43 protein-coding genes (2 of these 43 only partly in view) are annotated in these 57,671 nt (G+C 44.3%); 33 read left to right on the top strand and 10 right to left on the bottom strand.

Translation table 11 applies throughout. The annotated features are described in order from the left end of the window. Nucleotides 1-883, bottom strand: partial view of an aminotransferase class V-fold PLP-dependent enzyme gene (locus G9Q97_RS07505; protein WP_166144833.1) — the 5' portion only. Its footprint begins 383 nt before the window's first position; only the first 883 of its 1,266 coding nucleotides appear in the window; it begins with the start codon at nt 881-883; the stop codon falls past the left edge of the window. 879 nt (nt 884-1,762) lie between these two features. On the opposite strand from G9Q97_RS07505, the gene G9Q97_RS07500 reads away from it, so the two are divergent. The 21 genes from G9Q97_RS07500 to G9Q97_RS24995 all read left to right on the top strand — a co-directional run bounded on the left by G9Q97_RS07500 (nt 1,763) and on the right by G9Q97_RS24995 (nt 31,335). Further along, nucleotides 1,763-2,476, top strand: coding sequence for a hypothetical protein (locus G9Q97_RS07500; protein ID WP_166144831.1), 714 nt, complete (start codon nt 1,763-1,765; stop codon nt 2,474-2,476). 80 nt (nt 2,477-2,556) lie between these two features. Next, nucleotides 2,557-3,981, top strand: a complete 1,425-nt coding sequence (locus G9Q97_RS07495; protein ID WP_166144828.1) for a sulfatase family protein — start codon at nt 2,557-2,559, stop codon at nt 3,979-3,981. Nucleotides 3,982-4,061: 80 nt separating this feature from the next. Further along, nucleotides 4,062-4,433, top strand: a complete 372-nt coding sequence (locus G9Q97_RS07490; RefSeq protein WP_246255489.1) for a VOC family protein — start codon at nt 4,062-4,064, stop codon at nt 4,431-4,433. A 141-nt stretch (nt 4,434-4,574) separates the two neighbouring features. Then, entirely contained in the window at nt 4,575-6,221 is a 1,647-nt protein-coding gene (locus G9Q97_RS07485) for an arylsulfatase (RefSeq protein ID WP_166144822.1), read from the top strand. Between the two features lie 613 nt (nt 6,222-6,834). Then, entirely contained in the window at nt 6,835-8,961 is a 2,127-nt protein-coding gene (locus G9Q97_RS07480) for a hypothetical protein (protein WP_166144819.1), read from the top strand. Between the two features lie 176 nt (nt 8,962-9,137). Continuing rightward, nucleotides 9,138-9,551, top strand: a complete 414-nt coding sequence (locus G9Q97_RS07475; protein ID WP_166144816.1) for a beta-L-arabinofuranosidase domain-containing protein — start codon at nt 9,138-9,140, stop codon at nt 9,549-9,551. Between the two features lie 292 nt (nt 9,552-9,843). Continuing rightward, nucleotides 9,844-10,725, top strand: a complete 882-nt coding sequence (locus G9Q97_RS07470; RefSeq protein WP_166144813.1) for a sulfite exporter TauE/SafE family protein — start codon at nt 9,844-9,846, stop codon at nt 10,723-10,725. 204 nt (nt 10,726-10,929) lie between these two features. Then, nucleotides 10,930-11,079, top strand: coding sequence for a hypothetical protein (locus G9Q97_RS07465; RefSeq protein WP_166144810.1), 150 nt, complete (start codon nt 10,930-10,932; stop codon nt 11,077-11,079). 251 nt (nt 11,080-11,330) lie between these two features. Then, nucleotides 11,331-14,699: a SusC/RagA family TonB-linked outer membrane protein gene (locus G9Q97_RS07460; RefSeq protein ID WP_166144807.1), complete on the top strand. Its 3,369-nt coding sequence runs from the start codon at nt 11,331-11,333 to the stop codon at nt 14,697-14,699. An 11-nt stretch (nt 14,700-14,710) separates the two neighbouring features. Further along, nucleotides 14,711-16,438 carry a RagB/SusD family nutrient uptake outer membrane protein gene (locus G9Q97_RS07455; RefSeq protein WP_166144804.1) on the top strand — a complete coding sequence of 576 codons (1,728 nt, stop codon included), beginning with the start codon at nt 14,711-14,713 and terminating at the stop codon, nt 16,436-16,438. A gap of 314 nt (nt 16,439-16,752) precedes the next feature. After that, nucleotides 16,753-17,367: a 3-keto-disaccharide hydrolase gene (locus tag G9Q97_RS07450; RefSeq protein WP_166144801.1), complete on the top strand. Its 615-nt coding sequence runs from the start codon at nt 16,753-16,755 to the stop codon at nt 17,365-17,367. 34 nt (nt 17,368-17,401) lie between these two features. Then, complete coding sequence (locus G9Q97_RS07445) at nt 17,402-18,913, top strand: DUF3863 domain-containing protein (RefSeq protein ID WP_246255483.1); 1,512 nt, start codon at nt 17,402-17,404, stop codon at nt 18,911-18,913. A 115-nt stretch (nt 18,914-19,028) separates the two neighbouring features. Continuing rightward, nucleotides 19,029-19,193 (top strand): hypothetical protein, encoded by a 165-nt coding sequence (locus G9Q97_RS07440; RefSeq protein ID WP_166144798.1) that lies wholly within the window; start codon nt 19,029-19,031, stop codon nt 19,191-19,193. Nucleotides 19,194-19,513: 320 nt separating this feature from the next. After that, nucleotides 19,514-20,866, top strand: a complete 1,353-nt coding sequence (locus tag G9Q97_RS07435; protein ID WP_166144795.1) for a M24 family metallopeptidase — start codon at nt 19,514-19,516, stop codon at nt 20,864-20,866. Nucleotides 20,867-20,891: 25 nt separating this feature from the next. Then, nucleotides 20,892-23,027, top strand: a complete 2,136-nt coding sequence (locus G9Q97_RS07430) for a M1 family metallopeptidase (protein ID WP_246255481.1) — start codon at nt 20,892-20,894, stop codon at nt 23,025-23,027. A 124-nt stretch (nt 23,028-23,151) separates the two neighbouring features. Further along, a complete protein-coding gene (locus G9Q97_RS07425; RefSeq protein WP_166144792.1) occupies nt 23,152-25,344 on the top strand; it encodes a M60 family metallopeptidase in 2,193 nt (730 codons plus the stop codon). Between the two features lie 66 nt (nt 25,345-25,410). Beyond that, nucleotides 25,411-26,847, top strand: coding sequence for a sulfatase (locus G9Q97_RS07420; protein WP_166144789.1), 1,437 nt, complete (start codon nt 25,411-25,413; stop codon nt 26,845-26,847). 62 nt (nt 26,848-26,909) lie between these two features. Continuing rightward, nucleotides 26,910-28,943: a carboxypeptidase M32 gene (locus G9Q97_RS07415; RefSeq protein WP_166144786.1), complete on the top strand. Its 2,034-nt coding sequence runs from the start codon at nt 26,910-26,912 to the stop codon at nt 28,941-28,943. 71 nt (nt 28,944-29,014) lie between these two features. Continuing rightward, nucleotides 29,015-30,520 (top strand): S10 family peptidase, encoded by a 1,506-nt coding sequence (locus tag G9Q97_RS07410; protein WP_166144783.1) that lies wholly within the window; start codon nt 29,015-29,017, stop codon nt 30,518-30,520. 357 nt (nt 30,521-30,877) lie between these two features. Continuing rightward, on the top strand, nt 30,878-31,015 hold the full coding sequence (locus G9Q97_RS25000) for a hypothetical protein (protein ID WP_246255480.1): 138 nt from the start codon (nt 30,878-30,880) through the stop codon (nt 31,013-31,015). Between the two features lie 68 nt (nt 31,016-31,083). Beyond that, nucleotides 31,084-31,335 (top strand): GNAT family N-acetyltransferase, encoded by a 252-nt coding sequence (locus G9Q97_RS24995; RefSeq protein WP_394352972.1) that lies wholly within the window; start codon nt 31,084-31,086, stop codon nt 31,333-31,335. Nucleotides 31,336-31,567: 232 nt separating this feature from the next. Here the strand turns inward: G9Q97_RS24995 and G9Q97_RS07400 are convergent, their stop codons facing one another. Further along, the gene (locus tag G9Q97_RS07400) at nt 31,568-31,708 is read right to left on the bottom strand and encodes a hypothetical protein (RefSeq protein WP_166144780.1); all 141 of its coding nucleotides are present in this window, start codon (nt 31,706-31,708) and stop codon (nt 31,568-31,570) included. A gap of 292 nt (nt 31,709-32,000) precedes the next feature. On the opposite strand from G9Q97_RS07400, the gene G9Q97_RS25285 reads away from it, so the two are divergent. Together G9Q97_RS25285 and G9Q97_RS07385 are read left to right on the top strand one after the other, a co-directional pair. After that, nucleotides 32,001-32,249, top strand: a complete 249-nt coding sequence (locus tag G9Q97_RS25285; RefSeq protein ID WP_166144774.1) for an addiction module protein — start codon at nt 32,001-32,003, stop codon at nt 32,247-32,249. Next, nucleotides 32,246-32,533: a type II toxin-antitoxin system RelE/ParE family toxin gene (locus G9Q97_RS07385; RefSeq protein WP_166144771.1), complete on the top strand. Its 288-nt coding sequence runs from the start codon at nt 32,246-32,248 to the stop codon at nt 32,531-32,533. The genes G9Q97_RS25285 and G9Q97_RS07385 overlap by 4 nt, the downstream gene beginning before the upstream one ends. 617 nt (nt 32,534-33,150) lie before the next feature. On the opposite strand, the gene G9Q97_RS07380 is transcribed toward G9Q97_RS07385, so the two are convergent. The 4 genes from G9Q97_RS07380 to G9Q97_RS07365 form a co-directional block, all read right to left on the bottom strand. After that, entirely contained in the window at nt 33,151-33,543 is a 393-nt protein-coding gene (locus tag G9Q97_RS07380) for a type II toxin-antitoxin system VapC family toxin (protein WP_166144768.1), read from the bottom strand. Next, nucleotides 33,534-33,740 (bottom strand): hypothetical protein, encoded by a 207-nt coding sequence (locus G9Q97_RS07375; RefSeq protein WP_154858001.1) that lies wholly within the window; start codon nt 33,738-33,740, stop codon nt 33,534-33,536. Before G9Q97_RS07375 ends, G9Q97_RS07380 begins: the two co-directional genes overlap by 10 nt. 280 nt (nt 33,741-34,020) lie before the next feature. Then, nucleotides 34,021-35,022, bottom strand: coding sequence for a sialate O-acetylesterase (locus G9Q97_RS07370; protein WP_166144765.1), 1,002 nt, complete (start codon nt 35,020-35,022; stop codon nt 34,021-34,023). Nucleotides 35,023-35,359: 337 nt separating this feature from the next. Continuing rightward, nucleotides 35,360-37,114, bottom strand: coding sequence for a hypothetical protein (locus G9Q97_RS07365; RefSeq protein WP_246255478.1), 1,755 nt, complete (start codon nt 37,112-37,114; stop codon nt 35,360-35,362). 800 nt (nt 37,115-37,914) lie between these two features. Between G9Q97_RS07365 and G9Q97_RS07360 the strand changes: the two genes are divergently transcribed. The 6 genes from G9Q97_RS07360 to G9Q97_RS07335 all read left to right on the top strand — a co-directional run bounded on the left by G9Q97_RS07360 (nt 37,915) and on the right by G9Q97_RS07335 (nt 49,037). Then, nucleotides 37,915-40,356 (top strand): alpha-L-rhamnosidase, encoded by a 2,442-nt coding sequence (locus tag G9Q97_RS07360; protein ID WP_246255477.1) that lies wholly within the window; start codon nt 37,915-37,917, stop codon nt 40,354-40,356. Nucleotides 40,357-40,621: 265 nt separating this feature from the next. Further along, the gene (locus G9Q97_RS07355; protein WP_166144762.1) at nt 40,622-42,070 is read left to right on the top strand and encodes a sulfatase family protein; all 1,449 of its coding nucleotides are present in this window, start codon (nt 40,622-40,624) and stop codon (nt 42,068-42,070) included. 347 nt (nt 42,071-42,417) lie between these two features. Next, a complete protein-coding gene (locus G9Q97_RS07350) occupies nt 42,418-43,335 on the top strand; it encodes a dihydrodipicolinate synthase family protein (protein ID WP_166144759.1) in 918 nt (305 codons plus the stop codon). A 328-nt stretch (nt 43,336-43,663) separates the two neighbouring features. After that, nucleotides 43,664-45,442, top strand: coding sequence for a sodium:solute symporter family protein (locus G9Q97_RS07345; protein ID WP_166144756.1), 1,779 nt, complete (start codon nt 43,664-43,666; stop codon nt 45,440-45,442). A 331-nt stretch (nt 45,443-45,773) separates the two neighbouring features. Next, nucleotides 45,774-48,122, top strand: a complete 2,349-nt coding sequence (locus tag G9Q97_RS07340; RefSeq protein WP_166144753.1) for a TonB-dependent receptor — start codon at nt 45,774-45,776, stop codon at nt 48,120-48,122. A gap of 3 nt (nt 48,123-48,125) precedes the next feature. After that, on the top strand, nt 48,126-49,037 hold the full coding sequence (locus G9Q97_RS07335; protein WP_166144749.1) for a DUF4249 domain-containing protein: 912 nt from the start codon (nt 48,126-48,128) through the stop codon (nt 49,035-49,037). 981 nt (nt 49,038-50,018) lie between these two features. Here G9Q97_RS07335 and G9Q97_RS07330 read toward each other — a convergent pair. After that, on the bottom strand, nt 50,019-50,633 hold the full coding sequence (locus G9Q97_RS07330) for a DUF4230 domain-containing protein (protein ID WP_166144746.1): 615 nt from the start codon (nt 50,631-50,633) through the stop codon (nt 50,019-50,021). A 295-nt stretch (nt 50,634-50,928) separates the two neighbouring features. Here G9Q97_RS07330 and G9Q97_RS07325 point away from each other — a divergent pair, with 295 nt between their 5' ends. After that, nucleotides 50,929-52,605, top strand: coding sequence for an AMP-binding protein (locus G9Q97_RS07325; RefSeq protein ID WP_166144743.1), 1,677 nt, complete (start codon nt 50,929-50,931; stop codon nt 52,603-52,605). Here G9Q97_RS07325 and G9Q97_RS07320 read toward each other — a convergent pair whose 3' ends face one another. After that, nucleotides 52,606-53,181 (bottom strand): sugar O-acetyltransferase, encoded by a 576-nt coding sequence (locus tag G9Q97_RS07320; protein WP_166144740.1) that lies wholly within the window; start codon nt 53,179-53,181, stop codon nt 52,606-52,608. Next, entirely contained in the window at nt 53,178-53,714 is a 537-nt protein-coding gene (locus G9Q97_RS07315; protein ID WP_246255476.1) for a DinB family protein, read from the bottom strand. Before G9Q97_RS07315 ends, G9Q97_RS07320 begins: the two co-directional genes overlap by 4 nt. Before the next feature lie 416 nt (nt 53,715-54,130). Between G9Q97_RS07315 and G9Q97_RS07310 the strand changes: the two genes are divergently transcribed. From G9Q97_RS07310 to G9Q97_RS07300, 3 genes are all read left to right on the top strand, one after another. Further along, on the top strand, nt 54,131-55,498 hold the full coding sequence (locus G9Q97_RS07310; protein WP_166144737.1) for an exonuclease domain-containing protein: 1,368 nt from the start codon (nt 54,131-54,133) through the stop codon (nt 55,496-55,498). A 56-nt stretch (nt 55,499-55,554) separates the two neighbouring features. Next, the gene (mgrA, locus tag G9Q97_RS07305) at nt 55,555-56,571 is read left to right on the top strand and encodes an L-glyceraldehyde 3-phosphate reductase (RefSeq protein WP_317168733.1); all 1,017 of its coding nucleotides are present in this window, start codon (nt 55,555-55,557) and stop codon (nt 56,569-56,571) included. A gap of 162 nt (nt 56,572-56,733) precedes the next feature. Next, complete coding sequence (locus tag G9Q97_RS07300) at nt 56,734-57,531, top strand: hypothetical protein (protein WP_166144734.1); 798 nt, start codon at nt 56,734-56,736, stop codon at nt 57,529-57,531. 26 nt (nt 57,532-57,557) lie between these two features. Here G9Q97_RS07300 and G9Q97_RS07295 read toward each other — a convergent pair whose 3' ends face one another. Further along, nucleotides 57,558-57,671 carry the 3' portion of a hypothetical protein gene (locus G9Q97_RS07295; protein ID WP_166144731.1) on the bottom strand. The gene runs 510 nt beyond the window's last position, so only the last 114 of its 624 coding nucleotides appear in the window; the start codon falls outside the window, past its right edge — the gene reads right to left on this strand; the stop codon is at nt 57,558-57,560.

The following is a 57,671-nucleotide window of genomic DNA, read 5'->3' as shown; positions in this document are numbered from 1 at the left end:
GGCGGTGAATGTCGTTGGGGTCTCGCTCCCCTTCGGCAAGCAAGGGCCAGACATGCTCCGCATTCCCTTTCTTTACGTACAAGAGGCCCGCACCAAGCGGCGTGCTCAGCCATTTGTGAAGGCTGGTCCCGTAATAGTCGCAGTTCAGATCGGGTAGGTTAAACTGGAAATGGGCAAAGGCATGCGCCCCGTCCACCAACACCTGCACCCCTTTGCTATGGGCCATGTCACAAATTTTCCGCACCGGCAGGATCTGCCCGGTGATGTTGATCATGTGCGAAATCATTAATAGCCGTGTCCTGGGTGTGATGGCAGCCGCATAGAGCTCCACAATTTCTTCGTCGGATTGGGGCAGGTTCGGAACGGATACCACCTTATTTACCACACCGTACCGTTTGGCGGCCAGTTTGAACTGATTCAACATGGCGCCGTAGTCCTGCTCGGCCATAACGGCCTCGTCTCCTTCCTTCCAATGAATACCGGTAATGATCAAATCCAGGGACTCGGTGGCGTTTCGGGTGATGACCACCTCCTCGGGGCTACAGCCGCCCAATTCCGCCAAACGGGCAGTGGTGGCCGCTTTGTTTCCCTTGCGCTCGTTTCGCATGTACCATGATCCCTGGTAATTTACCTCCCGCACATGCCCAATTAAATTTTCAAGGGTTTCCTGCGGGACAAAACAATAAAAGCCGTTTTCCAGGTTGATATAATCGGGTTTGAGCTTGTATCCAGCCCTTATCCCCGCCCAGAAGTCTTCGTTGGAGGCAAGTTGGGAGGGGGGTATATGCTCAAAACGGGACAGGAGCTGGCCAAAGGAATTGACGCCGGGGCTGGCCGTAGCACCCAGTGCCAAAAGGTTTTTCAGGAAGGTTCTTTTTCTCATCTTCTGGAAAGTTTGTTTAAATATAAGAAAAAAACAACCGGGTTTAAAAAGGAGAATTACACCCATTGGAAGGAAGAGCTTGTCGGAAATTATTCCGGAACACGGGGATTGGAAGATGTTAAAAATGTTGGCTTTCAAAAAATCAGGACTTGTACCGCACTTTACTCAAGGGTAGTTCTGTTTCAACTTTGGAACACAATAATCCATTTACCGGCATAAATTCAAGTGTTTTACAAATTAAATATTTTTTATTTTTAGATTACGAAATTTTCTGTGATACTTAAGGCGTAATCAGAAACCTATTTCTGAGCGGTGAATTGATAAGTTGGTTTTTTAGTAATTCATTAAAGAGCAGGACGGATACCTTAGCCGTTGGCACGATTGTCATTGGGAGTTCCGGGTTAAACTGGCTAAAATACCATACCTTTTTGATAAAATATAGGACTGTAATTTTTAGCCGATCATGTAATTTTGACAGGTATTATTTAATTGGATGTTCTTATAAAGTTTTGATATAAATAAAAATTACAACATTAGTTAGCTGAAAAGGAACAACCAAGGTTCCGGGCATGCCGAAGGCTGAATGGGTACAGCATAAAATACATGGATTTATTTCGATTGAATTAGGTTAATTGGTCAGTCTTCTGTTTTATATTTCCCTATTCGGTTTTTCAGTGTGTGCGGACTTTGGTTTACTATTAATGGCATAGACCTGGCAGTTTTTTGAAAATCTGCCAGGTCTATATCATTTTACAGCTTAGGAGTTGGTTCAATTTGATAGGTATTAAAAAAATGACCATTTTTGATAAAACCGGAATAAGCAATTGATTCATCAAAAAGAATTATGCTGCCACTGCCTTTATTACTAACCTTCATTCAATGAACGTAGACCAGTTAACCACCGATTTTTTACCAAAAGAACTTGTATTCAAATTGTACAAAATCCCCGTTGGGGACTATCAACAGCAAATCGATCTGGTAAGCAGCTACGCAGAGACCATAAAAGCAAGCGTGGATCCTGATGTGTTTGCTGTAAAACTTCACCATCAACTCGGTTTCTGCTATTGGCAATCAGATGTTTACCCTCAGGCGATTGAACATTTTAAAATAGTAATCGAAAATTTATCAGCTCATCACTACCCTTCTCTTTATTTTCAGGTAATAGGCCTACTGATCCGGTGCAATCGCTTGCTTTCGGAATTTAAAGAATCCTTTTACTGGATCGAAATGGCCTTCAATAACCTTAGGGCCACAGCATCCTCCTTTGAGAAATTAAATATTTTAAAAGAATACTTGGATGTTTTGACCGATGCCAACAAACCCTTTAACAAGGATTATGAACCAATAATTGAGTATATAATTTCCGATTTGGGTTTTCCACAAAAGTTAACCGATCCCATCGAAACGATAATTGCCATGCGTGATGCCAATCATGTCTGGAACCACAAACTAAGTGAACTTGCCATTTCACGTGCGCAAATAGAAGATACGAATCAAATAAAAAAGGACTATAAAAATTTCAGGAAGCATTGCCCGATTGAATGGTATAGAAAATATGCTGAGGACGCAATCAATAAAAGAAAGGGAAATTAACCATGATCATTGGCTTGTCATAAAATAGTTGTGATTGAACGGTAAATTTTGTTTTATTCAGCTTTATTCAAGAAATCCACATGAAAACTCCGATCAAACTGTTTGTTGTTGCCTTTGCCGGAACGTTGTTTCTCTTTTCTTGTAAGGAACAAGCAAGCCGCCCTAATATTATATTTATCCTTACAGACCAGCAAAGTGAAAGCATGATGAGCAGTTCCGGCAATGAATACCTGCAAACCCCTGCCATGGATTATATTGCCAACAATGGCATTCGCTTTACCCGTGCCTATGTGACCAATCCGGTATGTTCTCCCTCCCGGGTAAGTTTGATGACGGGAAGGTTCCCTGGCTTTTACAAAGACTCCAATGGCAATCAGGTAAGAAATAATGCCGGCGCTATGGATATTCCAGCAAACAGCCCGGAGGCATCCCATGAAAATTTAGCCGGATACTTAAAAAAGGCAGGGTACGATTTGGTGTATGGGGGCAAACAGCACCTGCCGGCGTTCGTGGATCCGGACCTGACAGGCTTTGAGGTGCTTACAGAAGATGCAAGAGGGGAATTGGCAAGCAAGGCTGCCGACTACATCAGAGAAGATCACGATAACCCCTATTTTATGACCGTATCCCTGATCAACCCGCATGACATTTGCTTTATGGCCATAAGGGATTTTGCAGATTCCACTTACCTGCAGCAGTTGCAACGAAATTTTCAAACGGAGTTAACGCTGCTTGACAAAGCCCTGGAGATGCCGGAAGGCGTAAGTCGGGAGGAATTTTTTGAGCACTATTGTCCTCCTCTACCTCCCAATTTTGAACCCCAGGAAGACGAGGCAAAAGCCATTGAGTTGTTTCTGAAACGTGATCCCCGTTCGTTTCGGACTGGGGCCCGGGAAGAATATACCGAAGAGCAGTGGCGCATGCACCGCTGGGCCTATGCCCGATTGACAGAAATGGCCGATGCCCATGTTCAGGTAATCCTGGATGCGCTTACAGAGAGTGGAACCGAGGAGGAAACCCTGGTTATTTTCAGCAGCGAACACGGGGACATGGATGGATCTCATAAGCTGGAACACAAAAACGTATTGTATGAGGAATCGGTAAAAGTGCCATTTACCGCCATGTGGAAAGGGAAAATACCGGCCGGTCAGGTAGATGTGCGACATCTGGTTTCCGTGGGATTGGACCTTTTGCCGACAGTGGCGGATTATGCCGGGATAACAGCGGAAGCGGATCCCCGGGGGAGAAGTTTAAGGCCCTTATTTGAGGGCAGGGAGATTGATTGGAGAACCTCCCTGGGCATTGAAGGAGAGATCAGCAGGGCGGTGATCCGGGATGACGGTCTGAAATACATCCGCTATGATGCCGCCGGGTTTGAAGAGCGGCTGATGGATCTGAGGAAGGATCCTTATGAGACCACTCATTTTACCCATGATCCGGCATATAGGGAGGAGTTGGAAAAGATCCAGACTGAGTTTGAGGAATCCTGGTTTGAAGGTCATTAAAAATAGGATGATCGCATAGCATTCATTGTTGTACACTGCAAAATAGAGAGAAGACGAAGATGAACACAATTAACAGGACGATGACAAACATCTGCTCGGACAACTTGGCTGAGAGCAGAGAATTCTATACCAAACTGTTCGACTTTCATGTGGATTATGATAACGATTGGTTTGTGCACCTGATTTCAAAAGATAAACAACTTGAACTGGGAATTATTAAACGAACCAGTGAAATGATCCCTGAAGGCTACCAAAATAATCCGAAAGGATTTTATCTGACCTTTGTCGTCGAAAATACTGATCAGGTATTTAAACTGGCAATAGAGGAAGGTCTTGACATCCTAAGTGAACCGACGGACACATTTTACGGACAAAGGAGATTATTGCTTAAAGACCCAAATGGAACATTGGTAGATGTTTCTTCTCCCATGCCAAATTTCGACAATAAGTAAAACGCAGGAGGGAGGCCCCTATGAAAACAAGAAACGGCAGCTATCATCGTGGCCATCTTGGTTACGGTGAGACGGAAATTGCTCCGAAAATACCAGGTTTTCCTTTCTACGGCCCATTCCATAAACCATAATCAATTTATCATGAAACAAATTGCTTTTATTTTACTTGTATTTAATCTATGGTTTTTTCCGGAAGTATGTGCTCAAAAAAGACCGAATATACTCCTCATCATGGCGGACGATATGGGCTATTCCGATATGGGAAGTTTTGGGGGAGAAATCGCCACCCCAAACCTGGACATGCTGGCTGAAGGGGGGATAAAATTTACTCAGTTTTACAACGCAGCCAGGTGTTGTCCCACCCGCGCATCCTTACTCACTGGAATGTATCCCCACCAGGCAGGTATAGGCGGAATGACCAACGACCGGGGCGTTCCTGCTTACAGGGGAGACCTGAACAAACAATGTGTGACCATAGCCGAAACGCTAAAAGAGAGTGGCTACCGAACCTTTATGTCTGGAAAATGGCATGTGACCAAGCATGTGGATATTTGGAGGACCTGGTTGACGGAGGATCAGAAAATACGTACATCCAAGGATAATTGGCCGCTGCAGCGGGGTTTTGAGGAATTTTTCGGTACCATCCATGGTGCCGGCAGTTACTACAATCCGGCTACCCTGACCAAAAACAATATGCCGGTAGATGCAGGGGAGGGCTTTTATTATACAGATGCCATTAGTGAACATGCTTCGGAGTTCATCAGAAAATTTGGAAAAGGGGACCCGGATGAAAAGCCCTTTTTTGGTTATATTGCCTATACGGCACCCCACTGGCCTTTACATGCTTTGACCGAGGACATTGAAAAATACAAAGGCAAGTATGACAGGGGCTGGGATAAGATCCGTGAAGAGCGAATGGCCAGGATGGAGGCCATGGGCTTGATTCATCCCGAATGGAAATTGAGTGTTCGGGACCCGGATAATCTTTCCTGGGAAGAAACCGGAGACAAGGAATGGTGGGCGGCTTGCATGGAAGTCTATGCGGCCATGGTAGACCGGATGGATCAGGGAATTGGAAGCATCATACAGGCATTGGAAGAAACCGGCCAATTGGACAATACTTTGATATTCTTTTTGCAGGATAACGGGGCTTGTCACGAGGTTTTGACAGATAACTGGCCCAGGTCCTTGCATTTCCCTGCCTTTCAGCGGGATGGCAGCCCCTTGCTCAGGGGCAACGATGTCACTGTGATGCCTGGTCCGGAAAGTACCTATATGAGTTATTCTTCCGAATGGGCAAATGCCAGCAATACGCCTTTCAGGCTTTACAAACACTATATCCATGAAGGGGGCATTTCCACTCCGTTGATTGCCTATTGGCCGGAAGGTATACAGCAAGCCTCACGGAATTCAGGTCAACTGGGGCATATCACCGACATCATGCCTACCATTGTAGAAGTGTCTGGTGCCAGTTATCCGGAAGAATACAAAGGGGAGAGGATCAAGCCCATGGAAGGGCAAAGTCTGGTGCCGGTATTTCGAAATCAAACTTTTGATCACCATGCCATAGGATGGGAGCATGAAGGGAACCGTGGTTTCAGGGATGGAAAATGGAAGTTGGTGGCAACCAACCGTCCGGAGGCAGAATGGGAATTATACGACATAGAAGCTGACCGTACGGAACAGCAGGATTTGGCAACGGTACGACCCCAGATTACAGCGGCCATGATTCGAAAGTACAGCGAATGGGCCAATCGGGTAGGGGTGGTTGATTGGGGAAACCGGTAGCTTGCTGGTTACCAAATGGATAAAATTCAAGATATACATTTGATTTTTGTTTTTGGAAAAGCCTCGGGAGGGGGGCGATATTTGAGAATTTCCTGGAATGTTTGCCCATACTATCAAACCCAGATCAGACGGAATGAATTCTGCTGACAGGTAACTAAGCCCACAGAATCTCCTACGACTTGGAAAACTAGTAAATCAGAAGTTGACTTTTACGAATTTAAGTGGTGCCGAATCCCTCAATGTGGCCGAAGTCACAACGGTGGTATGTGATTACCTGCGGCGGCATTAGAGAGGATAGGGATGATACCATTTAAATTCATTTAATTTTTTGGAAATTAATTTTATTTTTCGTAGTTAGAAGAAAATTTTATTAAGCAAAGTACTTTTTATTCAGGTTTTTCTTAAATAAATGAGATTCACACAAGTGAGGAGGGTGGACAGGGAACCAAAGAATTTTTACTTAATAAATGATTAAAAACTTGCTGGGCTGGTGAATTGAGCCAATTTGGGAGCGTGCTGTTTATATTAAAGCAAATTGGTTTTTGAAGAGCTATTAATAAAATGAGTCCCAGCGGATATAAATGATAACGTTCAACCACCAAAATAGAAATTGATGAAGGTATTCTCTGGTCTCCTGATTCTGGTCTTGTTTGCAACCTCCTGCACCACCTACCAGGCCACAGTAACAAAACACGATGAATTAAACTACAGTGCCATACGCGTATATCCAGAATGGACCTACAAAAAGCCAAAAGGAAAAAAATGGATAGCACCCCTAATCGGATTAAGCATCGGGGGGGCTTATGGATACCAAACCGAATTTACCTACGACGGTCAGACTTTTAGAGAAGCCGAAAATGCAGCTATATGGGGAGGTGTAGGTCTGCTTGCGGGAGCAATGGTAAATGGAATACTTTTTCCGAAATATGCGGCGAGACGGAAGCAAACGTTTGAATTGTCACAAAGTGACAAATGGGTAAAGAGTTTTAATTCAACTACCGGAATCAATTATGTGATTAGTCAAAAAGAGTTAAACAATACCTTGGTTCTTGTGCCGGAAGAGAAAATCCGAGAGCTACGACAGCAGGCACAAGTACTCCGAAATGACTTGAACCAGGCCACACCAACGATAGGTTTTGATGAACTTCAAAGTTGGAAAGGAAACTTACAAAGGGAGTACTCCGTGCTGCCTTCGTCTGAAATTAGCGATTTATCCCTGTTGATCTCGACCAATGAAACCAAAGTAGCCAATATCGACCTTCTAGCAAAAGCCCAGCAGCTACAATCCTTGAAATCGGATTTGAATTCCGTTAACGTGTTAAATGCGTTTAGCGGTACCAATGCGCTTCTTTACGCCAAAGCCGATGCCCTAACTCAACGGAGGGCTAACGATATCATATTTACAAGAATTACTGATATTTTCAACCAAATTTTACCTGAAGAAAAAAATAAATTGGCATCGATCGAATCTGGAAAAGAAGGGATTGGTCCCATCAATACGTTTTATCAATTGTTTACGCAAAAATATGGGAATCTGCTTGCTTACGAAGAGGTTAAGGAGTTAAAGATGCTAGTTGAAGCCAAGAAAAGCTCGATGCTAACAGCTATTGCAAGAGAAATACGTCTTGAAATCGACAATGCACAAAGTGTCAATCAGCTCGAAACCATCAATAGTACCTACCTTTCTCACGTCGATACAGGAAATAGTCTTATTGCTTCACTAAATGAGAGAATAGTAGCCCGGAAGCAGGAGATTATTGAGGAAGAAAAAAGGCGTGAGCTCGCAAAACAGCGGGCAGAGCAAGAACGCAGAGACCAAATCAGAAAAGAGGAGGAAGCAAAAAGAAGAGTTATTTCACAAAATAATGCCGTAGTGGACAGGCTAAGAAGAGACTTACGGATTGAATTTGAGTCAAATTTCCCCACTTTTGAAGAACTACAGGCCATTCTCCAAGCCTATATCAAATTAATAAACGATGATGGGGAGTATTTTGTCAGCGATGGCGAATATTTTGTCAACCTGGTCGAACGAAAAGGTTTTATGCGTAGGGGGATGAACAATATTTCCTATGCTGTTGAGACTTTTGAAAATAGTAGAGGTTTTACTTTAAGGGCAGCCGCTTACGGTGCGAAGAATGCAGCAAAGTTTACAAATGTTTCATTAGAAATTCCAAATCCGTCCAAAGAAATGATTCGGATGTACAAATTAGAGCTGGTTTCAAACTACCGAAATACCTTTCGGTCTGGCATGAATCCCTACGAAGACGCCGAAGCGGGGGATTTATATGTGGATAGTGGCAAAACTGTGTACGAGTACGAAATTGATAAAGACGGCGAATTGGTCATTGAGGTACGAAAGAATACCGATGCAATTTGGCCCATTATGGCAGAACGGATTAGCACGAATACGATCAAAGTTGATTCCTTTTCAAATTTCACCGATATCTCGGTTCGGGAAGGTCAACTTGTCGAGATTGAAGCTTCGGGATCCATTAAGTTGGGAGTGTTTTCCGTGGATTGTTACCCGGAAGGAATAAATGGCTTTCGGTACAATAACGTGGACCAACGTTTTAATCATGGTTGTCTGATTGGAAAAATCGGTAACGACGGAGAGTGGTTTTATATCGGTAGGAATAAAACCTTCACAGCACCAGCTTCCGGAGTTCTCCATTTGCGTATCAATGATGACGTAGAAATTGATAATAGTGGGTATTTTACTGTAAGTTATTCAGTAGAATAGCCTGTATTTTTCCCTGGGAGGGAAACGTATCCCTGTTTGTGAAACCGAAATAAACCGCTTTATTTGAGCTTCGTATCCGTATTCCGGGTTGGAGCAGGGGAAATTTCCTTCCTGGCAGCGATTTGTAAGACTACTCAGATACACTGGCTCTTGACCGGATATATCCTTCGATCGCTTTGAACGATGCGCCATTTAAGGACGCTATCCTTACCAATGGCTACCTGCTAATCCAGCGTACCTGGCAGCCGGGAGATCGGGTAACCCTTTCTTTTCCCATGAAGGCGAGGGCTGTGATCGGCCATCCGGAGATCGAAGACACAAACGGCAAGGTAGCGTTGGTCCGCGGGCCACTCGTTTATTGCATGGAAGAGGTGGACAATCCGGACTATTTTCGGGACAAGGAAAATCACCGTATCCATTACAAAACCCTGGAAAGTGCGTTTGAGAGCGACCTTCTCGGAGGGGTGGTCGCCCTTACAACTTGTGCTTCAAACGCCAAAAACGAATACCTGGACCTAACCTACGTACCCTATCACCGATGGGCTAACCGAGCAAGCGGGAAGATGCAGGTATGGGCACGATCGGAATGAAAGGCGGCCTTTGGCGAGTCAGGCGACCTTTCCTCGACGAATGGCCTCCATTAGAAGCAGATTTGGAATTATCGACCATTTCTACTTGCTCCGGCAGACTATGATTTTTAGAAAATCGGAAAGAAACGATTTCCACCGGTATTTATAAAAGCATCCCTTGTTAACATACAACACATTTTAGTTAAAAAACAGGATAATTAACACAGGTGGTCTTGATACTTTTATCCATAAATAAGTTCGATAACAAAATGGTATCAATTGGGCATGCCATTACCTTCCAAAGCGATTGGTTATGAGTATCATTCTAAAAGTAATTTTGGGGATCATGACGGGAACGTTTGGGTTCTACTATATTAGGGATGTTTTTAGAAATAGAAAGGTGTTTTCCGGCAAACCATGGTCAGGTCTTTTAGCAACCGGATTTGTTACCAATTTTTTCGACACCTTGGGGATTGGGAGTTTTGCGCAGCAGACCGCTATTTTTAAGTTTTTTAAGCTTGTCGATGACCGGCTGATCCCCGGTACAATGAATGTTGGAAATACAATTCCTACAGTAACGCAGGCCTTTATATTCATGACAGTAGTTCAGGTGGACCCCATTACCCTGGTCAGCATGGCAACAGCCGCACCTTTGGGCGCATTGCTTGGTGCGGATATTGTTTCCAGGATGTCACGCCGCGGTATACAGATGGGACTTGGTTTCGGCCTGTTGGCGGTGGCCCTGATTATGATAGCTGGATTTTTAAATTTGATGCCCGTAGGTGGGGAGGCCATAGGATTGACAGGTTGGAAACTGGCACTTATAGTTGGGATGAGCTTTATTTTTGGTGCCCTCCAAACCGTAGGGGTCGGGTTTTATGCACCCTGCATGGCGATGGTCTATGCGCTTGGCATGCATCCGCTCACCGCCTTTCCAATAATGATGACTGCAACTGCCATGTTAATGTCAGCTGGCGGGGCTCAGTTTGTCAAAAAAGGAGCCTATGACAGGAAAGTTTCCTTTTCGCTATCGATTGCCGGAATTATGGGCGTGTTTCTGGCCGCTTTTGTTGTCAAATCGTTACCCCTGTTAATGCTCAAATGGGTGGTCTTGTGTATCATTCTCTATACATCGGTATGGATGTTTCTTTCCGCCATCCGAAAAGAAGGGGAGTCGAAAGTCCAGGTATTGTGATACGGATGAAATTTATACTCCTATCTTCTATTCTTGTCTAGTTGTGTACCAGTAAAACACTTGCCCGGGAAAAAGCCAATCCCCCCAAACATCATCCTGATTTTCTGCTCAAGAACGGGAGAATATCATGAAGAGCACCTATAATTTGACCCGCTTTCCGGAAAATATTGAATTGTACAACTTAAAAGAAGATCCGGGGAAAGTTTGGATGTCTCTGATGATCACCTTGAAATCGTGGACCGCTTGTTTGCAATGGCCCAGGCAGAAAGAAAGGCACTTGGACAGTACGAACAGTACGGGCCGGAGGTCCGAAAAGCGCTTTTAATAGAAAATCCCAAATACCTTTTCGATTAGCTCTAGCAAAGAAAGGTGTAAGTTTGAGCACCCACCTGATGCTTATTTATTATATACACAAAAACAGGCTTACAATGTAATGTAATAGGCACCTAAACCCGGTATCTTTTTGAAAATCTGGTAGTTTACTAATTTCATAATTCAAGCATTATTGTGGTAAAAGGCAAAATACCACACAATATGGTTAAGATATTGGATGCATGGAGAGAGCCATCTTAATAGCTTTATCCTCATCAATAAAACATATTGTTATGAAAACAAATTATACTATAGAAAGCGAAAGATTTGGTCGCTGTTTTGAACATGACCGGATTGAGCAAAGAACCATCCCCAATTTACGGGCCTGGGCAGTTTATTGTTTGTCACTGGTATTTATCTTTCCGGTGGCTTCTTTCGGTTTAACGGACGCAGGCAGTGATATTATCAGGAAAGAAAATGGTGCATCTCAACTTACCCTTGGAAATGCCTCCTACGGTAAATTCGATGAAAATTTATCTGCGCTCTTAGCGGATATCCAGGTTTCAGGAACTGTAAAAGATGATAGCGGCGATCCCCTGCCCGGTGCATCCGTTACAGTGGCCGGTACCACCCTTGGTACGGTAACGGATATTGATGGGAAATATACGCTTGAAGTGGACGAAAATGCCACATTGATTTTTTCTTTTATAGGTTTCGAACCTCAGGAGGTGGCTGTTGGCAACCAATCACAAATAGATATCACCCTGCAGGCCAATTTATCCTCCCTGAATGAAGTCGTCGTTGTTGGCTACGGTACCAAAAAGAAGATCAATTTGACCGGGGCGGTGTCTACGGCAAGAGGCGAGGACATGGCAAATCGTCCGGTAACCAACGTGCAGCAGGCCATGCAGGGGCTGGTAAGTAACCTGGTCATTCAGCCGAATACGGCAGGAGGAGAGCCTGGAGCGGATATGGCCATGACCATCCGTGGTTTAGCATCCTTTGAAGGAAACACCGCACCCTTTGTCCTTGTGGATGGGGTTCCTATGGGTATCAACGACATTGACCCTAATGATATTGAATCGGTTTCTGTATTGAAGGATGCCGCCTCAACTTCTATCTATGGGGCAAGGGCAGCTTACGGGGTTATCCTGATTACCACGAAAAAGGGAAGTAAAGGATCTAGGATTTCCTATTCCACGAATGCCGGGTTTAGTTCGCCTACCATATGGCCGGAGTTACAGGGAGGTACTGCCTGGGCACATGCACTGAATGATGCAAGGACCAATTTTGGTGCTTCTCCATTTTATCCGGAAGAGGCCATAGCCCGTTTGGAGCAGAATCTGGCCAATCCGGGAAGTGCTCCCGGGATGTTGCCCAATGCATCAGGCGATAATTGGGACATATTGAACACCGGTACCATGGGTGTAGCGAATGATGGGATCAGAGATTTGATCATGAAGAACAACTCCTTCAGAGTGAAACACAACTTATCTATTTCTGGGGGTAACGAAACCATGAATTATTATTTGTCCGGCGGCATGTATGATGAAGAGGGGTTATTGAGATTTGGTGATGAGTCATTTAGTCGATTTAATGTGGACGCCAAGATCGGGGCCAAGGTCACCGATTGGATGAACCTTGATCTTTTTGTAAAATACAAATCTGAAAATGAAGATTTTCCCTGGAATCAAAACTTTGGCCGTGCCTGGTACATGAACTGGATTGGGAAAATAAAATTTGGCACACCTGCCAAATATCCCGGGACAGATATTTGGACCCAACAGACCAATGTGGAGGCCTGGAGAAGAGTTCGGCAAACAATCACAGATAACCAGCTGGTCCTTTCACCCAAAATAGAAATAAAACCCATAGAGGGTTGGGTGACGACTGTACAGCTGAATTATACGTCCACCCAGGTTGAAGACACAAGGACTTCGTTACAATATCCATGGGTCAGACCTGGTGATGGTACTAATTTCGCCGGTGGAGATGTTGAGTTTATACCGCAAAACCGGGAATCAACAGAATACCACAATGAACTGAGAAGAAATACCTATCTCTCCCCAAACATTTATTCCTCTTACTCAAGGATATTGGGAAATCATGACCTTCAATTGATGGTAGGCTATCAACAAGAGGAATATACCTTTAGTAATTTAGGTGCAAGAAGTTTCTTCTTACTGAGTGATGCCATTCCATCGATCAGTACCGCAGTCGGGGATCAGTTGGTTAATGACGGCATAGGACACTGGTCTACAAGAAGCTTTTTTGGCAGATTTAATTATATTTTTGACGAAAAGTACCTGCTTGAAGTAAACATGAGGACGGATGGATCATCCAGGTTTGAAGAAGATGAAAGATGGGGATTTTTCCCATCGGTATCGGCCGGATGGATTCTTTCGGAAGAGAACTTCATGTCATCATCTGGTTTATTCGACCTGTTAAAATTAAGAGGCTCCTACGGAACATTGGGTAATCAGGATGTGGCCAATTATTTATTCATCCCCACCATGCCGATTAATCAAACCAACAACTGGCTATTTGGCAATCAACGGGCCTGGACCGTTCGTGCACCCAATCTGAATAGTGTGAATTTATCATGGGAAACTGTATCCACATTAGATTTGGGCATTGATGCCTCCTTAATGAATAATCGATTGGGCGTTTCTTTTGGTGTATATGAAACAAGGACCTCAGACCTTGTAGGCCCAGGACAGCCCCTTCCAGCTGTATTGGGATCAACAGTGCCAAAAAGGAACGAAGGAGAAATAAAAACACGTGGATGGGAGCTTGAGCTTTCCTGGAAAAATCAGGTAAGCCCGGATTTCCGCTATGAAATCAGAGGCCAATTGGCCGATTACAGAAGCACCGTGGTGGACTATAATAATCCGACCGGATTATTAAATACTTTTTACCCCGGACAGGACCTTAATGAGATTTGGGGATACCGGTACGACGGACATTTTCAAACAGAGGCTGAAATTAATGAAGGCGTAGACCAAAGCTTTATTTATTCCGGCTTGTGGAGAACGGGGGATTTCAGGTATAAGGATCTGAATGGAGATGGTAAAATTGATATAGGCAACAATACAGTAGGAGATCCCGGAGACCTTGAAATAATAGGAAATACCACACCGCGATACACTTATGGTTTTAACTTGAACGCACAATATAAGAATTTTGATGTTTCTGTGTTTTTCCAGGGAGTGGCAAAACGAGATTGGACATTTGGAAACAGTTCCGTATTCAGGGGGCCTGCCGCAGGACCCATGCACAATAATGTCTTAGAGGATCATATGGACTATTGGCGTGATGAGACTAGTGCTTTGGGTGCCAATCCAGACGCCTATTTCCCCAGACCCTATGCCCAGTTTTTTGGTGAAAATGCAAAAAATTACGGAACTCCCACTGATCACCTTATTCAAAATGCGGCCTATTTAAGGCTTAAAAACCTGCAAATCGGGTATTCACTTCCTCAAAAAATTGCGGAAAAAGTGTTACTGACCAATGCCAGAATCTTTGTGTCCGGTGAGAATCTTTTGACCTTTACCGATTTGATGTTTTTTGACCCGGAGGCACTTGCCGGAAGATGGTACGGGGCTGGTGATGCTTATCCATTGAGCACGACCATGTCTGCAGGCTTAAACCTTAACTTCTAAAATACAACGTCATGAAAAAAATATTTTATATACTTATAGGGGTTATGGGAATAACAATGTATTCCTGTCAGGATGATTTTCTGGAGAGATCACCCCTCGATCAGATATCCGATCCGGAATTCTGGAACAGTCAATCCGATCTGGAATTATTTCTTAACTCGTTTTATGACTCCTTTCAGGGATGGCCGGCCTCCGGAGGTGGTAAGGCACCGACCAAGGACGAAGGAACTGACTTTGCTTTAGAAGGGCTCAATGCTTTTGGAGGCACTTTCACACAACGTATGGACGGTGTTGTAAATGTTCCGGGCTCTGGAGGTGGCTGGAATTGGGGAAATATCCGAAACATCAACTATTTTCTTGCTAATGTTGATCGTGTTCCCGAAGGTGGAAACATGAGAGACCATTATGTTGGTGAGGGACATTTTTTCAGGGCATGGTTTTACTTTGACTTGTTTAAGGATTTTGGAGCTTTACCAATCATTACAGTTCCGGTTACGGCTGAAGATGAGGACATCCTTTATGGCAGCCGTGCCAACAGAACAGAGGTTTTTGATTTTATTCTAAGTGATATTGATATGGCCATCTCCCTGATGGATCATAGCCACCAACTGGCAACACCAGGAACCCGCTTGAGTAAAGATATTGCCTTATTGTTTAAAGCAAGAGCAGCACTCTATGCAGGTACCTGGGAGAAATACCATCAGGGCTCTGTTTTTGAAGGACAAACCGATGGTTCCGCCTATTTGCAGGAAGCCGCTGATGCAGCAAAGCAGCTCATGGATGATGGGAATTTCTCTCTCATAACAGGAGATAGCAGCAGCGTCTATTTTGAACTCTTTAACCAGGTAGACTATGCCGGCAACCGGGAAGTGATTTTTTACCAACATTTCGATAGGGCAGTAGGAGATAGCTTTAGCAATCAATTGTGGAATTGGCCAAATGGTTATGGATATACCTACGATGCGTCAAGATTTTATCTGAGCAACGATGGCTTGCCCATAGCTGTTAGCCCTAATTTTGTTGGGGATGAAACTTTAGATATCCTTGAAGTGAACCGGGACCCACGACTTGCCCAGACATTTATGGTTCCGGGTGATATCCGAAGGATAGAAGGAACGGATACACTTCTTTATGTAAATCCAGATGTAGACAATAGTGGTACAGGTATAGAGTCACAAAAATTCCGGCACATTGTGGTAGATCCTGCACAAGGCATTAACAATGGAAATGTGGATTATATTTTCATGCGCTACGCCGAAGCATTGTTGATTTATGCCGAAGCAAAAGCCGAATTGGGTACATTGACACAAGCGGATGTTGACATGACCATCAATCAGTTAAGAGACAGGGTGGGAATGCCACACCTTACTATCGGTAACATCACCTCCGACCCCAACTGGCCTGATTACGGTTATCCATTGACCGACGTTTTACAAGAAATCAGAAGAGAACGTGTAGTAGAATTGTTTGCAGAAGGGTTTCGGTTTGATGATTTGATGCGTTGGAGAGCACATGAGTACTGGATGGGCGAACGATTCGTAGGCACATTTGCTACTCCCGAATTAAGGGCTTTATCTAATGTTCCGGTCAATGCCGACGGATTCTTTGATCCCTTTCAGAACAGGTTAAGTGGACCGGATGGAGGATATGGATTTGACCCGGAGCGAGACTACCTCATGCCCCTCCCCACCAATGAACTGACGTTAAATACCAACCTGGACCAGAATCCGGGCTGGTAAGAACATGCCTTTTTCTACCTAGCGGAAAAGCCATCATTTCAACAATCCAGGTCAAAGGTCTTCCGACCTGCGACCTGGATTGATTTTTCCAGTTTATTCCCCAACTAGATCAGGGATTGTGCTCATTTTCATGAATCGTAAGGGATTGAACCATTGATGAACCTATTTCTCCACAAAATAATACTGGCGCTAAGCTGCTGCAACCATGACAAGCAATCATTGAAACCAGTTAAGTATGAGTAAGAAGCAATTTCTTTTAGTTATCATATGGCCGCTACTCATGTTCAACCAAGCCTTGAGTCAGCAAAAAAAAAATGACTTTGGATGATTTTGAAGCACCAATAGGAGAATGGTTTGAATGTGGGGAGGTAAAATTAAATTCGGTAGACGCTAAACGATTAACAAGCCTTAGAGGGGAGGGAGTATTTGTTAATGGAAAGGCTGGCCGGATCATCAATCTTATTAGCAAAGAAAATTTTCAAGATGTTCATCTAACACTGGAATTTATGGTATCTCAGGGATCCAATTCCGGAGTTTATTTACAGGGAAGGTATGAAATCCAGATTTTTGATAGCTGGGGAAAAGAAAACCCGGTTTCCTGGGATTGTGGAGGTATCTATGCCAGATACGATGGTACTAAAACCTATGAAGGCATTGCTCCATTGACAAATGCCTGCAAAGCACCAGGGGAATGGCAGCACCTGGAAATAGAATTTAACGCCCCCCGGTTTAACGCCAATGGGGAAAAAACAAAGCATGCGATGTTTAAAAAGGTGAAGCTTAATGGCATCACCGTACACGAAAATGCAGCGGTAACGGGGCCTACCGCATCTTCCTTAGATGAAATAGAAGAACCCTTGGGGCCCCTAATGCTACAAGGTGACCATGGACCCGTAGCCTACCGCAACATAGTCATAACGAAACGTTGATTAAAACCCGTCATTTGAAAAGTAAACATACCGAATGAATCGAAGCATCATAAAAAGAAAAATGCAGTCCGTCGTTGTCCCGCTAATTAGTGGCTTGGTCTTGATACTGCTTACTTACGGAACAGGGATCGGGCAGACGGAAAACTTTATTTCAAAAATCAATGGACCCACCGATTATTCCGAATCTGAGGTGGAGGAAGAAGAACTAATGGGTAATCGGTTCCTGACTTTTGCTTCCGTAGTTCGTGTAAACCAAATAGAAACCACCCGTACCGAATTTCATGGTGTGGATGAGTCGGCCGTGCACAGTCCCCGCGAGGCCCGCATCTTCCGGGAAGCCATCGAAAAAGCCTGGCCCGGAGCAAGAATGACTTGGGCCTTCAGTTGGCTTGCCCTTCAGGACGAACGTCAGAATTATCAGGACTTAAGGGAGCTCATCGTCTCTTACCACAAAAAATACGGAGATGAAATCACCTTTATACCTGGTGCCTACTTTTCACCCATGTACAATTCCCGCGAGCAAACTAACCGTGACCTGCATGAAGGCTTGCAAATGGTCTCTGAGATGGTGGGCAACGGATACCGGCCCCTTGCCGTGATCGGTGGCTTTTTATCTGCCGATAACCTCCGGTACCTGTCAGAAGAAGAAGGCATACACGTCAGCCAGGGCACCATATGGAGCCAGTATGCGGTAGACAATGGAGATGGAGACGGATCCATTGTGTACCCATATTATCCATCTACCGAACATTTCAACAAGCCGGCTCAGGGAGAAGCGGATTTCATTGATTGTGTCAACCTTGATGGCTGGACGGTAGACTTTTTGAATGCCAGGTATCCTGGTGCCAGGCGCATAGACGGCGTCAATTGTGGTAGCCGGATGGGAGTAGGCCCCATCGAAACAGTGATCCGGCTGGGTACAGAACAAGGAGTAAGACAAATGCTTGCCACCACTGCCAGCCACTTTGACAAGGGATTCGAATTGAATGGTTTCGCATGGGTAACCTCTATCTGGGAACTGAGTCTTGTAGAAGCCCGTAAGCTCTGGCCTGGCTACCAGGGAAGAAATGGCATGGAAGGGCTTGATATCTGGCTCAGTGAAATACGCCGGCGCTGGCCGGATGCAAAGGCCATCACGCATGGAGAATTCGGGATGCTTTGGCGGGAGCATTTCAAAAGCAATGATGAATTGGATTATCGCTTTGTTCATCGGGGCTCCGGCATCTGCGGATCGGAACCGGAACTGGAGATCCGCTGGTTCATGAACAAAGATTTCAGGATGGCTACGCTGAGGGACTGGATTGCCCAAACTCCTGAAAAAGTGATCGATTTTACCCGATATGATCTGAAAGCTCAGGAACCTGGTAATCCCGAACCTGGCAAACCGATCCGGAACTGGAGTCTGATGAACCGCCTGAACCAAAAGGGTACCCGACCGCAGGATGTGCCCATGGAAATAGAAGCACTTTACCCTGAAGAACAGAAAATGATCAAAAAGAGATATCCGGTTTTGTTTGAGGAAGGGCATCCGCTGAGTATTAAATAAATATATTTCGCCCCTACAGGGCTTGGGTTCCGTTAGTGCTTTGCCAACCCTGAAAACTACACTGGGTCCATACATAAACGCCCTTAGGCCTTCCGAGTAGCAGACGGTACCCAAAATGAGTGACGGCACCCTTTCTTTTGTGGAGAATGTGATGGAATACGACCGGGATGACAGTCGGATTTTTCCGCCTGGGATCGTCTTTGAACCCAAACGAGCTGCCAGAATGGTGAAATTTTCAGGAAAAAATGTCTTACGCCCCACCTTCGAACCGCAAGCTTGAAAATAACAAGCCGCGTAGTAAAATAAACTTCATTTAGCATCGAATCCCAGGTTTACAGTACTCTGAACACATTGTTGCTTTGGGAAATTTTTTTCGAGTATCACATTTAAGTCTTCATGAAAGGCAACGAAGATGCTTTAGCTCAGCCCGGTCAGTGTTAACATACCACATTTTTTGGCTAAGATGCTTGAGGATTAACCAGCGCAAACCTTGTAATTTTAGAGAATAATGGCAATCAGGCTCCGCCTCAAACCAACTGATAAAATGGTATCAAATGGCTCCCTTTTTTCTTTTGATTAAATAAAAACAATAATCCAGGAATGATAAAATCTGCTTTATTTCTAACGCTGCTGCTTAGCTTCACGGTAATTGAGGTAAATGCACAGCTAATTTTTGAGAAAGATGAATACGCCAACCGCAGGCAGAAGCTCATGGATAGTATTCCTGATGGCATTGCCATCATCCGGGGTGCATCAGAACCTTTGGGAGATACACCTTTCAGCCAATACAACAACATGATGTATTTTGCGGGGGTTGAAATTCCCAATGCCATTCTTATCGTGGATGGTGAAAGACGGGAAAGTACACTATTTTTTACCATCAGTGAGCAGCATGCTGATGGTGAAAACATACCGCTGGACCTGGTCAGGGAGCCTGAAAAAGTTACCGGAATTGAAAACTATCTTCCCTATGAGGATTTTTCTGAAACGCTAAAGGACAGGTTAAAGCGCAGTACGGTAATTTATACGCCCTTCAGTCCGGAAGAACATATAGGCGAAAATTCCATGGAAAAATACAACAAATTCAGACGCTCCGTAACCGAGAATGAATGGGATGGCAGACTTACCCGAGAAATGCAATTCGTGGAGGTTTTAAACCAGCGATTTCCTGAAAACCAGGTAGTGAATTGTACGCCATTTATCTGGGAACTGCGAAAGATCAAGTCTAAAGCTGAAATTGATGTGCTTCGTCAGGCAGCCCAGCTTTCTGTTGAAGCACACAAAGCGGTCATAAAAAATACCAGGCCGGGGGTAGCAGAGGTAAAATTGGCCGCCCTTTTTCAGCAGGTTTGTATGTCCGGCGGGGCAAAAGGATTGGCGTTCGGGACCATTATCATGTCGGATAAAAACCATGCCTACGGGCATTACATGCAATATGACCGCACATTGCAGGAAGAAGACTTTATCATCCTGGATGGTGGTGCCAATGTGGGGTACTATGCGTCAGACGTTTCAACCACCTTTCCGGCCAGTGGAAAATTCTCCGAAACGCAGCGGGAGATATACGAGCTGGGTCTTTTTGTTAGGGAAATATGCCAGAGTCTTTACCGGCCGGGGATTTCTCTGACAGAGATCGGTGCGGTCGTTAAAGGAGAGCTTGAAAAATTGGGATTTGACACCACCGATCCCCGGTTCAAGTTATGGATTCGGGACGGCGGATTCAACCATAGCATAGGCATGGCCGTGCATGACCGGATGCTTGACTTTGACCGTGGAGAACCGTTGAAACCCGGTTTTGTCTTTGCCTGCGACATCATGGGAAAAGCGGACGAGGTAACCGGTATACGGATCGAAGACACTGTGGTGATCACCGAAGATGGCTTTGAAATCCTGTCAGCAGGGCTGCCCCGGACGGTAGCTGAAATAGAGGCATTTATGAAAAATAATCAATAAGAAACCTAAATTAATTCAAAGAAACATGAAGTATATTTTTGGTTTTCTAATGCTCTTATTGGCTCATTACGAACTGTTTGCCCAACAGATTGACGTTTATCAAAGGCCCGTGACCTTCGAGCCGGACAGGGATTTTGATGCCTTACATTACCGCATAAAGCTGGATATCGATATAGAGGGGAAGCAATTGACGGGACAAAACACGGTTACCCTCACACCGCTCAGAAGTGATCTGAACAGGGTCAGCCTGGATGCGGTATCACTGCTTGTAAGCGATGTGCTTGACAGCAAGGGTTTTCCGCTTTCTTTTACTCAGGGCGAAGACAAAGTCCATATTAACCTCTCCCGCAGGTATTCCTACGCAGACACCCTGACTTTTACCATAAAGTACAACCTCTCCCAGCAGGTAGAAGGCCTGAAGTTTATAGATGAAACCGAAACCAATCCCATGCAGGTTTCTTCCGATTGCTGGCCCAACAAAGCCAGGCAATGGATTCCCTGTTACGACTATCCCCATGACAAAGTAACACAGGAAATGATTGTTACTGTTGACAGTGCCTACAAGGTATTGTCAAATGGTAAGCTACTGAGCATTACGGAAAATCAGGAAAATGGTAAACACACTTACCATTGGAAACAAAGCCTGCCGCACTCCACCTATCTCACAAATCTTAGCATTGCAAATTATACGGTCATCGAAGATTCTCTGGACGCATTGCCTGTAAATTATTGGGTATATGAAAGACATGAGAAGGACGCAAAAAGATCATTTGCCAAGACACCTTATATGATTGATTTTTTTACCAGTCTATATGGCTATCCCTATCCCTGGGAAAAATATGATCAGGTGGTCTCTGCGCATCAGGGTGGGGGAGCCGAAGCCACATCGGCAACCCTTCTTGGAGAAGGGGCCGTAACAACTGTAGCCGAAGCAATCGACTTTTCTTTTGAAGGGATTCTCGCCCATGAGGTTGCGCATCAGTGGTGGGGAGACCTGGTTACATGCAGAAGCTGGGAGCATAACTGGATCAATGAAAGTTTTGCTACCTATTCCGATTACTTGTATAAACGATTTGATTGGGGTGAGGATGAAGCGGCATATGACCTGCTGCGGAAAAAGAACGCCTACCTGCGCGAAGCGAATAACCGGTATATGCGCCCCATTGTCTTTAACCGTTATGAAAATCCGGGACAGAATTTTGACAGCCATGCCTATCCCAAGGGAGCCAATGTCTTGCACATGCTTCGGTTTGTTTTGGGTGATGACACGTTTTTCAGAGTTATCAATCAGTTTCTGCATCAATTCGAATTTCAGGCAGTAAGCACCCAGGATTTTATGCGATGTGTGAAAGAGGTCAGTGGCCTGAACATGGATTTGTTCTTCGAACAGTTTCTGTTTCGTCCGGGACATGCCGTATTTGAGGTCAGCAAAAACTGGGATGAATCCACTAAGACGCTTGGGTTGGAAATAAAACAAACGCAGGATAAGTGGGAGGATGTGCCCATTTACACCATTCCCGTTAATATCGGATTTTACCATAAGGATGGAAAGCGGGTTGAAAAGATCTGGTTGAAGGATCCTATCGAAAAATTTGAATTCAAACTCGATGAAGCGCCCATGATGGTCCGTTTTGATGAAGGCAACCACCTGCTCAAGGAATGGACATTTATCAAAACCGAGGATGAACTTTTGTTTCAGGTTGAAAACGATGATGTACCCGGCAGATTATGGGCTATTGATCAGCTTAAGGCCTTTAGCAGCTCTCCGAAAACGATTCAGAAATGGACTGAGCTTGCCAGGGGGGATAATTTCTGGGCCCTCAGGGAAGCGGCTGTTCAGCACTTGTCTGAATTCCATGCAAGCAATAGTAAAGAAGTTTTCTTAGATGCTGTCAGCGATAGCCATTCAAAAGTAAGGGCTGCAGCTATAAAGGCCCTGGGACAACTAAAAGACCCTTCTATGATAGGTGATTTCAAGCGCATTTACGAAACGGATGACAGTTTCCTGGTTAGAGCGGAGGCACTTATGGCCATCGGGGCAAATGGCAATGCATCACACCTGAGATTTCTCAATGAAGCCGCAAAAGTCAGGTCGCCCCGCAATACCTTAAAAAATGCTGCTGAGAAGGCGATTGAACTTATTCGTAATTCGAACCAATAATGGTCTGAAATTTTCTAAAAACCGGGTATGATGAGGGCTATTCCCACAGAGGGAGGATGCCCTCGAAGGTCGGGAACTTTCAGTATAGACGAGTTATAGTCCTTGAAAAGCAAATAGTAACCACATGAAATTTAAATTACTTATCCCGCAACGATCCCTAAAGGGCATGATACTCATTCTTCCGATTTTTTCAATCGCCATAAGTACATTGGCTCAGGGGCCGGCAGGCTACCTGGAATGTGAACCGGAACAGTATTTTGTGGAGCCAACCAATGTTGCTTTTGGCAGCGATGGGAATTACAAATACCTGTTCAATCAGGTTGGACCGTTGGTTTTTTCGCGGGGACAGTTTTTTGGAGGCCCGAGTTCGGCAAAAGTGGAAAAAGCATGGTATCAAACCATCAGTGAAATGGATGTGGAGACCCCTTCCTCAAATCTTAAACAAGCATTTTCAAAACTGAAGAAGTATTTGACAGGGGAATCAGTGCTTACATCGGATCAGATAATGGAGCAGGACGCCATTATTCAGGCCAACATTTCAGCGATTGGCATCAAAAAGGAAATTATCGAGCAGGCTTTTGATCTGGTAAGTACCTACGAGGAGACGGCCGGACCCTTATTCGATATCCAAGGGGAAAAAATAATGTTACTTCGGGAGGTACAGCCCGGTATGGAGATTCATTACGCACTTTTTTATATCATGGACGCCATTACCCGCAGTTATAGTGCTGTAAAGTTGGAAGAATTCCCTCAGGTATACCATGGAGCCATGTTCAAGTCGGCGGCGTATTTTCCGGGAGAGGTTAATCCACCAAAGGATCCGGATAATGTTTACCGGGTTAAGGTAGACGCATCACAGGCGCCAAATTGGGGAACGCCCATCTATTTTCACCAGGATGCCTATTCCCGACGTCCTACAGGAGCTTACGTAGCACCAGGTACGATTGTTAAAATTAAAGTCCCTCCGGAAGTGGTAAACAAAGGATATACCATCCGGGTTGGAACGCATTTCTGGGATTTGCGCTACCGGAACAGAATAGCAAGACTTGATAGGGCAACGATCATCTATCCTGTGGTAGACGAAACCATCACGGTGGGTTCTCCCCTTGGCGGGAACATCTATTTTGAAGTCCCGGAAGGAAATGAGGACGGCATCGTAGAATTGGAAATTACCGGAGCCGTGCGGTCTCCCTATTTTTCGACCAGAGAAGAAAACAGAACCAGCCTGGAGGAGTGGAAAAAAACCGAGCGTCATTATCCGGGTGCCTGGGCGGATTTTGAAACCGAAAAATTTCTCATGCAGGTGCCCACAAACTGGATTAATGATTATGATAATCCTAAGATCATGCTCGACAATTACGATAGGGCTATGGATGCCGTTGCCGATCTCTTGGGCAAGCCATTGCCGCAGGGTACCCATTTTATGTTTCGGCAGGTAGATGCGATCATGCGTGCAGGGGTTCATGCCCCGGGATATCCGGAGATCAACGTTAGGTATGACCCTACGGAAGAATCGGACGGAAAAGGAAATCATATCATGCTGCAGTCACCAGTAAAGCAGCCCTGGGTCATTTTCCACGAAATGGGACATTCACACGTTCCCTCGTTTTTTGAAAATGAAACAGAATCTATTGTCAACCTACTGCATGTGGCGGTTGCCAATCATGGATTTGGAATGGAGCTGGATTCTGCCTTCGGCTGGTCGATAAGTAATCGACTGGATGTAGACCTGGACATGGCAGCAATCAATTTAATGGTAACGGAACCCTTCAGAAACAACCGGCCACTAAACCGGGACCGCATGTCCTACCAGCACAGGGGACATGGCAAATATGTTGATGTGGTGCGCTTATTCGGATGGGATGCCCTGGGGGATATGTTTAGGAAAGTGAATGAGGATTATAACCGGGGCCTTGTCATTAAAAAAACGCACCATCCTACCGACGATCGGATTTTGCGCATGTCAGCTGCAGCAGGGGCAGACCTCCGCCCATTGCTTCATTTTTGGGGCAGGCCACCTGAAAATAACAAGGCCTTGTCTGACAGCCTGGAGGCAGCCGGATTATCTCCATCCAGGGAAATTTTTGAAACATTGGAGCATTATAAATCCATCCTTCCCAAAACACAATCCGAGGCCAAGGCCCATGCAAAGCTAATGTTTCCAAAAGACGGCCATCCTTCATCCGATGGTCACGACCTGGAGCGGGACATGGCCTTTATTTATTCGGAATGGAATGAAGCATACGCAGCGGAGTCGAATAAGCAGATTGAAAGAATCCAGAGGCTTTATTTTCCGGAAAACTGGTTAAAGGATTGATGAACAATGAAAAAGTGTGTAGGCAAAAAAAATCAAAAACAGGAGCGGGCATATAATAAAAATACCATGAGACCATTGTATCCTTTTATTTTAATTCTTTTGCTGCTCGCAGCAGGAGCTTTTTCCTCTAACAAGGTAGGCGAGAATAAAGCAAAGCCTAATATTGTTTTTATTTTTATTGATGATATGGGATGGAAAGATGTAGGGTTTATGGGTTCGGAATTTTACGAAACACCCCATATCGATCAATTGGCAAAAAAGGGTATGGTATTCACCCAGGCCTATGCGAATGCGGCTAATTGTGCCCCAACCCGCGCCTGTTTGCTCAGTGGTCAGTATTCACCCCGGCATGGTGTCTACACCGTTGCCCGATCAGATCGTGGAGATCCGAAGGACAGGAGGTTGATCCCCATACCCAATTCCAGAACGGTGCCCCTTGAGCATGTGATGATTGCAGAGGCCTTAAAACCTGCAGGTTACCGGTCTGCGGCCATAGGAAAATGGAATGTAGGTAATTCTCCCGAAAAGCAAGGTTTTGATCTGGGCATCCCGGGCTCAGGATTTCAAGGTCATTTCAATGATGGGGGAGAATACCTTACGGATCATTTGACCGAAAAGGCGGTGACATTCATCCAGGACAATAATCCGGAAAAAACAGGGGATCCTTTTTTTCTCTATCTGGCCCATTATGCCGTTCATACCCCCATTCAGGCAAAAGACAGCTTAATCCATAAATACGAGCAAAAAGAGGGATCCCAGGAACACAATAATACCACCTACGCCGCAATGATAGAAAGTGTCGATCAAAGTGTGGCCAGAATAAATGGGATACTGGAGGATCTTGGACTAATTGAAAATACATTACTGATCTTCTTTTCAGACAACGGAGGACATGGAACCTATACGAGCCAAAAACCTTTGCGTGGGGGAAAAGGAATGTATTATGAGGGAGGTGTTCGGGAACCTATGTTTGCTTACTGGCCAGGTAAAATAAAAGCGGGGACAGTATGCGAGGAGCCCGTTATCGGGATTGATTTTTACCCGACTTTTCTGGAGCTTTCCGGTGTAGAAAAACCAACCGATTATGTGTTGGACGGCCGGAGTCTTGTACCCTTGCTAAACGGAGAAAAAACCCTGGACCGGGACGCTCTTTTTTGGCATTTTCCTGCCTACCTGCAATCCTATGAGGGAATGAAAAAGGAGTCACGGGATACGCTTTTCAGATCAAGGCCGGTGAGTGTCATCAGGAAAGGGGATTGGAAGTTATTGCAATTTCACGAAGAGTGGGTACTCGACGGCGGTCGTAAAAATTTAGCAGAGAGCAATGCAGTTGAATTGTATAATCTTGCGGATGATATTGGCGAAACAACGAACCTTGCAGCTGTGCAGGTTGATAAACGGGATGAGTTGCTTGATGATCTTATAAAGTGGCAAGAGGAGATTGATGCGCCCATTCCCCGGGAAATCAATCCGGAATATGTAGGAAAGGTGAAAGGGAAGTAATGGTTATCATTTTAACCTGAATAGGATTTTTAAAAGCCTTTAATCTAATTGTAAATATCAAAATGAAAAACATTTATTACTTAGTTATTATCTCCTTGGTTTTTGTCTCACATAGTAGTTTCGGACAGGAGATTTTCAAAGACAGTTTACAGGACGGTGTAAATCAGGTTACTGAGAAACTGATAACGAAATATGGAGATGAAAATTCAGAACGCATCGTTCGTGGTGTCAGGCACCTTTCTAATCTTTGGTTTGAAGAAAATGGTAGTGGTTCCGAATTTCAGGAGTTTTGCCTGAAGCAGTTTATCCCTTCCGGTCCGGAGCTTGATAATGCGCTGGATATTGCTGAACAACAATTTAGTGCCATCAATGGGTACCAACGAGAACTCTCTCTGGCACTCGATTTCCCATTGGTGACCATGACGCGACCTATCACCGAGCTCGACAGGTTTTTTAGCGATTCAAAAATTACGATTGATTTTTTCAAAAGCAAACTTGCCCTCGCCATCGCCCTCAATTTCCCCTATTATACCAATGAAGAAAAGGAAGCATTTGGGGCTAAATGGAGTCGAAAAAAGTGGGCAATGGTCAGATTGGGAGATAAATTTGATTTCAGGTCCGATCCGGATAAGGAGCCCGACCCCATGCCGATTCCTGATGAGCTTCGTGATTACACCACCCGCTACATTCTATCAATGGACCATGTGTTATCACCCGAACTTAAAGTTCTTTTTCCTGAAGGAACCCGGTTAAACAGTCACAATGGACTAAGGGATGAAATCAAAGGGCTTTATTACAGGGATAATCCTCTGGAAAAGCAGCGCGTCATAAGTACCATAGTGATGCATATCATCTATCAAACCATACCGGAATGCATGGTAGGAGAAACGGCTTATTATTGGGAACCCATAGCCAATAAGGTTTATCTGAAAGAGGGAGAAAAACTTGTCGAAACAGCTTTTAAGGCTGAACCCGATAATAGATACAAAGTGTTGCATCACAACATGTTATCCAAGATGCGACAGGATGCCATCCATCCCGAAGGATCAACGTATTTGACCCGAACCTTTAAAAATGGTCAGCTGAGTGAAGAAAAAATTGTTTCATTGCTGGAATCAGTTTTAAGCGCTACAGAAAAGAAAGCCGTAGCGGCCTTGATTGAAAAAAAGATCGGCAGAAAGTTAGAACCCTTCGATATTTGGTACACCGGTTTCAGCGACAATACGAATTATAAAATGGATGAACTGGATCAGCTGATCAAAGAAAAATATCCCACCCCAATGGCATTTCAGCAAGATCTACCCAACATCCTCAAAAGGATTGGTTTCCCGGATTTTGAAGCGGAATTTTTAGGCAATCACGTTGTTGTTGATCCAATTCCCTCCGGAGGACATGCCAATGCGCCACAAATGAAAGGCGCTAAAGCACATTTGCGTATCCGTTTTGAAAAGGATGGCCTGGATTACAAAAATTACAGGGTAGGGATGCATGAAATCGGCCATACCATTCAGCAGAATGTAGGTACCTACATGTCTGATTATTATTTATTGAAAGGCATCCCAGGCAGCCCTTATACAGAAGCCATGGCAGATCTTATTGCTTACCGCAACTTGATTGCCTTAGGAATAAATGAGGAATACAGTGCCCGGGAAAAGCAGGACAATGCCCTGGCCGCGTTTTGGTTTGTTTGTGAAATGGGATCGGAAGCGCTTCACGAGATCAGGGTGTGGCATTGGCTGTATGATCATCCGGATGCTACTGTTGAAGAGCTTAAGGCAGCAACCATTGCTATTGCGAAGGATATCTGGAACCAGTATTTTGCAGAGATCTTCGGTGTAAGGGATGTCCCTATCTTAGCCATCTATAACCATTTCATTTCCGGGGCGCTCTATTTGCACAGCTATCCTATTGGTAATATTGTCGTCATGCAATTGGAAGAGCAGTTCGAAGGAAAGGATTTTGCAACGGAGATGATACGAACATGCAAAATCGGTAAGCTTACACCCGATCTGTGGATGATTCAAGCAACAGGTGAACCTTTAAGTTCCAGGCCACTATTGAGGGCGATGCGAAATGCGCTTGAAGCCTATAAATAACTTTTGTGCAAGGCTTTACGGCATCTCCGGAAAAATTGTAAAAACTTTAACCCTTAAATAAATACGTTATTATGTGTAGTAAAACCAGTAAATTTCTCCATCAAATAATCTTCCCTTTACTTTTATTAATTGGTTGCCTTACTTCTTTGCATGCCCAAAACAATAAATTACCGGCCGATACTTCCTTTGTCTCTTCCAATGAAGTAACGGTTAATGGGAAAAGAATACCCTATCAGGTTACGGTAGGTACTCAGCCGGTATACGGTGAAGATGGAGCACCTGATGCTGCGTTGTTTTATACCTATTACAAACGAAGTGATGTGGATCAGGATGAGCATCGACCCATTGCGTTCTCATTCAATGGAGGGCCGGGAGCTGCATCGTTGTGGATGCATTTGGGTTATACAAGTCCGAAACGGCTGGAAATAAGTGATGAGGGATATCCCATACAACCCTATGGTGTCGTCGACAATCCCCATTCCATTATAGATGTGGCAGACATCGTAAATGTTGATCCCGTCAACACGGGTTTTTCCCGCATATTAAATGATGGCAAGCGGGAAGATTTTTTTGGGGTGTATCAAGACATTACCTACCTGGCTGACTGGATTGATAATTTTTTATCACGACAAGAACGTTGGAGATCCCCAAAGTACCTGATTGGGGAGAGTTATTCGGCAACACGCGTAGCGGGCTTATCTGCTGAACTGCAAGACCACCATGGGATTTACCTTAACGGAGTAGTTATTGTTTCCGGGACTAAAATGGAACTTCCTATCGCAAGCAATGAAGTGCTTCAGTTGCCCAACTACGCTGCGGTAGCCTGGTATCATAAAAAGCTACCTGAAGATTTACAGAAAAAAAGTCTTACGGATGTTCTCTCAGAAGTTGAAACGTATGCCATAGAGGAATATTTACCAGCAGTCGAAAGAGGCGGATTTATTGATGAAGATCAGAAACAAGCCGTTGCGGAAAAATTAGCCCGGTACACAGGTCTCAAAAAGGAATTCATATTGGACCACAATCTGACAGTGCCCACTAAAGCTTTCAGAAAAGAGTTATTAAGGGATGAAGGATATTTCCTGGGTCTTTCGGATGCACGGTATAAGGGTATAGATAAAATGGATGGGGGCGATACCTTTACCGGAAGTACGCCACCGGAGTCAGCTGCCTGGGATAATGCCTTCACTCCTGCAATTAATGCATATCTTCGAGATGATTTAAACTTTAAAACAGACCTGCAATACCATGTTTCTGGCTCTGTATTCCCATGGCCCTGGGATAGATTTACGGATGGGACCGGAGAGAAATTGCGCAATGCCCTGATGCAGAACCCCCATCTACACGTATTATTTCAAGCAGGATATTACGATATGTTGGTCAATTATTTCAGACAAATGAATGGCATGTGGAAGCTTGATCCAAGCGGTAAAATGAAAGACCGTTTACATTTTAACGTGTATGAAAGTGGTCACATGATGTATGTGAGGGAGGAAGATTTGGTAACGTCTACCAATGATCTCCGGGAGTTTATTCAACAATCAATCCCCCTGAAGGGTGAAGCGGCAAAGTATTGATGTAGCCTGTTCATTGATAAGACTGGTTTATTGGTGAGTCTTCACCGTCACGCCAGAAATGTCTTGGTTCGGTCTTGGCCTGAATTCCTTACCTAAAATACCTTTCCTTGAAAAAAAGGCCTGTGAATCGATTTTTACTATCGGGGTAACCAATAGGTATCGATACCAGATAGCCCTAGAGGCTTCCTGATATCAAAAAAAAGTAACCGGTCACGCTTGATTCCAAATACGAAATCCTTAATTTGACCCATGAAAACAGGGAGTGGGCTGGCGGACATGGTCCAAATACACGCAACTTGATTCAAAATTTAGCTGTATCCGGTTGTTGGCAACAAGCTGAAAAAACTAAATAAAAAGATGAAATTTAGAAAAGCGACAAAAAATGATATTTCAATAATTGTGGAAATGATTGCTGATGATGAGGTTGGAAAAACCAGGGAAAATTTTCAGGTACCATTACCAGCCGAATACCTTAACGCTTTTGAAAAAAAATAAGTTCTGACGGAAATCAAGAACTAATTATTGTTGAAAACGAAAATGCTGAAATTATCGGAACTTTACAATTGTCCTTTATACAGTATCTGGCTTATCGGGGTGGAATTGGAGCGCAGATAGAAGCCGTAAGAATAAAGAAAGACCAAAGAGGACACGGAATTGGAAAAGCAATGCTTAAATGGGCTATAAATAGAGCAAAAGAACGGAATGCTCATTTACTACAATTAACGACTGACAAAAAACGACCGAAAGCGATTAAATTCTATGAGGACTTAGGGTTTAAAGCAACTCACGAAGGAATGAAAATACACTTTGAATAAAAAGCCTGTTGCCAACAGCGTATATAACTTATGGCGGGGAAAGTGGTAAATTCGAGCGTTTTGCTTTTAAGTAAATTTGGTCTCGGTGGACAGGAAGGTTCTCCGAAAACCGCCACTGCGCCAAGCTCCAAACCGCTATATAACATCTCAAAAACCAATTTTTTGGTATTCCTGCCGATAGCTAACTTAAAATTTTTCCCCTAGTCCAGCGAAAGCAGATAACAGCATCCAATTACGGTGTTTTGATAAAAAAGGAATTGGGTTTGTCAGCAAATTCTTCGCCGGTCACCTGTGCAGAAAGATAGTCAACCTTCTTGTCGATGGGTTTTCTAAACCGCTCAAAAGAAACAGGCTTTATCAGGTAATCATTCACATCCAGCGCAAACCCATTTACCACCTATTCCTCATACGCAATCAGAAAACAGCTCCTCCAAATTTAATACAAATCCCTCAACAGCTTTTGAAGACACCATGTCGCCATGGGTAAAAATCTTCGATGCATCATACCGCCCGTTGATTAAAGTATACACCAATAAAGTGCACTCATTCGGATGTATCACCAACACAGAACGCTACAAAAGAGTAAGGATGCAAAACCTGAGAAAGTCGCTGGATCAATATCATTCATTAAAATGAACCTAAAAATGTAAAATAATCGTTATTTTGTGGAAAAGGAAATAATCATGGGAGCAGCACAAATCAGAGAATTACTTCACGAATACATTAATAAAGCAGATGATCGCTTCATAAACTTAATGTATGCTATGGTACAGGCAGACATGAAAGAAGATGATTATGAGCTGAGTGCTACACATAAAAAAATATTAGATGAAAGAATAGCAGCACATAAGGCTAATCAATCATCAGGGTCAAGCTGGGATGAAGTAAAAGCCCGTATTAAAAGCCAGCTATGAATTATTCTCTTATTGTCAAGCCAGAAGCTGAGCTAGACATTTTAAAGTCTGCAAAATGGTACGAGAAGAAGCAGCAAGATTTAGGATTGCGATTTTTGGATGAAGTTGAAGAAAAGCTGGATTTGATCACTAGTAACCCACTTCATTATCAGATTAGGTACAACACTACCCGATTTTCTCTGATAAAGCATTTTCCGTATGCCATTCATTTTATTGTAGAAGATAAGTACGTAATAGTTTTAGCCGTATTAGGCACTCGGGAAGACCCTGAGAAATGGCAATAGCTCATCCCACAGGGCTGCCCCAGTACCTTTACTAGGTATAGGATCCCTAACACCCTATTTATTCCCGACTTTCCCTGACTGGGTGAAGAAACCTCAACACCCTACTATTTCTAAACTCCTTCAAAGTCGAAATCCCTTCTAGGCCATTTGAACTAGCTTACTAAGGAACGTCTTCGTAAACAAAAGTTCGCAATTTCGAACTCGGTCTGGCATAGTTTTGAAAAGATATGCTAGCCTAACACTCGTTAACAAATTACAGTCCTTTATTTCATTTGCGATTTCTTTGCGAATAACCTATTTTTAGCTAGGGGATAGGCTTATCAGATTATAGATCATTAAATCGAGCCTGCCTACCGAAGGCAGGCACCCCGATAAACCGGGGCAAGTTATGACCATTAAAAAACAACTATAAACAGATGAAATCGAGCCTGCCTGAGGCAGACAGGCATGAGGAGAACCTCACATAGAGGGATGATTTTAATTGCGAGATTCCATGTGACCACTAAATGACAATTATAAACACATGAAAATACGCTGGATTAAATGGTTTGAAAGCCGTAGATTTTTGGCAATTCCGTCCATTTCCAATTGTAAATTGCAAATGATAGGTGGGGCGTTTACTTTTCATGGGGATTGACCAATTCAAGTCCATCGATATTTTTGAAGTCGTTCTCGTTTCTGGTTATCAGGGTCAGGTTATGAACTAAAGCAGTAGCGGCAATGATGGCATCCGGGAGTTTAATCTTGTGAGTTTTACGTATTTCAGCCGTTTTGAGTTTGACATCCTTTTCCAGTTCCAGGACCAAGGCATCATTGATGAAATCATGAAGAATTTCCAAGTCCTTTTCGGTGGCAGTTTTCCAACAGAGTAGTTCAATTTCGGTAATGGCAGAAATAGCAGGGGTGGAATCGGATAAAGTGCTGTCAATGAATTCTTCAGCAGAAGGTGGGAATTGCTGCTGAAGGTAATAGATCGCTGTGTTGGTATCCCAGAGGTATTTTATTCCCATTCGCTGCGTAACTCATTTAGTTGTTGGTCAACCTCGCCGATAGGTTGTTTGGACATGGCTCCCTTGTATCGGCCCCAGTCTGTAGCATCTTTTTTACCAGCCTTTTCTTTCCTTATTCGAATCAATTTAAGCAATTCTAAATCCTGTAAAAGATGGATGGCCTTTTCGTTGATAATATCAATAGTGATCGATTTCATTCCTCAATTATTTAGTGGCAAAAGCCTGTATGGTTTTGTAATAACGCTGAGCTACACTATATTCTCCGAAAGTTATAAAAAGGTACGATAAGAAACTTGAAATAAAGGCTTTTAACAAAAATATGGTGTTTATTTATACGAAACAAATGGTAAAGGTGTTGTTTGCTAGTGCCTATTTGCTTGTCTTTTAACCAAGAAATACGATTCAAAAAAGTTTGATACAGAAAAAATACGTTCACTTGGGTGAAATTTGCAATTACACATTTCTATCGCCCTGATTTTATGTGTTTTCAGCCCTGATCATGAAACAGGGTTTAAGAATATCAATCATTGATTCACCCATTGATTTCCCAATCAGAAAATAAGATTCGGCGTTTCGGTTCCAGTGATAGGACTGATTTGCCGGCGAGTCATGAACATCACGCCAGAAATCTCTTGTGTCCACAACTTTCACATTGCCCATAAATTCGGGTAAATCGGCTACGGCCAGTTGGGCCTCCATCAAGGATAAAGCCCTTGGGTGGGTTTCATCCCAACCTGACATTCCTGTCGTAGCCATAACAAAGGGAAGTTTTGGTACGCCAAGGTCTTTTCGAACCTCCTTTATAAACCGGATCATATTCTCCCGGTAGGCATCATTGGCCTCCTGGTTGATTCTGTCATTCCATCCCTGATGCCAGCCAAAGCCCATAATTTCATACCCCTGGCCTTTGTACGAGGGCACACGATCTTCCAATTGGCCTAAAACTTCATTTACTATTGAAATCATCTGAACATAAAAGTATCCGGTATCTCCGGCAGCTAGAGGCGGTTTTATATTCATAGGGTCACCGGGAGGGAAAAAATCAACGGCAAGGCTTTTACCACCCCAGGCTGTTTTAATAATCAAGACATCTTCATCGAAATGATCCCCCACAACATTCCCAAACTCCAATTCAGGGCCGATTGTATTTTCATTGGCTCCGTAGCCAACTGTCAATCCACCCGTATGAATTTTTTCCTGATGGTTAAAGTAAATAAATACATCCTCCCGTACCTTCCAATCCCCTTTTTCATTTACCAGATGTTGGTATTCTTCCTTTTCATCATTTTCAACCAGGTTGTTAAGATTTCCCCGATCTCCCTTTTCAAGCTCCCCATGACCTACCATATTGGATTGTCCTGCAAGAATAAACACTTTTAGAGGCGCAGGGCTTTTCGGCTTAAATGCTGTGAAAAGTAATAGGCTAATTATGGACCCGAATAGACCAATTCTCAGAATATTTGCCAGATGTTTTTCCATTATCTAATAAGAGTAGCGTTTATTGATTGTATCGTTACCTGAATTCATATGCATTCAGTTTGGAAATATGTGGCGGATCAAATTCCCCAAGCTGCTTTTTTAAAAATTGTACCCTACCCAATTGGTCTGAATGAAGTTTATTGGGGCCCTGCAGGTAAATGGTTTAGCAAGTACATTACCATATAAAGCCTCAAATGTAACGAAGTACCCTTACCCTAACTCAGACCATTGTTCCGATTGGGATAGGCCATGTAATCAAATGGCTTACCCAATTCGATCAGGCGATCTACCAATCCTTCGGTAATTTCAAGGTGGGTGTTGGTTTCGAATGGACCGATTATTCCAATCCCTGTCTGGTGACTATAGGCACATAGCCTACCTCCATACCCGCCGGTGGACTGACGATCAAAGCCGGATCGATATCAGCCAGCTCTCCTATCAACGGTGGAGGCAGGTATTCCTGGTCTTTTTTCCAATGCTTGTGCAGTAGTTCTACCCTTCTTTGCATTTCTTCACGTGCTGCTTTACTCATGTCGGCATTAAGCAAAGCAGGTTGGTCGGCAAATCTATACCAATAATAGGTAAGGGTACTGCCATCTCCCAGCTTCGTCTTGAAAGGCCCTGCTGCCGGGCCCGGATTTTTCCAGCTGCTTTCTTCCTCCTCAGGTGTAACATAGGTAAGGGAGGACCTGTCATCTTCAGCCCTGTTAAAGCTGACCTCATGGAGTCCGGTTTCAGAAGGGACTTCTTTCGGAGCCACTGCCACCCATTGCCCAATATCGTCCTCGCTGGAGTTCTCCATTTTATAGTATTCGGGAAGTGTGATCAGGATATGGCCATTTGTTTTTCTTTTTGTAATCAGGTCTCCTTCCCAGCGAACCCGTAAGGTAGCCGAATCAGTGACATTTGCGTCCATGTAGGAAGTAATATTCATTAAGGCACGTTTGTTCTTGGGAATATGCTCTCCGTAAAACTTCCAGTTTGATCTGACACCTTTGTTAAACTTTTGCATGGTTGCATGCTCCACGTTTATTATACCATCAACAGGATCGCCTCCGGCAAACCATGCTTCTACAGCGTCCCAAAGGGCCTCCTTTTTATAGACCATCAGGCGGTGAAGGAGATCCGAGTTACCATCTGGCCCTACCGGATATTGCGTCGGAGCCATACGGGCATACGTTTGGCCGTTGGAATCAGTGGCTTCATAGGAGTGAATATGCTGGGTTTCCATTTGAAAAGCCTTATTAGGTTCAGAGGGACGTTGATCTAAAAATAGTCCATTCAGACGGGGATCTTCAACCGATGCCTGAGTCCAGAAATAAGGGGTGAAGAATGCCACGGGGCCTTTAAAATTACCGGTGTTTAGAAATAAGGTCCAGCATTGATTGCCGGTAGAAACAGCTTCACCTGCTGTGGTAGTTTTTGGCTCTGTGAGTGGCAAAGGCAGGTATCCACTGCCAAACAACTCACCACTGGTGCCTTGTTTGAGGTTCAGGCCATCCGGAGGCCACAGTAGCCATGGACTCAGTTGAGCTACGCCGTATTTCCCTTTCGGGTCGCTCCAGTCCCTTCCTCTACCAGCCCCGGGACCGTTAGCCCATCCGGCAAAATTGAGTTGCACGCCGCCCATTATAAATTTAGGCGTTGTTGTAGCATACTCTGTATCACGCCACCATCCCAGGCCTCCTTCAATATCCGTATACAACTTTTCTACCGGCAAGGGCCCGTCATACTGCGGGTGCATCCAGGTACCAAACAAGCCTGATTGAAAACTCCTTCCTGGATATTCCCTTAATAACGGCCAGGCCGCTGCATACATGGAGTAGCCTGCATTGTATGATTCATCAACCTTTTCCCTTTGAGTAATCATGTAACCGCCAACATTTGCCTTTCGGATCGTGCCTTCTTTAGTGCTATACTCAGCATCCTGTGCGCTTGCAACAGTAGCAACTAAGAAGAGGAGAGAACAGGCTATTAAGGATGTTATTCTGAAATCTTCCGTACGCTTCAACCAAAAAAAAGACCTGGCCATTTTAAAAAACGTCATGGGCAACAATTCGGAAAGATCCTTGTACAATGTATTTTTTTTCATTTCAGTCATTTGATATCATGTCGTTCAAGATCGAAAAGACCAGAAATAATCCAATCAAAGAAAATGGCAAAAGTAAAGATAGGAAGCTGTTCGGAGCTCTCCCCTCTTTTCTCTGGTGTTGTTTCTACCAAGAATCGCAATCGAAAGTAAGTTAGGAATAATTTTTTGTCCGGACATCCTATCTATCGCCCAACTTTTATCCCTGGTCCGGAAGGAAATTTTCAAAAAGCGTTGTTGAACAGGCAGGTACCGAACCCCATTTCAAGAAACACAAGCCGATGAAGCATTTTATCTGTTTATAATTTGATTTTTAATGATCATAACTTGCCCCGGTTTATCGGGGTGCCCGCCCGGTTGATGCCAGTCGGACCGGGAATCTTCGCATGATGGATGATCATCCCCATGTGTGACACTCTCCTCATGCCTGTCTGCCTCAGGCAGGCTCGATTTCATCTGCATGTGCCATGCTGTTTTGACCAGAAACGGCATACTGAGGGAGTTGTGCAAGAATATTGGTCTGATTGTTTTGAAGTTTATCTTGTTCGGAATTAACCCCTTGCCCATGAAAGCATACTTTCTGGCATAAACCGTAAACATAACTACAAGGTTTTTACGCGAAATATGCATTTTATTGACAGCTGAGGAAAATTCTTGAACCCAGCGTAGTCATCGTTAACATATCATATTTTTTGGCTAAGATGCTTGAGTAGTAACTCGTGCAAAGACTGTAACTTTATTCCCTTATTGCATCTGGACTGCCCATCCAAAAAAAGTATTCTGAAGGATAAAAAAAGAGAACAATGAAGGAGATACAATCGATGATAACTAAAACAATTGGCCGTTCTTGGTTCATGTTGCCTTTCCTTGCGATATCCTGTCAGGAATCCCAAAAAGACATGCAGGACTGTGGACTTTGCGAGGATTCTGCGGCTGAATGGATACAGGTAGCAGAAAAACTGCCTGAGGAGGACTCCCTTTTTTATTTGCCCCGCCCCGCACCACTTTTCCGCAGGGAATTTACCCTGGCGGAAAAAATTGATAGTGCCCGCCTGTTCATTACCGCAGCGGGCTACTACAAGGCTTCGCTGAATGGGCAGCCCATCGGGAAAAACGTTCTGGATCCCGCATGGACCGATTATAGCAAGAGGATTTACTATACCACCTACGACTTAACCTCACAACTAACGGAAGGAAATAATTGCCTGGGAGTCATCCTGGGGAATGGGTTTTATAATCCGCTACCCTTGAGGAAATGGGGAAGGAGAAACCCCCGGGTAGACCTTACGGTTGGCAAGCCTACTTTTACGGCCAGACTTGTAATCTATTATCCAAACGGGGAAACAAATGAAATAAAAACGGACGCTTCCTGGACTTACGGCTATGGCCCGCTTGTGAAAAACAGTGTTTACATCGGTGCCATGTACGACCAGGGAAAGCAAAAGGAAGGATGGGATCGGCCCGGCTTTATAGATGCATCCTGGCAAGCTGCCCAGGTGGGAGAAGGCCCGGGAGGCGAACTACAACCCGCCTTTTTTCCTCCAGTCAGGATCATGGAGGAAATCCAACCCAAAGCCGTTTCTACCCTTTCCAATGGGAAACACATGGTGGACATGGGGGTAAATTTTACGGGGACCTACAGGATAAGAATTCCGCCACATGCGGGGGATACCATTACCTTCAGGTTTGGAGAACGGATATACGACGATGGAACATTGAATCCGATGACCACTGTGGTAGGGCAAATCAAGCGGGAGGGCATAGGAGGCCCGGGTGCCCCTCCCATAGCCTGGCAAACGGATAGTTATGTTTCAGCTAATAAAGAAGCCTTTTTTACACCGGATTTTGTTTATAGAACTTACCGCTACATGGAGATAGACGGCTTGAAAGAGCAGCCCGCCCTCTCTGATGTGCAGGGCTTGTTCATCTATTCAGACGTTCCGGACAAAAATAGTTTTACCAGTTCCAATGCCCTGCTCAATGATATTCAGGATGCCGTAAAAAGGACCTTTCTTTCCAATTTGGTAAGTGTGCAATCTGACTGTGCCGTCAGGGAGAAATTTGGCTATGGGGGAGACCTCAATGCTACCAATGAATCCTTTATTTACAATTTTGACATGCAGGAATTTTACACAAAAACGGTATATGATTGGGTGGATGCGATGAATGATTCAACTTTTGTGGATACGGCTCCCTATGCCGGGATCAAATATTGTGGTATCAGCTGGGAATCAGCCTACCTGATCACCCAGTATTACCTGTATTTGTATTACAATGATACGGATCTGGTGGAAGAGTTGTATGAGCGAAACCTTCAATGGATGGAAAAAGTGGCCAGGATCCATCCTGATGGTCTGGCAGAAAGTGGACTGAGTGACCATGAGTCCCTGGAGCCCGTGCCGGTACAATTGACCGGTACCACACATTACCTGCAATGTGCCCGTATTATGAAAACATTTGCCGCAAAGATGGGGGATAAGCAAAATGAGGAGCGTTTCGGAGCATTGGCAGAAAACCTGAAAAATCAGATCAGGGCGGCCTTTTGGGAGCAGCCGGTAACAGAAGAAATTAATAAGCAAACCCTGTTTGCTACCTTGCTTTACCACGATATAATTCCTGAAGAGGACCTGGAGGCTGCCAGGGATTCTCTGGTGCAGGCAGTTCAAAACGGACCTTCTGGCCATTTCAATACGGGTATTTTTGGGACCAAATACGTTTTGGAAACCCTCTCAAAGCATGCTTCAATCAATGAGGTTTATGCTATCGTAAACAGTACCCAATATCCGGGTTGGGGCCATATGATCGATAGAGGAGCGACCAGCATTTGGGAAACCTGGAAGGAAAGTGACAATACCTTTACCAATAGTCATCCCATGTTTGGTACGGTGACCGAGTGGTTTTATCGCTGGCTTGGTGGAATCCGACCGGACCCCGAAAATCCCGGATTTAAGGTATTTGTACTGGCACCCAGCGTGCCGGATGAGCTGGATTCCATGGCCAGCAACTACCATTCACCCCATGGTGAAATCAAATCTAATTGGAAAAAAGGGCTTGATGGGTCCATCACCTATGAAATAAAAATCCCCAATGGCAGTAAGGCAAAAGTCTCTTTGTTGATGGGAATTGATCAAAATTTGTCAATTGAGAAAAGAGTGGGGGATTTTAATCCGGAAAACGTGAAAGGTCTGGCAAGCGGCAATTTTGAACTGGAAGAAGGCGAATACACCATTCGCATTTCCAGCTAATGGATTATAATGATATTGTCATTTCTGGCTACTTGAGTTCGGTTTAAGTGTGTTAGAGAAAATGGTCATGTGGTCAAGAAGAATTTAGGCTTCAAGGGAGAATTGCTGAAATAGGGTACTAGGACTGGTTCTTTGGCCTTGGTTCGGCCAAACAGTATTTCGGCTGAAATGGTCATTGAAAGGATAACGAAACCAAAATCCCCCTTAAAAGGGGGCAAGGGGGATTTATTTCGTAAAATATATCAAACATTAAAAATCTACAAATATGCCTAAAAAATCAACTATCAATTTTCCCTTGGTTGTATTACTAAGTTGGGTGATTTTTTCCTGCGGTGACCCTGTTGAAAAAAAACAAACGGATTACAATCCAACCAACGTTTTGTTGATCACAGCAGATGACCTGAATTACAATTCAGTGGGAGTTTACGGTTGTACGGTACCAGACATTACCCCAAACCTGGACAAGCTGGCCGGAGAGGGCATGCGTTTTACCAATGCATTTGTGAATATCGCCGTTTGCCAACCCTCCCGCCAATCCATCATGACAGGCAGGTATCCCCATACCAATGGTGCACTGGCCTTCAATCCCATAGACAGGGCTGTTCCTACCCTGCAGGAACAGCTTACCAAAGCAGGGTACCTGAATGGGATTTTGGGTAAGGAAATACACCTGAAGCCCACCGACAAATTCAATTGGGATTATTATATCCGGGAGGGAGACCTTTCCTCGGGACTTGGAATCGGCAGGGATCCGGATCTGTATTACCAGCATGCCATGGAATTTTTCAGCAAATCCAAAAAGGAAGACAAGCCCTTTTTTCTAATGGCCAATAGCCATGACCCCCACCGACCCTTTGCGGGTAGTGAGCAGGAAGAAAGGTTGTGGGGAGATGACTTGCCGGTTGTTACCCGAACCATCCACCCGGAGGAGGTCAGGGTGCCGGAATTTCTGCCAGACCTGCCCGAGATCAGGCGGGAAATAGCGGAGTATTACACCTCGGTTTACCGCCTGGACCAGACCGTTGGCGCTTTGATGCAGGCGCTTGATGATTCCGGCATGGCAGAAAATACCATGGTCATGTTTATCAGTGATAATGGCATGGCACTGCCCTTTGCCAAGTCTAATTGTTACCTGAACAGCAACAAAACCCCCTGGATTGTACGATGGCCGGGGGTGGTCCCTGAAGAAAAAGTGGACAGTACCCATTTTATTTCAGGAATAGATTTTATGCCTACTGTGCTTCACGCACTTCACTTACCGGTAGTGCCGGATATGGATGGATCCTCTTTTCTTCCTGTATTAAAGGGCAAAACCCAGAAAAGCAGGACCCGGGTATTTACAGAATTTCACCGGATTTTTGCGGGCATTGATTATTCCATGCGCTGCGTACAGGAGGGGGACTATGGGTACATTGTAAATTTCTGGAGCGATGGGGAGCACAAAATCCGTGGAGATGCTGCCAGCGGCAGGACCTATTCCGCCATGGTGGAAGCGGCACCAAGGGATGAAGCCGTGGCCGATCGCCTGAAGATGTACGAGTACCGGGTTCCTGAAGAGCTCTATGATTTTTCAAAGGACCCCGATGGACTTAATAACCTGATGGATGATCCTGCTTATCAGGAAATCGCCAACGGTTTGAAAGCCCAACTTCTCCGGGAAATGAAACGAACCGATGATCATTTGGCGGGTGAATTCGAGGAGGGGTTTTTATGAATAGAGTGAATCATATAAGGGCATATAAGAGCTATAAGGATGGGAATAATCAGGGGAGGCATTTTTTATTCACCACAGATGGACACAGATTTTCACAGATTTTTTTCAGGACCTAACCCAAACCTTATATTCCCTTACATGCCTTATATGGTTTAAAAAAAGGAACCATATAAGGAATAGAAGGGCATATAAGAGGCGTAAGGGTAGATTTATCTGCAATTTGACTCGTCCTGAGCCCTGTAGGGGCGTGATATTTTCTTCATTTCCATACCGTTAACCTTTAACTTGGGAAAAATAATGTAAAGCTCTAATACACCTTATATTTCCTGCTTTTAAATATGGACAACATGAACAAAACACTGTATCCGCTTTTTGGCATCGTAACGGTTTTAAATACGCCCTTCAAAACCGATGGAACCATTGATTTTGTGGCCCTAAGAAAGAATGTACAGCAGGCAATGAATGCGGGTGTGGCCGGGTTTCTGCTGCCTGCCTTGGCTGCAGAAGTATACGCTCTTTCCCATCCAGAACGGATCAAAATGGTAGAAACCGTTTTGGAAGTAGTCAATCAGGCCGTTCCTGTGATTGCCGGTGCAGGTGAAACAGACCTGGTAAAAGCGAAATCCTTGTTAAAATCTTACATTGATCTGGGCTGTAGGCAGGTGCTTTTTCAAATCCCCTATCAAAACGAGTTGCAATTTAAAGCTGATTTTTTTCGACTGGCCGCGACCGACGCAGAAATGATCATGTTGCAGGATTGGGATGCCACTGGTTATGGGCTGCCTGAAAGCCTTATTTGCGAATTATTCGACAGCGTGGAGGCATTCCGATGCCTGAAGATCGAAACCGTTCCGGCCGGGTACAAATATTCCAGGATGCTTTCTTTGACCAATGGGCTTTTGAATGTCAGCGGGGGATGGGCTGTAACCCAGCTGATCGAAGGTTTGGAAAGGGGAGTTCATGCTTTTATGCCCACTGGCATGCATTGGATCTATACGGAGATTTTCCAACTTTGGACGCAAGGGAAAACCAATGAGGCGGTGGAGCTTTTCGAAAACATCCTTCCGGTCCTGGCTTTTTCCAATCAGCACCTGGAGATTTCCATTCATTTTTTCAAACGGCTGCTTCACCATCAGGGAATTTACCCTACAACTCATATACGCCATTCCCGCATTACTTTTGACAGCTACCATCAAAAAACAGCAGAAGGGTTAATCCAGCGAGTAATTAAACTCGAAGAAGGAATTAGGGCGAAAAAGAGGTGAACCATATAAGGGATATAAGAACATATAAGTGGGCATTATTAATTTACCACAGATGTCCACGGATTGTTACAGATTATTTTAATGGCTCTAACCCAAACCTTATAATCCTTTATATGTCGTTCATGGTTTTGAAAAGGGAATCCAATAAGGAATATACCAAGGAAATCAAATCATCCTCACATCCAGCATCAGTACATCAGCATATCCCCACATCGGCACATCCTCAAATCTTCAAATCAGCAGATCTTCAAATCAGCACATCAGCAAATATGGTTGTTTTATGGTTCTTCCTGATATTTTTTTAACCATTAACCCTTAACTTTCCATCATGTTATTACAAGGGGTAGATTGGCTGATCCTGGTTTCGTTTTTCATCCTTTCTTTGGGGATAGGCTTGTATAGTTCCAGGAAGTCCGCCAAAAACATCAATGAGTTTTTTAAAGCCGGAGGCAACTTGCCCTGGTGGGTTTTGGGTACTTCCATGGTGGCCACCACCTTTTCCACGGATACCCCTAATCTGGTAACCGATATTGTCCGGAAGAATGGCATTTCAGGCAACTGGGTATGGTGGAGTTTTTTGCTGACGGGCATGCTCACCGTATTTTTCTTTGCCAAACTCTGGAAACGGTCGGGCGTTTTGACGGATATTGAATTTTATGAATTGAGGTACAGCGGAAAGGCAGCTTCTTTTCTCAGGGGATTCCGTGCCATCTACCTGGGTGTATTCTTTAATATCGTCATCATTTCAGGAGTATCCCTGGCTGCAATCAAAATCGGGACGGTATTGCTGGGTATCAGCCCAATGGCCACGCTGATGGTTTCGGGCCTTGTCACGGTAATTTACAGTTCCCTGGGAGGGCTAAGGGGAGTGGTGTTTACGGATTTTATACAATTTATGCTTTCTTTGGGAGGAGCTATTGCCGCAGCCTGGGTAGCGGTCAATCATCCTGCAGTCGGGGGTTTGGAAAATTTGGTCAATCATGAAATGGTAATGCCAAAGCTGGACTTTATACCTGATTTTTCCAATAAGGATGTATTCCTGGCGGCATTTTTGATCCCCCTGTTTATCCAATGGTGGTCGGTTTGGTATCCTGGATCGGAGCCGGGAGGAGGCGGCTTTATCGTGCAGCGGATGCTGGCTGCGAAGGACGAGAAAAATGCCCTTTCTTCGGTCATGTTATTTACTATTGTCCATTATGCCATCAGGCCCTGGCCCTGGATCATTGTGGCTTTGTGCAGCATCATTGTTTTCCCTGATTTGGAGGCCTTACAGTTGGCTTTTCCCCTTGTCGATCCTTCGATAGTTCAGGATGATCTGGCTTATCCGGCCATGCTGTCCTTTATGCCTGTGGGGATTATGGGCCTGGTGGTGACTTCTTTGGTGGCCGCCTACATGTCCACCCTGTCTACCATGCTCAACCTGGGTTCTTCTTATGTGGTCAATGATTTTTACCTGAGGTTTATTCGTCCCACAGCTTCACAAAAACACCTGATTGCTATAGGCCGGCTTTCTACGGTACTGATCATGGTATTGGGAGGTTATGTGGCCCTGCAGTTGGAAAATGCTCTGCAGACTTTTGGTATTTTGTTACAGATTGGAGCAGGTACTGGATTGATTTATATCTTGAGGTGGTATTGGTGGCGGATCAATGCCCTCAGTGAGATTGTGGCCATGGCCGTTTCCTTTCTGATAGCCCTGTATTTTGCTTTTATTCACGATTATTTTTTTGTTCCCCTATCCAATTCGGCGGAGTTGATCACAGGTATCCTGATTACCACAGCCAGCTGGATCCTGGTAGCACTTCTGACACCTGCTACGGATAGAGGGGTGTTGAAGGCCTTTGTCCGCAAAACAAATGCCCCTGGTCCGGGATGGAAGAGGGTTTACGGATGGATGAAGGAAAAGGAGGAGCAGGCAGCTGCTTTTGGGTATTTTGACTTTCAGGCGGCGGTATTGGCCTTTGCTGCAGGTATTACCGGCGTTTATGCCTTTTTGTTTGGCACCGGTAGTTTTTTGTTGGGAAATCCGGGGCAGGGCTTGGCGTTGATGCTGCTCGCCGGCCTGGGTTTCGGTGCGGTGTTCTTCCTGAGGAAAAGGTTTCAATAGTGCCAAATGGATGCAAAAAGGTAAGTGAGCGTCGATGTTCCGGTAAAGATATGCTGCACCCATATTATTTACTGAAAAATTGAAAGTCTTGTAGCACAATAACTTTTCCCTTCGTCCAATATAGAGAGGGGTTACATCTGGTACGGATTCGAAAATGATCCAAGGGTGACTTGCCCGTCAACGGTAAAGCATTTCATTGAAGGAAAGTGTCCTGCTGTAGATGAGTGGGGGAAAATTAATTATTTTCAAAGATTAATTTGATTTTAGTTAATTCAATTAAATTTGCAAAAATTTTCAGGTTATTGTTTTGTTAATTTAGGGTGTTGATCACATGAAGAATTTAATTTTTATACTTTTCCTTTTTGGTTTGAACCTACCTGGTCTGGCTCAGAAAATAACTATAAGCGGCACCATCACAGAAGAAGGTACTGGCGAACACCTGATAGGTGCGAATATTTATGATAAAATCTCGCAAAAAGGTACCGTAGCCAACCACTTTGGTTTCTACAGCTACACGACTTCCAGTGACAGTCTGGATTTGTTTTTTAGTTTTGTTGGCTTTCAAACGCAGCATATCAGCATAAAGGCAATCAAAGATACAGTGATCAATGTAGACTTGATGCCAGATGGCAACCTGCAGGAAGTGGTGGTCTCTGCCTCGGAAATGGACCAGATCCAGGAAGTGAGCCGGATGAGTTCCATTAACGTTCCCATCAAACAGATCAAGGAATTGCCGGCCCTGATGGGAGAGGTAGATGTGTTTAAAGTATTGCAGCTGCTGCCCGGAGTACAGTCGGGCACCGAAGGGGGAAGCGGCCTGTATGTCAGGGGTGGAGGGCCGGACCAAAACCTGATCCTGCTGGATGGAGTGCCGGTGTACAATGCCTCCCACCTGTTTGGTTTCTTCTCTATCTTCAATGCCGATGCCATCAACAATGTGGAGTTGATCAAGGGAGGCTTTCCTTCCAGGTATGGAGGCAGATTGTCTTCTGTGATTGACGTGAGCATGAAGGAAGGCAATATGCAGGAATTCAAAGGAGAGGGCTCCATTGGATTGATAGCCTCCAAAGTGACCGTGGAAGGCCCTATCAAAAAAGACCAGACTTCCTTTATATTTTCGGCCAGAAGGACTTACCTGGATCTTTTGGCCAGGCCCATCATCAAGGCCGCTACCTCGGGCAATGAAAATGTGGGTTATTATTTTTATGACCTGAACGGCAAGATCAACCATATTGTCAACGATAAAAACAGGCTGTACCTGAGCGTTTATTCCGGAGATGACAAGGCGTATTCCAAATACAAGGACTTCTATGTCAATAACAATGAAAGGACGGATTACGATGAAGAGTTTGGCCTGAAATGGGGCAATTTTATCACCGCACTGCGCTGGAATAATGTGATCAACAGCCGTTTGTTCAGTAACCACACCTTTACCCATAGCAGGTATAAGTTTGACCTTTTCAGTAATTACGAGGAGAAAATCACAGGTGCCGGGGTAAACGAAACCAATTTTTATTCAGATCGATATTTCTCAGGCATCCGGGATTGGGCAGTCAAATCTGATTTCGACTATATCCCCAACCCAGACCATTATTTCCGATTTGGTACCAATGTGATTTTCCATAAATTTTCTCCGGGAGTGTATGCCAGCAAAAGCACCGAAGCGGAAAATGACCTGCGCTTGGGTGCGGATGAACTCAACTCCATGGAGTATGCCTTGTATGCAGAGGATGATATCAATCTCAGTTCCAGGTTAAAGGCCAACCTGGGGCTTCATTATTCCGGTTTCCTTACCGAAGACCAACACTACAATAGCCTGCAGCCCAGGATTGCTGCCCGATACCTGGTCAATTCCAGTACATCTTTGAAGGCTTCCTTTGTGACCATGACCCAGTTTATTCACCTGTTGACCAATGCGGGACTGGGCTTGCCAACAGATTTGTGGGTGCCCGCCACCCCAAATATCGGCCCCCAGGAAGCCATGCAGGTAGCTTTGGGTGGGGTACGTAATTTCAAGGGCTTTGAAATAACGCTGGAAGCTTACTACAAGACCATGGATGGACTGATTGAGTACAAGGATGGAGCCACCTACCTCAACCTGGATGAGGATTGGCAGGACAAGGTAGCCGTAGGAGAGGGAAGGAGCTATGGGGCGGAATTCCTGGTTCAGCGTAAAGTAGGAAGGATTTCCGGATGGTTGGGATATACCCTTTCCAATACGGAGAGGAGATTTGATGAGGTTAATTTTGGGGAATGGTTTCCTTACAAGTATGACCGCAGGCATGATGTGAGTTTTGCCCTTACCCATGAGTGGAAGGACAACAAGGATTTTTCCCTGGCCTGGGTCTATGGTACCGGCAATGCGGTTTCTCTCCCGACGCAGCGGTACGAGGGATTGGAGATAAGCAGGTATGGAGGGTTTTCCAGGCCCAATGTGGAATATTACGAAAGCAGAAATAATTTCAGAAACAGGGATTACCACCGTTTGGATTTGAGTTTTAGCTGGTGGAAAACCAAGAGATGGGGGGAAAGAAAATGGACCCTGGGCATTTATAATGTATACAACCGCATGAACCCATTCTTTATGGACCTGGGCAGTGACAATCAGGGCAACCGGAAAGTGATGCAATACAGCCTTTTTCCCGTGATTCCTTCTTTTTCCTATAGTTTTAAATTCTAATATATGGCCGTTCCAAATAAATTAAATATTTCCCGATTCCTGATGATCCTTGGGGTGGTTTTTGTCTATTCCTCCTGTGAGACCACGGTGGATATTGATATTCCGTTTGAGAAGCCCCAGGTTACGGTTAATTCCAGCCTGGCAAACAATACCTTTCCTAAAGTGCGGGTAACCTACAGCAAACACATTCTGGATAACAATTGGGAGTTTGAACCCATCAGGGATGCTGAGGTAAAGCTGATCCATCAGGGGGAAACTTACCCGCTCAGTTTTGATGAAGCGACCGGAGAGTATATCAGTCTTGACCACATGATTTCTGAGGGGAATGAATACAAGATCGAAGTGCTGGTAGCGGGATATGAGCCGGTCACTGCCACTGAAATTATTCCGACTATCGTTCCCATCAAAAACCTCGTTTATCAAGGTCAGGTACAGGTGGATTCCTGGTCCTCAAGAGATGATATTCAATTGATTTTTGATGATCCTGCAGGGGAAAACTACTATGAAATTTCAGCGCACTATTACAGAACATATACTTACACCGATCAGGAGGGCAATTTGGTATATTACGAAGAAAATTATCCCCTTTACCTAGAGCCTAAAAATCCAAGTTATGAAAAAGATTTCAATACGGATGGGGAGTTGTTGATTGATGACAAATTATTTGATGGCGCTGAGGCGAAAATCGATTTGTTTATCAATGGCTCCTATTTTACTGAAGAAATGGATGGCGAAGTGTCATTTACCCTGAAAGCGGTGACGAGGAATTATTACCTGTTTCATTCTACCTACGGCCTGCAATGGTGGAACGATGGTGATCCTTTTGCCCAGCCGGTGCAGGTTTATTCCAATATCTCGAATGGGATAGGTATCGTTATGGGAGAGAGTATTTCGGTAAAGAGAATGGAGGAGTGATGGGCTGAGGTTGGTTAAAAAAGTGCACCACAGATTACTCAGATTAACACAGATAAATGAATGGCTACTGGGTGAAGTATGCCACTTCACCCTGCTATTTTCGGTGTCATGAACAGATAAGAACTGGCAAAAAGCCATTTGTAATTGCAAGCCGAGTGAGTTTTAATGAACTATTTTCTTTGGTTTCCGGCATTGCAAATGCCTCGTATACGTAACCAATCGGATAGCTGGGATGTAGTTGCAAACTCACCCAGAGACAGCCAACCACACCCAGAGAGAGTTCACCACAGATTACTCAGATTAACACAGATAATAAGATCAGTACTGGGTGAAGTATGCTACTTCATCCTGTTATTTTCGGAATCATAAACAAATAAAACCCGCCAAAGGGCCATTTGTAATGGCTTATCGTATGCATTTTAAAAGCGCGCTTTTCGTTGCGGTCGGTCTTTGATTTCCGGCATTGCAAATGCATCGTTTGCCTAACGCATCGGATACCTGGGATGTAGTTGCCAACTACACCCAGAGAGGGTTTCGGGGATTGCAAATCCCCTGTATCTGAACCACGGAATTACAAATTCTGCGGAGCGGAGAGTTCACCACAGATTACTCAGATTAGCACAGATAAATGAATGGCTACTGGGTGAAGTATGCCACTTCACCCTGCTATTTTCGGTGTCATGAACAGATAAGAACTGGTAAAAAGCCATTTATAATGGCTAAACCGGTGCATTTTAAAGAACGATTTTTTTTCGGCTGGTCTTTGGTTTCCGGCATTACAAATGCCTCCTATACGTAACCAATCGGATACCTGGGATGTAGTTGCCAACTACACCCAGAGAGGGTTTCGGGGATTGCAAATCCCCTGTATCTGAACCACGGAATTACAAATTCCGCGGAGCGGAGTGTAATATAGATAACCAGGATTTGCAATCCTGCTTTCGTAAACAAATTGGAATGACAATGTATTCCGGTACAAGGTCAAAACTCCAAACCCCGCAGCTCCTCGGGAGAATTGATGGTGGTTTCCTCAAAATGCAAACTCCAGCCCATGGTTTTGGTAAGGATATAAATCCTGGATAACTCCGTAAGTAATCGTTCCCTGGCATCGGATTTCAGGTCAGATTGATTGATTTTTTCCTCCAGAATAGTATTGATCCTCCCCTTGATTTTGTTGTAATCCGCTGCATCGAATTTATTGAAATAATCCTGGCTGATATCGTAGTACTGCAAGTCTGGATAGATATTGACTTCTGGTTCAGGTATACTTGTAATCCGAACCTGCCGGGCCTCAGGATCAATTTCTGTCCGGATCTGGCGGAGATCATAGCCAATGGTGACCTTTGCATTCACGATCACCAGGGCTTTTTTATTGGCGGAAAAAATATCAAAATAATTTCTTCGGGTATTTTTATAGCTCAATATCTGGGAGAAATGGCCCTCTGTCACGATAAGCTTACCCACCTGCTTGATTTCCTGCTCAATCAATGCCGTGTTGAGTTGTATTTCTTCCTTTTCCTGCTGTTTTCGGAGGAAAAAGAAGACCATAAGGAACAACAATATTGCCGTAACAACTCCGGCCAGAAACCTGTACATAAGCGTTCAATTATATGGTGAAAATAGCTACCTTAAATCTTTGGATGATTAGCATCATAAACTGAATTTAAACATCTCGGGACTGTATTTAGCACGCATATTCAATTAAAACGAACGGAAACAAATCGTATAGTAACCAACATGTTAATAACATAGTCCTTGACTTATACCTGGAGGAAAAGATTTTCTTTAAATCGGCCGGAAAACAATATTATTGGAAATATCTTTTTAAAAAAAGCATTACATTGGATATCTTAGTACCATTGCCCATTTCAATAACCTCAAAAAAACAGATATGCAGGACTTTCCATGGTTTAAATTTTACCCAAAAGCTGTTCCCACTACCATAGATCCCGATGAATTCAGTTGCGTGGTGGATTTGTTTGAAGAAAGCATCCAGAAATATGGGGATGCGGTAGCTTATGAATGTATGGGTAAGACCATGTCATTCAATGAGCTCGATGAGCTGTCCAGGCATTTTGCGACTTTTTTCCAAAAAGAACTGCATATGGAAAAGGGGGATCGGATCGGGATTCAGATGCCCAATTTGCTGCAGTATCCGGTAGCCATGTTTGGCGCTTTAAGGGCGGGGCTGATTGTGGTAAATACCAACCCCTTGTATACTTCTTCTGAGATGAAACACCAGTATTCGGATGCCGGTGTCAAAACGGTCGTCATTCTGGCAAATTTTGCCCATAACCTGGAAAAAATCAGCGGGGAACTGGGGATTAAGCATATCGTCACCACTGAAATTGGAGACCTCCTTGGAGGGCTAAAAGGGACTATCGTCAATCTGGTGGTCAAATACATCAAGAAAATGGTGCCGGCCTATTCCTTGCCCGGAGCCTGGACCTTCAACAAAGCGCTTGCCGCCGGAGAAAATAAGACCCTCGAAAAACCGACTTTAAAATCGGAAGATCTGGCCTTTTTGCAATATACAGGTGGGACAACTGGTGTTTCAAAGGGAGCCATGTTGAGTCACGGTAATATAGTGGCCAACATGCAACAGATTTCTGCCTGGATGAAACCCAAACTCAAAGAGCGGGAGGAAACCGTTATCACCGCCTTGCCTCTATACCATATTTTTGCTTTGACAGTCAACTGTCTGGCCATGATGAAAATTGGTGCACACAATGTGTTGATCACTAATCCCCGGGATATGCCGGCATTTTGTAAGGAACTTAAAAAACATCCTTTCAGTGTCTTTACCGGTGTAAACACGCTATTTAACGGTTTGCTCAATCAGGCTTCTTTCCGGGCATTGGACTTTAGCTCCCTCAAGATTGCCGTCGGTGGGGGGATGGCCGTACAAAAATCGGTTGCCAGGCGCTGGGAGCAAGTTACCGGTACGCCATTGGCCGAAGGTTATGGTCTGACAGAGACTTCCCCTGTTGTTTCCTGTAATCCCATAGATGGCACAGAAAGGTTAGGTACCATAGGTGTACCCTTACCCAATACAGAGGTCAAGATTGTGGACGATGAAGGAAAATCATTGCCCTTGGGTGAAAGGGGTGAATTATGTGTCAAGGGTCCGCAGGTCATGCCTGGTTATTGGCAGCGGCCCGAAGAGACAAAGGATGCTTTTTACGGGGAATGGTTCAAAACCGGAGACATTGCCGTACAGGATGAGGATGGCTTTTTACAGATAGTTGACCGGAAAAAGGAAATGATACTGGTCTCCGGTTTCAACGTTTACCCCAATGAAGTAGAGGATGCCCTGGCTGCGCACGATGCTGTCAATGAGGTAGGCGTGATCGGCCTGCCCGATGAGAAATCTACAGAAAAAGTAGTGGCCTATGTGGTTAAAAATGATGCTCCATTGACTGCAGAAGAACTGATAGCTTTCAGCAGGGAAAACCTGACCAGCTATAAGGTGCCCAAGGAAATTTATTTCGTCGATGAACTTCCCAAATCCAACGTAGGTAAGATTCTCAGGCGGGTAATCCGCGAGAACCATGAAAAAAACCACTGATTAGGCCAACTTCGGGCCTTCTTCCAGGGATTTGATAATTCTGGCGGGGTTTCCTCCCGCCAGCACATCTGAAGGGATACTTTTTGTCACCACTGCCCCTGCTGCAATAATGCTGCGATCTCCTATGCTTACTCCGGGACAAATGATCGCACCGCCTCCTACCCAAACGTCGTCTCCTATTTTGACAGGTTGCCCAAATTCCTGCAGGCTGCCCCGGACTTCAGCGTTCAGGGGATGAGTGGCTGCATAAATATGGACATTAGGGCCAAACAGACAACGATCTCCTATGCTGACAGGAGTAACATCCAGTATCACACAATTGAAATTAAAAAAAACCTGATCTCCTACACGGATATTGTACCCATAATCACAGAAGAAAGGCGGCTCTAAACCGAAATCTTTCCCGATTTTACCAAAAAGTTCCTCCATGATTTCCTTTCTTTTGTGGATTTCATCGGGGAAACTGTCGTTCAGGGCTTTCAAAAGTCTCCGGGCATGAAGCCTTTCCCGGGTAAGGGTTTCATCGGAGGCAAGATATAATTCTCCCGCCAACATCTTTTCTTTTTCAGATTTCATTTCAGGATTTTTTCGAGTTGATTCAGGTGTCTTTTTTCGTGGGTTATTATTATTTCAAAAGCATCATCCAGGGAATAAAAGATCCAATCGTTGGCCGGGGATCGGATCATGAGGTTTTGGTCCAGCAAATGATCCAGATCCTGAATGTAGCCTGAAAGTTCATCTTGTTGCTTGAAAAAAGCCGCTAAAAGGTCATTGTTATAAGTGGAACCCGACGATGGCTCCCAGGTCTTGAATGTCTTTATTTTTTGCGGTTTTTTGTTAGCATCTAAAATCATTTGGCCTATTTTTTTCCCAATAAAAGGGATTTTTCCCAAAATAGGGCTTTGGTGGGTGTTTTTGGCAAGCTGATCAAAAGTTGGGAAATAGGAAGTATTGACCAAAACCAGGTGATGGATAATTTCCATAGGACTCCATTGGTGAGGGTCCGGCTTTTGGTTCAACCGGGTCAAATCAAAATCATTGAGTAGTTTTTCAAACTCCCAGGTCAATTGGGTCAGTTCCATTTGCCAGGTATCGGCTTTTTCTTTCATCAGATTAATTTATTAAGGGCTGGTTTAACTAACAGGCTTGAGGGTTCGAAACAACAAGCAAATTTCAAACCAAAAACTAAAAGTTAAAACCTATAATCCGCAACCTAACACTTTAATCACCTGATTAATAGGGGTCAAAACCTGTCAGGTTTCTTCCTCTCGAATTTTATTGTTGGTTGAATACCATAAACCTGACAGGTTTGCGGATTTTAAGGATTATAATCTATTGATCCTTATGGATAAAGACCATCTGGATTTCACTTGTTAAATTTCAACAAACAGCTGATTATCGACAATACCTGATAAGTTTGTGGTTATCAAGTAATATTAAGCATTTGCAGGAAGTAATTCAAGAAAGAAATTAAAACTTTCCATTTTGATTTTCCCGGCCAATCCCTTTATTTAGTTCCTAAAATATGTATGCCATCGTTGATATTGAAACTACAGGTGGGTTTTCCGCCAGCAACAGAATCATAGAAATTGCTGTAGTTTTTCATGATGGCCAAAAGATAACCGGGCATTATGAAAAGTTGCTGAATCCTGGTAGGGCTGTTCCGGGATTTATTACCGGGTTGACGGGTATCGACTCCGGGATGCTGGAAGGAGCACCCACTTTTGCGCAAATAGCGGATGAGTTGCTCGAATTGCTGGAAGGAAAAATTTTTGTCGCCCACAATGTGTCCTTCGATTTTAATTTTGTCAAACGGGAATTTGAGCAGGTCAATAAGGTGTTTAAACCAAAACGCCTGTGTACCGTCAGGCTTAGCCGGAAGATTTTTCCCGGATTAAAAAGTTACAGCCTGGGAAGGCTTTGTGAATCAAGGGGCATTCAGGTCAATGACCGACACCGGGCACTGGGGGATGCATGGGCCACCGCCATTCTTTTTGGGCAGCTGCTTCAGGCAGACCAGCAGCATGAGATCAGCCAATCGGTAAAGGGCAGGAACAAGTCGCTTACTTTACCGCCAAATATCAGTAGTGAGCAATACGAACAATTGCCACAAGCCACGGGTGTTTATTATTTTCATGATAAAAATGGCAGGGTGATTTATGTGGGCAAGGCCATCAATATCAAGAGCAGGTTTATGGGTCATTTTACAGGAAAATCTAAAATAAACCTGAAAACCGAAATTTTTGATGTCAGTTATGAATTAACCGGAAGTGAGTTGCTGGCGCTGCTATTGGAGGCGATGGAAATCAAGAGGCTGTGGCCCAAATACAACCGCTCTCTTAAGGTGAGGTCCGTTTCCTGGGGAATATATGCATATTTGGATCAGGATGGCTTCAAACGGTTTCAGATCAATAAGATTGTCTCCGGAGTAAAACCATTGATGTCCTTTTCCAGTCATGCAGAAGCCTGGAAGAACCTGTCAGATAAGATTGAAGCTTTTGATCTTTGCCCAAAGCTAAGCGGCATACAGAAAACCGCCGGAGCGTGTTACGATTATCAATTTGGCAAATGCAAGGGCGCCTGCTGTGGAAAAGAGCCCTCTGAGGCATATAACCAAAGGGCTGAAAAGGTTTTTGGCAATGCTTTCAAAGAGGGAGAGCGGTTTTTGATCAAGGACAAAGGAAGGAGTGCGGAGGAAGAAGCCGTGTTGTTATTTGAAGAAGGTTTCCTGGCAGCATTCGGCTATGTAGACCTGGCCTTGGATTACAACCATGTTCAGGAAGTGGTAGATTGCCTTAAGCCTGTTAAAAGGGTGGCTGAGACCCGGCTATTACTACAATCTTTTATTGGTAAATTTTCAACGGATCATATCATTCATTTAAGCTCTGGTTGAATTTCCTTTACAGGTAATAAAGTGTACCTTTAATTTCAAATAACCAATAGAAACCTATGAAAATAAACGATCAGGACCCATTGTTGCCGTATCAAGCAGATCCCGGCAGGTATTCATCGATGAAATTCAGAAGATGTGGGAAAAGTGGTTTGGATTTGCCCCTGATTTCTTTGGGCTTATGGCACAATTTCGGTCACAGCGATGATTTTAAGAATGGGCGTAATATACTGAGAACCGCCTTTGACCTGGGTATTACCCACTTTGATCTGGCCAATAACTATGGACCACCCTATGGATCTGCTGAAGAAAATTTTGGGAGGATTTTTGAGAAGGACTTTAAATCCCTGAGAGATGAGTTGATCATTTCCTCTAAAGCCGGCTGGGACATGTGGCCGGGACCTTATGGCAACTTCGGTTCCAAAAAATACCTGATGGCCAGTCTGGATCAAAGCCTGAAAAGGATGGGTTTGGACTATGTGGATATCTTTTATCATCACCGGCCGGATCCCGAAACACCTTTGGAAGAAACCATGGGGGCACTGGACCTGATGGTCAGGCAGGGTAAGGCACTCTACGTGGGCATTTCCCAATACAATGCTGAAGATACGGCCAGGGCGTCCCGGATATTAAAAGAACTGGGAACGCCTTTTTTGATTCACCAACCCCGCTATAGCATGATGGACCGGTGGGTAGAGGATGGACTGTTGGATACCCTGGAATCAGAAGGAATAGGGGCCATTGCCTTTTCCCCGTTGGAGCAGGGCCTATTGACCAATAAATACCTGAATGGTTTTCCTGAAGATTCAAGAGCGGTTAAAGATGGCAGGTACCTGAATACCGAAAAAATCACTCCGGAATTGCTGGCCAAAGTGGAGAAACTGAATGGCCTGGCCAGGGACAGGGGTCAAAGTCTGGCCCAAATGGCCATCGCCTGGCTATTGAAAGACCAGCGGATCACTTCTGTTTTGGTGGGCGTAAGTAAACCGGAGCAGCTTAGGGATAATGTAGAAAGTTTGAACAAGTTAGATTTTTCAGATTCCGAAATTGGAGAAATCGAACAAATATTAAAATAATAGTAAAAAGTATCCCGGTTTATTTACCCTGTACAATGATTGTAATTGTACAGGGTTTTATTTTTACAATACAAATATTCTTGTTGGCAAAAAAAACTGATTAACGGTATTTATTTTGTTTTAAACTTTGTATATTGGTTTTGTACCCAAATAACCAAAGTCATGAAAAAGCAGCTAACAGTATTGTTTATCACTTTATTCACCTGTTTCAATTTATACGGACAGGAACAGCAGTATGTGGTCCTTGAATTTATCAAGGTTGAGCCAGACAGGGTGCTGGATTATTTGGAATACAAGGATTTTTTGGCCAATGTGCACAAGGTATCCAAAGAAGAAGGACACATCAATGGATGGGATCTTTGGTCCTTGCAATCCGGTTCAGATCTGGAAGGGGAAAATTTTCAGTATGTCACGGTAACCTATTACAGTGATCCTGTTAAAATGATGAATGGCAACGATATGGAGCAGTTGGTAGCCGATGCCATCAAAGCTTTCCCAAATATGAGTGCAGCAGAGGCCAGACAAAAAATCAGGGATGCACTGGACATGCGGGACCTGGCAGTTAGAAACTATATGGTGCAGGTAGCCAGCACCGCCGATAATTTTGAATTTCAACCAGGGATTCTTGCTTCCTTTGACCTGATGAAGGCGGTAGAAGGTAAATTTCAGGATTACGAAAGAGCAGAACAAGAAGTTTTTTTGCCCCACCACCAGAGAAAAATTAATGCCGACCTGATGGAAAGTTGGCGCTTTCTAAGGACCGCCTTACCAACAGGAAGTGAAGCCAAGTCCACGCACATGACCATGAATGTTTATTCGGATTACCTGCAATTTTTTAATTCCATGGAATTTGAAGACATGGAAATCACCGAAGAGCAACAACAAGAAGTGGAGGCAGGCTTGAACTCCAGGGATCAGAAATGGGTCTACCTGGCCACTCTGGAGACGGTGGTAAGGTAAACAAAAGGATGGAAAGATGAGATTTTTCAAGGATTAAAAACCTCATTTTTCCATCCAAAATACCGGCAACACAGCACCATTAAAAAATTGAGTCCTGTATGGAAAATGACCAGCAATAAGATGGCCAGCAGTGGAACGCC

The organism is Cyclobacterium plantarum, assembly GCF_011290685.1.
GTDB lineage: Bacteria > Bacteroidota > Bacteroidia > Cytophagales > Cyclobacteriaceae > Cyclobacterium > Cyclobacterium plantarum.
This window is presented reverse-complemented; position numbering and strand designations above follow the sequence as displayed.

Excerpts from the sequence above, each read along its gene's own strand:
- G9Q97_RS07500 (WP_166144831.1), top strand. The coding sequence starts at position 1,763 with ATGAACGTAGACCAGTTAACCACCGATTTTTTACCAAAAGAACTTGTA.
- G9Q97_RS07495 (WP_166144828.1), top strand. The coding sequence starts at position 2,557 with ATGAAAACTCCGATCAAACTGTTTGTTGTTGCCTTTGCCGGAACGTTG.
- G9Q97_RS07490 (WP_246255489.1), top strand. The coding sequence starts at position 4,062 with ATGACAAACATCTGCTCGGACAACTTGGCTGAGAGCAGAGAATTCTAT.
- G9Q97_RS07485 (WP_166144822.1), top strand. The coding sequence starts at position 4,575 with ATGAAACAAATTGCTTTTATTTTACTTGTATTTAATCTATGGTTTTTT.
- G9Q97_RS07480 (WP_166144819.1), top strand. The coding sequence starts at position 6,835 with ATGAAGGTATTCTCTGGTCTCCTGATTCTGGTCTTGTTTGCAACCTCC.
- G9Q97_RS07470 (WP_166144813.1), top strand. The coding sequence starts at position 9,844 with ATGAGTATCATTCTAAAAGTAATTTTGGGGATCATGACGGGAACGTTT.
- G9Q97_RS07460 (WP_166144807.1), top strand. The coding sequence starts at position 11,331 with ATGAAAACAAATTATACTATAGAAAGCGAAAGATTTGGTCGCTGTTTT.
- G9Q97_RS07455 (WP_166144804.1), top strand. The coding sequence starts at position 14,711 with ATGAAAAAAATATTTTATATACTTATAGGGGTTATGGGAATAACAATG.
- G9Q97_RS07450 (WP_166144801.1), top strand. The coding sequence starts at position 16,753 with ATGACTTTGGATGATTTTGAAGCACCAATAGGAGAATGGTTTGAATGT.
- G9Q97_RS07445 (WP_246255483.1), top strand. The coding sequence starts at position 17,402 with ATGAATCGAAGCATCATAAAAAGAAAAATGCAGTCCGTCGTTGTCCCG.
- G9Q97_RS07440 (WP_166144798.1), top strand. The coding sequence starts at position 19,029 with ATGAGTGACGGCACCCTTTCTTTTGTGGAGAATGTGATGGAATACGAC.
- G9Q97_RS07435 (WP_166144795.1), top strand. The coding sequence starts at position 19,514 with ATGATAAAATCTGCTTTATTTCTAACGCTGCTGCTTAGCTTCACGGTA.
- G9Q97_RS07430 (WP_246255481.1), top strand. The coding sequence starts at position 20,892 with ATGAAGTATATTTTTGGTTTTCTAATGCTCTTATTGGCTCATTACGAA.
- G9Q97_RS07425 (WP_166144792.1), top strand. The coding sequence starts at position 23,152 with ATGAAATTTAAATTACTTATCCCGCAACGATCCCTAAAGGGCATGATA.
- G9Q97_RS07420 (WP_166144789.1), top strand. The coding sequence starts at position 25,411 with ATGAGACCATTGTATCCTTTTATTTTAATTCTTTTGCTGCTCGCAGCA.
- G9Q97_RS07415 (WP_166144786.1), top strand. The coding sequence starts at position 26,910 with ATGAAAAACATTTATTACTTAGTTATTATCTCCTTGGTTTTTGTCTCA.
- G9Q97_RS07410 (WP_166144783.1), top strand. The coding sequence starts at position 29,015 with ATGTGTAGTAAAACCAGTAAATTTCTCCATCAAATAATCTTCCCTTTA.
- G9Q97_RS25000 (WP_246255480.1), top strand. The coding sequence starts at position 30,878 with ATGAAATTTAGAAAAGCGACAAAAAATGATATTTCAATAATTGTGGAA.
- G9Q97_RS07385 (WP_166144771.1), top strand. The coding sequence starts at position 32,246 with ATGAATTATTCTCTTATTGTCAAGCCAGAAGCTGAGCTAGACATTTTA.
- G9Q97_RS07380 (WP_166144768.1), bottom strand. The coding sequence starts at position 33,543 with ATGGGAATAAAATACCTCTGGGATACCAACACAGCGATCTATTACCTT.
- G9Q97_RS07375 (WP_154858001.1), bottom strand. The coding sequence starts at position 33,740 with ATGAAATCGATCACTATTGATATTATCAACGAAAAGGCCATCCATCTT.
- G9Q97_RS07370 (WP_166144765.1), bottom strand. The coding sequence starts at position 35,022 with ATGGAAAAACATCTGGCAAATATTCTGAGAATTGGTCTATTCGGGTCC.
- G9Q97_RS07365 (WP_246255478.1), bottom strand. The coding sequence starts at position 37,114 with ATGAAAAAAAATACATTGTACAAGGATCTTTCCGAATTGTTGCCCATG.
- G9Q97_RS07360 (WP_246255477.1), top strand. The coding sequence starts at position 37,915 with ATGAAGGAGATACAATCGATGATAACTAAAACAATTGGCCGTTCTTGG.
- G9Q97_RS07355 (WP_166144762.1), top strand. The coding sequence starts at position 40,622 with ATGCCTAAAAAATCAACTATCAATTTTCCCTTGGTTGTATTACTAAGT.
- G9Q97_RS07350 (WP_166144759.1), top strand. The coding sequence starts at position 42,418 with ATGAACAAAACACTGTATCCGCTTTTTGGCATCGTAACGGTTTTAAAT.
- G9Q97_RS07345 (WP_166144756.1), top strand. The coding sequence starts at position 43,664 with ATGTTATTACAAGGGGTAGATTGGCTGATCCTGGTTTCGTTTTTCATC.
- G9Q97_RS07340 (WP_166144753.1), top strand. The coding sequence starts at position 45,774 with ATGAAGAATTTAATTTTTATACTTTTCCTTTTTGGTTTGAACCTACCT.
- G9Q97_RS07335 (WP_166144749.1), top strand. The coding sequence starts at position 48,126 with ATGGCCGTTCCAAATAAATTAAATATTTCCCGATTCCTGATGATCCTT.
- G9Q97_RS07330 (WP_166144746.1), bottom strand. The coding sequence starts at position 50,633 with ATGTACAGGTTTCTGGCCGGAGTTGTTACGGCAATATTGTTGTTCCTT.
- G9Q97_RS07325 (WP_166144743.1), top strand. The coding sequence starts at position 50,929 with ATGCAGGACTTTCCATGGTTTAAATTTTACCCAAAAGCTGTTCCCACT.
- G9Q97_RS07320 (WP_166144740.1), bottom strand. The coding sequence starts at position 53,181 with ATGAAATCTGAAAAAGAAAAGATGTTGGCGGGAGAATTATATCTTGCC.
- G9Q97_RS07315 (WP_246255476.1), bottom strand. The coding sequence starts at position 53,714 with ATGAAAGAAAAAGCCGATACCTGGCAAATGGAACTGACCCAATTGACC.
- G9Q97_RS07310 (WP_166144737.1), top strand. The coding sequence starts at position 54,131 with ATGTATGCCATCGTTGATATTGAAACTACAGGTGGGTTTTCCGCCAGC.
- mgrA (WP_317168733.1), top strand. The coding sequence starts at position 55,555 with ATGAAAATAAACGATCAGGACCCATTGTTGCCGTATCAAGCAGATCCC.
- G9Q97_RS07300 (WP_166144734.1), top strand. The coding sequence starts at position 56,734 with ATGAAAAAGCAGCTAACAGTATTGTTTATCACTTTATTCACCTGTTTC.